Annotated in this window: 51 protein-coding genes, 1 tRNA gene and 1 pseudogene (2 of these 53 only partly in view); 32 read left to right on the forward strand and 21 right to left on the reverse strand. The window is 62.4% G+C overall.

Annotated features, from left to right (window positions below; all coding sequences use genetic code 11):
* Nucleotides 1-466, forward strand: the 3' portion of a protein-coding gene (locus tag EOA16_RS11425) for a hypothetical protein (protein ID WP_127258017.1). Its footprint begins 149 nt before the window's first position; only the last 466 of its 615 coding nucleotides appear in the window; its start codon lies beyond the left edge, outside the window; the stop codon is at nt 464-466.
* 8 nt (nt 467-474) lie between these two features.
* Here EOA16_RS11425 and queF read toward each other — a convergent pair whose 3' ends face one another.
* The gene (queF, locus tag EOA16_RS11430; RefSeq protein WP_027042220.1) at nt 475-936 is read right to left on the reverse strand and encodes a preQ(1) synthase; all 462 of its coding nucleotides are present in this window, start codon (nt 934-936) and stop codon (nt 475-477) included.
* A 101-nt stretch (nt 937-1,037) separates the two neighbouring features.
* Between queF and EOA16_RS11435 the strand changes: the two genes are divergently transcribed.
* Nucleotides 1,038-3,083, forward strand: coding sequence for an NADH:flavin oxidoreductase (locus EOA16_RS11435; protein ID WP_127258019.1), 2,046 nt, complete (start codon nt 1,038-1,040; stop codon nt 3,081-3,083).
* 141 nt (nt 3,084-3,224) lie between these two features.
* On the opposite strand, the gene EOA16_RS11440 is transcribed toward EOA16_RS11435, so the two are convergent.
* Complete coding sequence (locus EOA16_RS11440; RefSeq protein WP_127258021.1) at nt 3,225-3,632, reverse strand: hypothetical protein; 408 nt, start codon at nt 3,630-3,632, stop codon at nt 3,225-3,227.
* Between the two features lie 117 nt (nt 3,633-3,749).
* Between EOA16_RS11440 and EOA16_RS11445 the strand changes: the two genes are divergently transcribed.
* Nucleotides 3,750-4,178: a MarR family winged helix-turn-helix transcriptional regulator gene (locus EOA16_RS11445; RefSeq protein WP_127258023.1), complete on the forward strand. Its 429-nt coding sequence runs from the start codon at nt 3,750-3,752 to the stop codon at nt 4,176-4,178.
* An 18-nt stretch (nt 4,179-4,196) separates the two neighbouring features.
* Here the strand turns inward: EOA16_RS11445 and EOA16_RS11450 are convergent.
* Nucleotides 4,197-4,935: pseudogene (locus EOA16_RS11450) on the reverse strand (polysaccharide deacetylase family protein).
* A gap of 133 nt (nt 4,936-5,068) precedes the next feature.
* Between EOA16_RS11450 and EOA16_RS11455 the strand changes: the two are divergent.
* The 5 genes from EOA16_RS11455 (at nt 5,069) to EOA16_RS11480 (ending at nt 8,327) form a co-directional block, all read left to right on the forward strand.
* Entirely contained in the window at nt 5,069-5,302 is a 234-nt protein-coding gene (locus EOA16_RS11455; RefSeq protein ID WP_127258025.1) for a hypothetical protein, read from the forward strand.
* Nucleotides 5,303-5,510: 208 nt separating this feature from the next.
* The gene (locus EOA16_RS11465) at nt 5,511-6,296 is read left to right on the forward strand and encodes a HipA family kinase (protein WP_127258029.1); all 786 of its coding nucleotides are present in this window, start codon (nt 5,511-5,513) and stop codon (nt 6,294-6,296) included.
* Nucleotides 6,280-7,095 (forward strand): DUF3037 domain-containing protein, encoded by an 816-nt coding sequence (locus EOA16_RS11470; protein ID WP_127258031.1) that lies wholly within the window; start codon nt 6,280-6,282, stop codon nt 7,093-7,095. Before EOA16_RS11465 ends, EOA16_RS11470 begins: the two co-directional genes overlap by 17 nt.
* Before the next feature lie 44 nt (nt 7,096-7,139).
* Nucleotides 7,140-8,018, forward strand: a complete 879-nt coding sequence (locus tag EOA16_RS11475) for a helix-turn-helix domain-containing protein (protein WP_206517332.1) — start codon at nt 7,140-7,142, stop codon at nt 8,016-8,018.
* Nucleotides 8,019-8,327: a hypothetical protein gene (locus tag EOA16_RS11480; protein ID WP_127258035.1), complete on the forward strand. Its 309-nt coding sequence runs from the start codon at nt 8,019-8,021 to the stop codon at nt 8,325-8,327.
* 18 nt (nt 8,328-8,345) lie between these two features.
* Here EOA16_RS11480 and EOA16_RS11485 read toward each other — a convergent pair whose 3' ends face one another.
* Entirely contained in the window at nt 8,346-10,412 is a 2,067-nt protein-coding gene (locus EOA16_RS11485; RefSeq protein ID WP_127258037.1) for an EAL domain-containing protein, read from the reverse strand.
* Nucleotides 10,413-10,729: 317 nt separating this feature from the next.
* Here EOA16_RS11485 and EOA16_RS11490 point away from each other — a divergent pair, with 317 nt between their 5' ends.
* Both EOA16_RS11490 and tdh read left to right on the forward strand, forming a co-directional pair.
* Nucleotides 10,730-11,917, forward strand: a complete 1,188-nt coding sequence (locus EOA16_RS11490; protein WP_127258039.1) for a glycine C-acetyltransferase — start codon at nt 10,730-10,732, stop codon at nt 11,915-11,917.
* 52 nt (nt 11,918-11,969) lie between these two features.
* Nucleotides 11,970-13,004, forward strand: a complete 1,035-nt coding sequence (tdh, locus tag EOA16_RS11495) for an L-threonine 3-dehydrogenase (protein WP_013533376.1) — start codon at nt 11,970-11,972, stop codon at nt 13,002-13,004.
* An 8-nt stretch (nt 13,005-13,012) separates the two neighbouring features.
* Here the strand turns inward: tdh and EOA16_RS11500 are convergent, their stop codons facing one another.
* Nucleotides 13,013-13,519, reverse strand: coding sequence for a DUF2380 domain-containing protein (locus EOA16_RS11500; RefSeq protein WP_127258041.1), 507 nt, complete (start codon nt 13,517-13,519; stop codon nt 13,013-13,015).
* A 154-nt stretch (nt 13,520-13,673) separates the two neighbouring features.
* A complete protein-coding gene (locus tag EOA16_RS11505) occupies nt 13,674-14,117 on the reverse strand; it encodes a MarR family transcriptional regulator (RefSeq protein ID WP_127258043.1) in 444 nt (147 codons plus the stop codon).
* 120 nt (nt 14,118-14,237) lie between these two features.
* Here EOA16_RS11505 and hmgA point away from each other — a divergent pair, with 120 nt between their 5' ends.
* The 5 genes from hmgA to EOA16_RS11530 are packed head-to-tail and all read left to right on the forward strand — an operon-like array spanning nt 14,238 to nt 18,292.
* The gene (gene hmgA / locus EOA16_RS11510) at nt 14,238-15,551 is read left to right on the forward strand and encodes a homogentisate 1,2-dioxygenase (protein ID WP_127258045.1); all 1,314 of its coding nucleotides are present in this window, start codon (nt 14,238-14,240) and stop codon (nt 15,549-15,551) included.
* A gap of 10 nt (nt 15,552-15,561) precedes the next feature.
* The gene (locus EOA16_RS11515) at nt 15,562-16,449 is read left to right on the forward strand and encodes an MBL fold metallo-hydrolase (protein WP_127258047.1); all 888 of its coding nucleotides are present in this window, start codon (nt 15,562-15,564) and stop codon (nt 16,447-16,449) included.
* Nucleotides 16,446-17,459, forward strand: coding sequence for a fumarylacetoacetate hydrolase family protein (locus tag EOA16_RS11520; protein ID WP_127258049.1), 1,014 nt, complete (start codon nt 16,446-16,448; stop codon nt 17,457-17,459). The genes EOA16_RS11515 and EOA16_RS11520 overlap by 4 nt, the downstream gene beginning before the upstream one ends.
* A gap of 4 nt (nt 17,460-17,463) precedes the next feature.
* A complete protein-coding gene (locus EOA16_RS11525; RefSeq protein WP_127258051.1) occupies nt 17,464-17,751 on the forward strand; it encodes a hypothetical protein in 288 nt (95 codons plus the stop codon).
* Between the two features lie 4 nt (nt 17,752-17,755).
* Entirely contained in the window at nt 17,756-18,292 is a 537-nt protein-coding gene (locus EOA16_RS11530) for a DinB family protein (protein WP_245455909.1), read from the forward strand.
* A gap of 19 nt (nt 18,293-18,311) precedes the next feature.
* On the opposite strand, the gene EOA16_RS11535 is transcribed toward EOA16_RS11530, so the two are convergent.
* The 3 genes from EOA16_RS11535 to hppD all read right to left on the reverse strand — a co-directional run bounded on the left by EOA16_RS11535 (nt 18,312) and on the right by hppD (nt 20,093).
* A complete protein-coding gene (locus EOA16_RS11535) occupies nt 18,312-18,689 on the reverse strand; it encodes a type II toxin-antitoxin system VapC family toxin (RefSeq protein ID WP_127258053.1) in 378 nt (125 codons plus the stop codon).
* Entirely contained in the window at nt 18,686-18,910 is a 225-nt protein-coding gene (locus tag EOA16_RS11540; RefSeq protein WP_127258055.1) for a type II toxin-antitoxin system prevent-host-death family antitoxin, read from the reverse strand. The genes EOA16_RS11535 and EOA16_RS11540 overlap by 4 nt, the downstream gene beginning before the upstream one ends.
* A 70-nt stretch (nt 18,911-18,980) precedes the next feature.
* Nucleotides 18,981-20,093, reverse strand: a complete 1,113-nt coding sequence (hppD, locus tag EOA16_RS11545) for a 4-hydroxyphenylpyruvate dioxygenase (protein ID WP_127258057.1) — start codon at nt 20,091-20,093, stop codon at nt 18,981-18,983.
* A 138-nt stretch (nt 20,094-20,231) separates the two neighbouring features.
* On the opposite strand from hppD, the gene EOA16_RS11550 reads away from it, so the two are divergent.
* The gene (locus EOA16_RS11550; protein WP_127258059.1) at nt 20,232-20,699 is read left to right on the forward strand and encodes an Lrp/AsnC family transcriptional regulator; all 468 of its coding nucleotides are present in this window, start codon (nt 20,232-20,234) and stop codon (nt 20,697-20,699) included.
* 12 nt (nt 20,700-20,711) lie between these two features.
* Here EOA16_RS11550 and EOA16_RS11555 read toward each other — a convergent pair whose 3' ends face one another.
* From EOA16_RS11555 to aztA, 4 genes are all read right to left on the reverse strand, one after another.
* Nucleotides 20,712-21,050, reverse strand: coding sequence for a TIGR01244 family sulfur transferase (locus EOA16_RS11555; protein ID WP_127258061.1), 339 nt, complete (start codon nt 21,048-21,050; stop codon nt 20,712-20,714).
* A 150-nt stretch (nt 21,051-21,200) separates the two neighbouring features.
* Nucleotides 21,201-22,142 carry a zinc ABC transporter substrate-binding protein AztC gene (aztC, locus tag EOA16_RS11560; RefSeq protein WP_127258063.1) on the reverse strand — a complete coding sequence of 314 codons (942 nt, stop codon included), beginning with the start codon at nt 22,140-22,142 and terminating at the stop codon, nt 21,201-21,203.
* Between the two features lie 28 nt (nt 22,143-22,170).
* Nucleotides 22,171-23,046, reverse strand: a complete 876-nt coding sequence (gene aztB / locus EOA16_RS11565) for a zinc ABC transporter permease AztB (protein ID WP_109672416.1) — start codon at nt 23,044-23,046, stop codon at nt 22,171-22,173.
* Nucleotides 23,046-23,861, reverse strand: a complete 816-nt coding sequence (gene aztA / locus EOA16_RS11570) for a zinc ABC transporter ATP-binding protein AztA (RefSeq protein ID WP_127258064.1) — start codon at nt 23,859-23,861, stop codon at nt 23,046-23,048. The genes aztB and aztA overlap by 1 nt, the downstream gene beginning before the upstream one ends.
* A gap of 227 nt (nt 23,862-24,088) precedes the next feature.
* On the opposite strand from aztA, the gene EOA16_RS11575 reads away from it, so the two are divergent.
* On the forward strand, nt 24,089-24,433 hold the full coding sequence (locus tag EOA16_RS11575; protein ID WP_127258066.1) for a RidA family protein: 345 nt from the start codon (nt 24,089-24,091) through the stop codon (nt 24,431-24,433).
* Nucleotides 24,434-24,576: 143 nt separating this feature from the next.
* Here EOA16_RS11575 and hutC read toward each other — a convergent pair whose 3' ends face one another.
* A complete protein-coding gene (gene hutC / locus EOA16_RS11580; protein ID WP_127258068.1) occupies nt 24,577-25,314 on the reverse strand; it encodes a histidine utilization repressor in 738 nt (245 codons plus the stop codon).
* Complete coding sequence (locus EOA16_RS11585; RefSeq protein WP_127258069.1) at nt 25,311-26,663, reverse strand: formimidoylglutamate deiminase; 1,353 nt, start codon at nt 26,661-26,663, stop codon at nt 25,311-25,313. Before EOA16_RS11585 ends, hutC begins: the two co-directional genes overlap by 4 nt.
* 98 nt (nt 26,664-26,761) lie before the next feature.
* Here EOA16_RS11585 and hutI point away from each other — a divergent pair, with 98 nt between their 5' ends.
* From hutI to EOA16_RS11625, 8 genes are all read left to right on the forward strand, one after another.
* Nucleotides 26,762-27,997, forward strand: coding sequence for an imidazolonepropionase (gene hutI / locus EOA16_RS11590; RefSeq protein WP_127258071.1), 1,236 nt, complete (start codon nt 26,762-26,764; stop codon nt 27,995-27,997).
* Nucleotides 27,994-29,535, forward strand: a complete 1,542-nt coding sequence (gene hutH / locus EOA16_RS11595) for a histidine ammonia-lyase (protein WP_127258073.1) — start codon at nt 27,994-27,996, stop codon at nt 29,533-29,535. Before hutI ends, hutH begins: the two co-directional genes overlap by 4 nt.
* Complete coding sequence (hutG, locus tag EOA16_RS11600) at nt 29,535-30,353, forward strand: N-formylglutamate deformylase (protein WP_127258075.1); 819 nt, start codon at nt 29,535-29,537, stop codon at nt 30,351-30,353. Before hutH ends, hutG begins: the two co-directional genes overlap by 1 nt.
* A gap of 27 nt (nt 30,354-30,380) precedes the next feature.
* On the forward strand, nt 30,381-32,051 hold the full coding sequence (hutU, locus tag EOA16_RS11605) for a urocanate hydratase (protein ID WP_127258077.1): 1,671 nt from the start codon (nt 30,381-30,383) through the stop codon (nt 32,049-32,051).
* 12 nt (nt 32,052-32,063) lie between these two features.
* On the forward strand, nt 32,064-32,651 hold the full coding sequence (locus EOA16_RS11610) for a HutD family protein (RefSeq protein WP_127258079.1): 588 nt from the start codon (nt 32,064-32,066) through the stop codon (nt 32,649-32,651).
* 267 nt (nt 32,652-32,918) lie between these two features.
* Nucleotides 32,919-41,501 (forward strand): glucoamylase family protein, encoded by an 8,583-nt coding sequence (locus tag EOA16_RS11615; protein ID WP_127258080.1) that lies wholly within the window; start codon nt 32,919-32,921, stop codon nt 41,499-41,501.
* A 514-nt stretch (nt 41,502-42,015) separates the two neighbouring features.
* Nucleotides 42,016-43,797: a glucan ABC transporter ATP-binding protein/ permease gene (locus EOA16_RS11620; protein ID WP_127258082.1), complete on the forward strand. Its 1,782-nt coding sequence runs from the start codon at nt 42,016-42,018 to the stop codon at nt 43,795-43,797.
* Between the two features lie 186 nt (nt 43,798-43,983).
* A complete protein-coding gene (locus tag EOA16_RS11625) occupies nt 43,984-44,748 on the forward strand; it encodes a heme ABC transporter permease (protein ID WP_127258084.1) in 765 nt (254 codons plus the stop codon).
* 29 nt (nt 44,749-44,777) lie between these two features.
* Here the strand turns inward: EOA16_RS11625 and EOA16_RS11630 are convergent, their stop codons facing one another.
* Nucleotides 44,778-45,836 carry a D-TA family PLP-dependent enzyme gene (locus tag EOA16_RS11630; RefSeq protein ID WP_164754236.1) on the reverse strand — a complete coding sequence of 353 codons (1,059 nt, stop codon included), beginning with the start codon at nt 45,834-45,836 and terminating at the stop codon, nt 44,778-44,780.
* 236 nt (nt 45,837-46,072) lie between these two features.
* Here EOA16_RS11630 and EOA16_RS11635 point away from each other — a divergent pair, with 236 nt between their 5' ends.
* Nucleotides 46,073-46,759: a D-lyxose/D-mannose family sugar isomerase gene (locus EOA16_RS11635; RefSeq protein ID WP_127258087.1), complete on the forward strand. Its 687-nt coding sequence runs from the start codon at nt 46,073-46,075 to the stop codon at nt 46,757-46,759.
* Between the two features lie 69 nt (nt 46,760-46,828).
* Here the strand turns inward: EOA16_RS11635 and EOA16_RS11640 are convergent, their stop codons facing one another.
* The gene (locus EOA16_RS11640) at nt 46,829-47,833 is read right to left on the reverse strand and encodes a L,D-transpeptidase (RefSeq protein WP_127258088.1); all 1,005 of its coding nucleotides are present in this window, start codon (nt 47,831-47,833) and stop codon (nt 46,829-46,831) included.
* 300 nt (nt 47,834-48,133) lie between these two features.
* On the opposite strand from EOA16_RS11640, the gene EOA16_RS11645 reads away from it, so the two are divergent.
* Nucleotides 48,134-48,355 carry a hypothetical protein gene (locus tag EOA16_RS11645; RefSeq protein ID WP_127258090.1) on the forward strand — a complete coding sequence of 74 codons (222 nt, stop codon included), beginning with the start codon at nt 48,134-48,136 and terminating at the stop codon, nt 48,353-48,355.
* Nucleotides 48,356-48,453: 98 nt separating this feature from the next.
* On the opposite strand, the gene EOA16_RS11650 is transcribed toward EOA16_RS11645, so the two are convergent.
* Both EOA16_RS11650 and EOA16_RS11655 read right to left on the reverse strand, forming a co-directional pair.
* The gene (locus EOA16_RS11650; RefSeq protein ID WP_127258091.1) at nt 48,454-50,133 is read right to left on the reverse strand and encodes a hypothetical protein; all 1,680 of its coding nucleotides are present in this window, start codon (nt 50,131-50,133) and stop codon (nt 48,454-48,456) included.
* Nucleotides 50,134-50,161: 28 nt separating this feature from the next.
* Nucleotides 50,162-50,812: a hypothetical protein gene (locus EOA16_RS11655; protein ID WP_127258093.1), complete on the reverse strand. Its 651-nt coding sequence runs from the start codon at nt 50,810-50,812 to the stop codon at nt 50,162-50,164.
* 838 nt (nt 50,813-51,650) lie between these two features.
* Here EOA16_RS11655 and EOA16_RS11660 point away from each other — a divergent pair.
* From EOA16_RS11660 to EOA16_RS33110, 3 genes are all read left to right on the forward strand, one after another.
* Complete coding sequence (locus EOA16_RS11660) at nt 51,651-52,385, forward strand: Crp/Fnr family transcriptional regulator (RefSeq protein WP_127258094.1); 735 nt, start codon at nt 51,651-51,653, stop codon at nt 52,383-52,385.
* A gap of 34 nt (nt 52,386-52,419) precedes the next feature.
* Nucleotides 52,420-52,692: a hypothetical protein gene (locus EOA16_RS11665; protein WP_127258096.1), complete on the forward strand. Its 273-nt coding sequence runs from the start codon at nt 52,420-52,422 to the stop codon at nt 52,690-52,692.
* A gap of 171 nt (nt 52,693-52,863) precedes the next feature.
* Complete coding sequence (locus EOA16_RS33110; RefSeq protein ID WP_127258097.1) at nt 52,864-53,106, forward strand: hypothetical protein; 243 nt, start codon at nt 52,864-52,866, stop codon at nt 53,104-53,106.
* 230 nt (nt 53,107-53,336) lie between these two features.
* Here the strand turns inward: EOA16_RS33110 and EOA16_RS11675 are convergent.
* Both EOA16_RS11675 and EOA16_RS11680 read right to left on the reverse strand, forming a co-directional pair.
* Nucleotides 53,337-53,410, reverse strand: a tRNA-Gln gene (locus EOA16_RS11675).
* Between the two features lie 176 nt (nt 53,411-53,586).
* Nucleotides 53,587-54,519, reverse strand: coding sequence for a lysylphosphatidylglycerol synthase domain-containing protein (locus tag EOA16_RS11680; protein WP_127258099.1), 933 nt, complete (start codon nt 54,517-54,519; stop codon nt 53,587-53,589).
* A 377-nt stretch (nt 54,520-54,896) separates the two neighbouring features.
* On the opposite strand from EOA16_RS11680, the gene EOA16_RS11685 reads away from it, so the two are divergent.
* Entirely contained in the window at nt 54,897-56,255 is a 1,359-nt protein-coding gene (locus EOA16_RS11685; protein ID WP_127258100.1) for a Ppx/GppA phosphatase family protein, read from the forward strand.
* Nucleotides 56,256-56,492: 237 nt separating this feature from the next.
* On the forward strand, nt 56,493-57,229 hold the 5' portion of the coding sequence (locus EOA16_RS11690; protein ID WP_127258102.1) for an RlmE family RNA methyltransferase. 10 nt of this gene lie beyond the right edge of the window; the window shows 737 of its 747 coding nt (coding positions 1-737); it begins with the start codon at nt 56,493-56,495; the stop codon falls past the right edge of the window.

Raw genomic sequence — 57,229 nt, forward strand, 5'->3', positions numbered from 1 at the left:
TGCGCCCGGAACCGGGGTGGAACCAAAAACGCCGCCGGTCGGATGGTCGCCAGCCGAGGCAGCGCCGGCAGCACCCGTCCAGCCGGGATCCCCGACAGCGGTGGTGCGGCCGTTTTACGATCAGGTCGGGCTGGAGATCGATCCGGCCGAGCGCAGCCATTTCATCGATCCGGCCAAAACCGTGCTCGACAAGAGCGACGCCTTGCGCAAATCCGGGCAGGGCGAGTGCCTCGACCCCAACATGGCGCTCGACAATGCCGATTACGACAAGGCCGAGATCGACAAGAGCCTGAAGACGCTCGAGGCGATCAACGGCGACCAGGCCAAGGTCATCGTCGCCTTCGTCATATCGGGCAACCCGCACCGGCTGGAATGGAAATTCAAGAGGGTCGACGGCGACTGGAAGATATCGGACCTGCTGTCGGTGACCGGCGAATGGGCACTCAGTCAATATCAGTGCGAATGAGCGGGAGACTAACCCCGCCCGCGATAGGGCGCCACCCCGGTGTCGGGCAGCCAGGCGCCTTCGGGCGGAGCGCCGGTTTGCCAGAACACATCGATCGGAATGCCGCCGCGTGGATACCAATAGCCGCCTATGCGCAACCACAGCGGCTTGGTTGCCGCCACGATGCGGCGGCCGATCATGACGGTGCAGTCTTCATGGAAGGCGCCATGGTTGCGAAACGAGGTCATGAACAGCTTGAGCGACTTCGATTCCACCAGAGCCGCATCGGGTGCGTAGTCGATGACGATATGGGCGAAGTCCGGCTGGCCGGTGACGGGGCACAGCGAGGTGAATTCCGGGCAGGTGAAGCGCACGATCGCCGGCGGTCCGTCACCACGCGAAAACGGTACGGTCTCCAGGACCGCTGCTTCGGGGCTTCGTGGCGTCTCGACGTGCGCGCCGAGCTGGGTGAGGGTTTTGGTGTCGATCATGGGCGCAATCCTTGTCGCATGCGCCCGGAAGTGCGTGCGGGACGACATGCTTGAAAACGAATTTTGCCGCTCATAGCACAATTTGAAACCGCAGGAAGACGATGACCAGCAACGATCCGCTTCTCCAGCCCTACCAGCTCAAACACCTGACGCTGAAGAACCGGGTCATGTCGACCAGCCATGAGCCGGCCTATTCCGAGGACGGCATGCCGAAACAGCGCTACCGGCTCTACCATGCAGAGAAGGCCAAGGGCGGCATGGCGCTGACCATGACCGCCGGCTCGGCGATCGTCTCGCGCGACAGCCCGGCCGCTTTCGGCAATCTGCATGTCTATGACGACAGGATCGTGCCGTGGCTGGCCGAGCTCGCTGACGCCTGCCACGAGCATGACTGCAGGGTGATGATCCAGATCACCCATCTCGGCCGCCGCACCGGCTGGAACAAGGCCGACTGGCTGCCGGTGCTCTCGGCCTCGCCGGTGCGTGAGCCGGCGCATCGCGCATTCCCGAAGACGATCGAGGACTGGGACATCGAGCGCATCGTGGCCGACTATGCTTCGGCCGCCCAGCGCTGCGAGGCCGCCGGCCTCGACGGCATCGAGTTCGAATCCTACGGCCACCTGATGGACGGCTTCTGGTCGCCGGCCACCAACCATCGAGACGACGAGTTCGGCGGCTCGCTCGACAACCGCTTGCGCTTCACCAACATGGTGCTCGACGCCGTGAGGGCGGCGGTCGGCGAGAAATTTGTCGTCGGCATCCGCATGGTCGCCGACGAAGATTTCGAGAAAGGCCTGTCGAAGGCGGAGGGGATCGAGATCGCCAGGCGGCTGGCGAGCTCCGGCAAGGTCGATTTCCTCAACATCATTCGTGGCTCGATCGAGAGCGATGCGGCGTTGACCAAGGTCATCCCGGTGGCCGGCATGCGCTCTTCGCCGCATCTCGATTTCGCCGGAGAGGTGAGGGCGGCGACGAAATTCCCGACCTTCCATGCGGCGCGCATATCCGACGTCGCCACCGCACGCCACGCCATCGCCACCGGCAAGCTCGACATGGTCGGCATGACCCGCGCCCATATCGCCGATCCACACATCATCAAAAAGGTGATGGAGGGGCGCGAGCATGAGATCCGCCCGTGCGTGGGCGCTACCTATTGTCTCGACCGCATCTATGAGGGCGGCGAAGCGCTCTGCGTCCACAATGCCGCGACCGGCCGCGAGGCCGAAATCCCGCATATCATCGTCAAGGCCGAAGGACCGAAGCAGAAAATCGTGGTCGTCGGTGCCGGCGCCGGCGGGCTGGAGGTTGCGCGTGTCGCGGCCGAGCGCGGCCACAAGGTGATGGTGCTTGAAGCATCGAGCCAGGCCGGCGGCCAGGTGCGATTGGCGACGCAGAACCCGCGCCGCAAGGAGCTGATCGGTATCATCGACTGGCGGCTGGCTGAACTCGACCGGCTCGGCGTCGAGATCCGCTACGACACCTGGGCGGAGAAGGACGATGTTCTGGCGCTATCACCAGACGTGGTGGTGGTCGCCACCGGCGGTCTGCCGCAGAACCCGCCGCTGACGGCCGGCGACAACCTTGTCACCTCGAGCTGGGACATCACGGCCGGCAGCGTCAAGCCAGCCGAAAATGTGCTGCTCTATGACGACAATGGCGGCCATCAGGGCATGGGCGCCGCCGAACTGATCGCCAATGCCGGCTCGAAACTCGAGCTCGTATCGCCGGAGCGTTTCTTTGCCCCGGAAATGGGCGGCATGAACCATGTGCCCTACATGCGCGCCTTCCAGGAAAAGGGCGTCACCATCACCATCAACACGCGGCTGCGTTCGGTGCGGCGCGAGGGCAATCAACTGGTCGCCGAACTGGCATCGGATTTCGCCGATGGCTGGCGCGGCGAGCGCAGGGTCGACCAGGTGGTGGTCGAGCACGGCACGCTGCCGCTCGATGATCTCTATCTCTCGCTGAAGCCACTATCGAAGAATGGCGGCGCGGTGGATTATGAGCGTCTGGTGAGCGGTGGCGACATCTTTCCAGCCCGTAATCCGCAAGGCGGCTTCGTGATGTTCCGCATCGGCGACGCGGTCGCCTCGCGCAACATCCATGCCGCCATCTATGACGGTATCAGGTTCGGCTTGCGGATCTGAAATTAGGTATCGCGAGGATCGGTGGCGCGCGGCCGGACCTGCGTACGAGAGCCCGTGTACTTCGGTCTGGCAGCGCGCCCGCACGTCATTGGCTCGTCGCCAGACAACGTACGATTCTGTGGATGTGCTGCGTGGCGGCGCTCAAAACATTCTGGCGGTGGCCATGCACAGCACGGTCAGCACCAGCAGCCCCCCGGCGATGCGCTCGCCTCTTGTCATCTTCGCGCGTAACTGGCTTTCCGTTGCCGCATCGGCACCGGCAAGCTGCCTGCTGGCTGAGCCCACCAGCGCGCCTTGCACGCCGGCGGCGATCAGGGCGGTCACGATGCCCAGCGCCAGCACCTTCTCCATCGAGCCGAAAACGCCCTCGTGAAAGAAATACCAGAGCAGTATGCCGGTCAGGAAAACCAGACCGGCAGCGCCCATCTGCGGCCGGAAGAATCGTTCCGCCCGGATATCGGGGTCACGGCCGACCGCGATGGTCGTACCCGCCCAGAATACGCCTGCCATGACATGAAGGCCGATAACGACGATGTAGACATATTGCATGATCGGATCTCCTCTCGCGTCCGCCACTGCGCACAAAGTTAGATATCGAATGATTAGATGTCAATGTATAAAAGACAGCCGGTTCCCTCTGCGGAAAACACCGTCTAGTGTCCTGCAATGACACCCTTCGAACGCCCGCCAGTCGGCATGAATCTGGGACGAACCGCCAAGCTGGTTGCCCAAGCCTTCGACGCTGCCCTGGTTGAGGTCGGCGGCACGCTGCCGGTCTGGCTCACTCTGCTGTCGGTCAAGTCGAGCAAGCTTGCCAATCAGCGTGAACTCGCCGGCATGATCGGCATCCAGGGCGCGACGTTGACCCACCATCTCAACGCGATGGAGGCGCAGGGCCTGCTGACGCGCCGCCGTGATCCCGCCAATCGCCGCGTTCATCTGGTCGAATTGACCGAGGCCGGGGAAGCGATGTTCGAGACACTGCGCAAGGCCGCGCTCGTCTTCGACAAGCGGCTGCGAGTGGGATTGACCGACGAGCGTCTGGCGGAGTTCGCGCAGGTGTTGGCGGCGTTGCGGGCCAACGTGGAAAGCTAGACTAAGGCAGGACAAGGCTCAGTCGTCGTAGCCCTGGATTGCCCCAAAGGTGTAACGGCGCAGCTTCAGCGCGGTGATCAAATTGGTCAGCTTCGTCTTGCCGTCGAAACCATCCTGGAACATCTCGTCATGCATCAGCAGGATCAGCTTGCCGGGCTTGACGAAGCGGCCATAGCCGAACAGGTGATCGATCTCGCTGACCAGATGGTCGACGCTCTGCACCGGCTCGCCGTTGTCCTTGTGCACCCATTCGTGGTCCCAGCCGTAGAGATAGAAGCCTGAGGCCGCGACAAATTCGTAGTCGGGTTCTTCATGCCCCTCCTGGGCGAGGCCAAGCGAAGTGTCGTTCTTCGACATGGAGGGCAGCCTGAACACGTCGCGCCCCGGCAGCCTTGCATGCACCACGGGCTTCAACCCGAGCACCGCGTTTGCCCGTACCATGTCGGCTACGACACCCTCGGTGTCGCCATAGAAATGCCGGTAGTGATTGTAGGCATGGCTGTAGCTGTGGTTGCCGAGCGTCACCAGAGGAAGTTGCTTGGCGCGCTGGACGAGCGCTCTGTTGGTGGCGCTAGCCTGTGCGTGCATGCCGACCATGGGTTGCGGGAACCTGCTCGGCTTCCAGCACATCGAGGATGTTGCTTGTGCCGTTCAGCGGCCCATCGTCGAAGGTAAGATAGATTGTGCGATCGGCCCCTAGGGCGGGGGCCGCAAAAATCAAAACTGCCGCCAGGACAAATCGAAACGGTGTCATCAGCCCCGATATCCGGTTGCGATCACGACAAGGCCGCCATCTTCACACGCGGTTGTCAAGGCAGCCCGGCCGTAGGTAGTGGGTCAGTTTGAAATTCAGCCTTTGAAGTGACGCGCGCGGATGCCATATTGGAGGGATGATCAAATCGACCAATGGCTACCTTCTCGAACACGCGCGGACCGATATGTCTGGGCCTGATGGCCTGCGCACGGTAAGAATCATTACCATTGCTGACTCCCTTGACGATGCATTTGCGCAAGCTGGTGCGCTGCTCCCTGAACAAGGGTTGACCCTTCTGGATAGCGGTCCAGACGTCATGTTGGAAGCTAAGTCGCTGGGCATGAAGGCCGGGGAAGCAAGGAAGCTGTAATGAAGTCTCCAAAGCGCCCGCGCGATCCCAACGAACTGGCTAAATTGATTGCAGACATTGCCACCGGCACCGCAAGTGATAACGTGCCCTCGGAAAGTCCAATGGCCTCTCTAGGGAGATCAGGCGGACTAAAGGGGGGTGCGGCGAGGGCGGAGTCATTATCGCCCGAACGTCGCCGTGATATAGCCAAGCGGGCAGCATCATCGCGATGGGGAAAGCCAAAGTAGGACAGTCTCCCTACCTTATTGGGATCAGCGTCGAAACTCTATGGTGCGTGCAAAGTACCGGCACTGCTGACCCCCCAATGATTTGTCGATGTGATGACGGCTCGGAGTACGCTGTCAAAGGCGCTATCCCCAACCCCTCACTACCGCACCAAGAGTATTTCTGCGCTCGGCTTGGTGAACTAGCCGGCATCAATTCCCCGCCGATACGCATAGTGAAAAACAATGGCCAAGATTGTTTCGGTTCACGCTGGGAAAGTGGCGTCGAGACTGGAACCGGGCCTGTCGATTTCTGGTGGGTTCGTGCCCATGCCGGCGACATCGATTTTTCTCTTCTGGCGCCGACCCTTTCGAGGATATTGGCGTTTGATTTGTTTGTGCACAACGTTGACAGGCATCTGAGAAACTACATCGTCAGGAAACAAAACTTTGGCCACACGGTAATTGCTATGGATTACTCCCAAGCGTGGCTTTGGAATGGCTTTCCACTACCCCCTATACCACTACACAGTAGCGCAAAAACGGTAATAGCTCTGCGGTTTCTTTTAAAGCTTTTTGGTCACTTTATTGTCCAGGCGCAGGTTGAGCATGTATGCAAGAAGTTAACGGAAATTAAGAGTTCTCAAATTCTTCAAATTATACACGAACAGCCGGCAAGTTGGTTGACGAAAAGCCGAAAAGACGATATCATCTCTTGGTGGGAATCTGCTGATCGACTTGCGCGTATTAAACAAGTAGAGGAGGGCATAAAAAATGGATCGTGTTTATAGTTATGCCATTCTCCAAGCTGCCCCGGACGCGCGGCGGAATGAACGCGTCAATATCGGCTTGGTGGTTCTGAAAGAGGATGGACTTGATATTCAAGTCGTTGAATCGCGTAAGATACGCGCCCTGACCGGCCAATCGTGGGATGCCTTGATTGATTCTTACTCGAAGGCTTTGCGCGCAGTGGACGATCCATCGGCAAATATTGAGGAACGGCTAATCTACCTGAATGCTGCGGAGGGCGAGATATTGCTTTCGGCTTCCGGTTGGTTCAAGGCGTTTGACCAAGAACAGTATGATGCTCGCATAAATGAAATCGTTGATGCGATTATCGCTAGGCCGTCTTCACGTAAACCCAAAGAGGATACGTCAATTGTCGCTGAGATAAGCGCAGATTTGCGCAGAGCGAAGATTTTGGCGACAAAGGAAGATACACTTGCAACTGGCAAGGTCGTCAGGAATTACCGAGTAGACGTTGGGTTAGAGGCAGACTTCGCCCAACTGAATTCCCGCCTGCATGTCGCGTCTGTTCTCGATTTGCGGTCAGCACATCCGCAATTGGCGCAGGCAGCGCTTAAGGCGGTTGTTCTTGACCGAGCAGCCGCATCATATGACGGGAACATCCACAAGATTGGTGTCTACGCCGTCGCGCCTGCGCGCCGGCAGGAAGTTATAGACAATATCACGCTATTGGAGCGCTATTCAGACGATCTTGTTAACTGGGAAGACCCTAGCGACCAACGCGGCCTGAAGAAGATATTTTTCGACGCCTACAATTCACATGTCGATGGACATTCAAACTGACCTATATGCTTGACCGATGAGAGCGCATGCCCTATATTGAGGGCATGAACAAGCTTGACAACAAGACCCGCGCCCAAATCCTGCACCTTCTTTGCGAAGGGCAGTCCATCCGTGCCATAACGCGCGTTATGGGCATGAGCAAAAACACGGTCGCCAAGCTTCTGTCGGATGCAGGCGCGGTTTGTGCGCAATATCAGGATGAAACCCTTCGCAACCTCACCAGCCGTCGCATTCAGGTGGACGAAATTTGGAGTTTCACTTACGCGAAGCAGAAGAACGTTGCGACAGCGGCAGCCGCCCCGGAATGGGCGGGTGACACATGGACCTGGACTGCCATAGACGCCGACACCAAGCTTGTCATGTCGTGGCTGGTCGGCGGGCGCGATAGTGAATATGCAATGGGCTTCATGGACGATCTGGCGAAGCGCCTTGCCAATCGCGTCCAGCTTACCAGCGACGGCCACAAGGCCTATCTAGAGGCTGTTGAGGGCGCATTCGGCGGGGATATCGATTACGCCATGCTGGTAAAGATTTACGGCAACTCGCCAGAGTCCGCAAAGGGCCGCTACAGCCCCGCTGGCTATATCAGTTCCCGCAAATTGAAGGTCGAAGGAAACCCCGACAGGAAGCACGTCAGCACGTCGTTTGCCGAGCGGCAGAACCTGACCATGCGGATGCACATGCGCCGCTTCACGCGTCTGACCAATGGCTTTTCCAAGAAGGTGGAGGCTCACGCCAACGCCGTGGCACTTCACTTCATGTACTACAATTTTGTTCGCATCCATGCCACATTGCGCATGACGCCTGCGATGTCCGCAGGCGTGACCGGCAAGCTTTGGGAGGTCGACGACATCGTTGCGCTGATCGAAGCGAAGGAAGCCGAAAAGCCGCTGGTGCGCGGGCCTTACAAGAAGCATGGATGAATGGACATCGCGGCAAGACTTACCCAAGAGACGCGCGAGTGCTTGGAACGCATTACGTCCCTTTCGTGGGATGTTCATGCGGCGGCTATCAGGCGGCGCTCGCCCCGGCCGGCAGGCGATACATACGGCTTCTCGGATGACGGCGTTTACTTCGACGTGGGAGACAGCGCTGAATGGCTCGATAAGCCAGAAGGGGACATACTTCTCAAAGCTTTTGTCGTCGCATTTCCTCAGCCATCCGACGATGAAGGCATTCGCGAAGAGCAGTCCGCAATACTGAAGCGCCCAGATACCAGAATTTCAAACTGACCCACTACCCGGCCGTACCTACGCCAGGCTTCCTTGCAGCACCGTCAGCTTGGCCTTCTTGGGCATGCGGGCGGTCAGCCATTCCAGTGCCTTGTCGTGCGGCATCGGGAAGGCGATGGAGTAGCCCTGCACCTGGTCGCAGCCGATCGCCATCAGGGAATCGAGCTCGGCCTCGGTTTCGGCACCCTCTGCGACGATCGAGATGCCAAGGCCGCGCGCCAGCTCGGTGATGGCGCGCACGATCTTCGAGTTGTCGCCATTCTCATGGATGTTCTGGACGAAGCGGCGATCGATCTTCAGCCGGTCGATCTCGTTCGGGTTGACATGGCTGAGCGAAGCATAGCCGGTGCCAAAATCATCGAGTTCGAGATGGACGCCGGCTGCCCTGATGTGGCGCAGCTTGGCCGCGATGCCCGTCTTCTCGTCGTCGAGGATGACGGATTCTACGATTTCCAGCGACAGTTTCTGCGGCGGCAGCCCGGCCTTTTCAAGCGTCTCGAACAAGAACGCATCGAAATCGTGCTCTCGCAGCTCGGTGCCGGAAACATTGACGGCAAGCCGCCCGAAGGCAATGCCGGCGCGATTCCATTCGGCCGCCTCGTTGATCGCCTTGGTGATGACGATGCGGCCGATCTCGGGCATGAAGCCGCATTTCTCGGCGACCGGAATGAACTCGCCGGGTGGGATCATGCCGCGCTCCGCATGGTTCCAGCGCACCAGCGCCTCGATGCCGCTGATCGTGCCGTTGGTCAGCGATACCTGCGGCTGGAAATAGACCTGGAACGCCCGCTCCGCGATGGCGACCTTGATGTCGTGCTCGAGCTGCTTGCGATAGTCGAGTTCGCGGCGCAGCTCCTCGGAGAAGAAGGAGAAGTTGCCGCCGCCAAGCTTCTTGGCGGAGTAAAGCGCCAGATCGGCGTGGACCAGCAGATCCTGCGCATTGTCGGCGTCGATCGGATAGACCGCGATGCCGGCGCTGGCACCTGGGAGAATGGTCGTGCCCTGGAAGACGATCGGCTCGTTGATGTGTGCCAGGATGCGCCGCGCCAGCATGTTGATGTCTTCGGTGCCGCCGGCGCCGCCGAGAATCATGACGAACTCGTCGCCCCCCAGGCGCACGCACAGATCCGACGCCCGGCAGGAATCGCGCATGCGCTGTGCCGTGACGACCAGCACATAGTCGCCGGCGGCGTGGCCGAGCGTATCGTTGATCTGCTTGAATCGGTCGAGGTCGAGCTGGACGACCGCAAGGCGTTCGCGACGCCGGTGCGTGCCCTTGATCAGCGTGTCGAAATGATCGGTCAGGAACGTGCGGTTGTGCAGGCCGGTGAGGCCGTCATGCACCGCGATGAAGGCCATGGAATTACGGGCATCGATCAGCTCATGCGTCTTGCGCAGGATGGCGTTCGACATCGGCCTGAAGATGAACAGCGCCACCAGTATGATGACGCCGATTGTGGCGTAGAACAGCGTGCGATGGAGAGCGAGCAGCTTCTCGGAACGTTCGTCGGCATCGGCAGTGATGCGCTGGCCGAGCGCGGCGTAGCCCGACAAGGTCGCATTGGCGACCGAGGCATCGAGATTGACGCGCTCGTCGCCGCCCTTGTAGCCGCCATTGCCTGTGAATTGCGATTCATAGGCCGAGATCAGGCGGTCGCCATTGGCGATCAGCCCGACCGAGAAATAGTCGAGGTGGAACGGCTTGGCGAAAAGGACGCTTTCGATCGACTTCGGGTCAAGCTTGGCCGGCGATTGCGGATCGGCTCCCGTCTGATCGAGCAGCAGGTCGTAGTTCGTCTCGAACTCCGCCGTTGCCTGCTTGAGCGCGCTGACCAGCGCCGGTTGCTTGTCGCGTGAACCGGCACCCGTTGCACTGGCAAGGAAGACGATGCGCTGCGACAGCGTCTTTTGTGTACTGACGATGTCGAGCAAGGTGTGATTGTGCTGTTGGGTGGCCATCATCTGCTGCAGCAGGATGAAGGAGGCAATCACCATGGCCGCAATGATCAGCAGGGCCAGCCAATAGCCAGCCTTGATCAGCAGTATGAGCTTGCCTGAAACGGTTTGCACCGGCTGCTGCGACATTTTCGGGGGCGGCCCTCTCGCCTACGGATTCTTGTATGAGCACCATTGAACTGCAAACGTTAACAGGACTGGAAATCGACGGCTGCCCGGCGAGGGGCAGCCGTGGAAAGATCGCGAAATGGTTATCGGCTCGTTTAGCGCCGTACCGGCATTTGAGCGGTCATCGGCCAGAACCTTTGTCGTGGCGTCGTTTCTGCGGCCGCATGATGATCGACATCGGGGCCGCATCGTGCTGCTTGCCACCGGTCCGGTCGTTTTTGCGATGGATTTTTCGCGCGGACGAGACGACAGTCAGCCCACATCAAACGAGGCCGACCATGACCGCAGCATTCCTCTCCCACATCGACAGCGAGCTCGCGGGGCTCAAATCGGCAGGCCTCTACAAGTCGGAGCGGGTGATCACTTCGACGCAGTCGGCCGAGATCGAGGTCGGCGGCGACAAGGTGTTGAATTTCTGTGCCAACAACTATCTCGGCCTCGCCGATAGCGCCGGTTTGCGCAATGCTGCCAAGCAGGCGCTCGACCGCTATGGCTACGGCATGGCATCGGTGCGCTTTATCTGCGGCACACAGGAAGAGCACAAGCAGCTCGAATCCACGATTTCCTCTTTCCTCGGCATGGAAGACACCATCCTCTATGGCTCCTGCTTCGATGCGAATGGCGGCCTGTTCGAGACGCTGCTGGGCGAGGAAGACGCCATTATCTCGGATGCCTTGAATCATGCCTCGATCATCGATGGCGTGCGGCTGTCGAAGGCCAAACGTTTCCGCTACGCCAACAACGACATGGCCGATCTCGAGGCGCGCCTGAAGGAAGCCAGGGACTGCCGCTTCCGGTTGATCGCCACCGACGGCGTGTTTTCGATGGATGGCATCATCGCCAATCTCAGGGGTGTCTGCGACCTCGCCGAGAAATACGACGCCATGGTGATGGTCGACGACAGCCATGCCGTCGGCTTCGTCGGCGAGAACGGCCGCGGCTCGGCCGAGCATTGCGGCGTCGAGGGCAGGGTCGACATCATCACCGGCACGCTCGGCAAGGCGCTCGGCGGCGCGTCCGGCGGTTACACCTCGGGCAAGAGGCAGGTGGTCGACTGGCTGCGTCAGCGCTCGCGGCCTTATCTCTTTTCCAACACGCTGATGCCGGCGATCGCCGGCGCTTCGATCAAGGTGTTCGAACTGGTCCGCAACGGCGATGCCTTGCGCCAGCGCCTCTATTCCAATGCGGCGCGGTTCCGGTCGCAGATGGGCAAGCTCGGCTTCACGCTGGCTGGCGCCGACCATCCGATCATTCCAGTGATGCTGGGCGACGCGACGCTGGCGCAGGAGATGGCGGCACGCATGCTGAAACGCGGCATCTATGTCATCGGCTTCTCCTTCCCGGTGGTGCCGAAGGGCCAGGCGCGTATCCGCACGCAGATGTCGGCTGCGCATTCCAGCGCCGACATCGACCGCGCGGTGGAAGCGTTTGCCGCCGTCGGGCGCGAACTCGGGGTCATTTCCTGAAAGGCCGGAATCGAAAAGCGATTCCGGATCAAGAGATTCAAGGGACAAAAGCATGTCGAACATGATGAAGGCGCTGGTGAAGGCCAAGGCCGAACCGGGCATCTGGATGGAAGAGGTGCCGGTGCCGGAAATCGGCCCTAACGACGTGCTGATCAAGATCAAGAAGACGGCGATCTGCGGCACCGACGTGCATATCTACAATTGGGACCAGTGGGCGCAAAAGACGGTGCCGGTGCCGATGGTCACCGGCCATGAATTTGTCGGCACGGTCGCCGATTTCGGCGCTGCGGTGACGGAATACAAGGTCGGCCAGCGCGTGTCGGGCGAGGGCCACATCGTCTGCGGTCATTGCCGCAACTGTCGCGCCGGGCGAGGGCATCTGTGCCGCAACACGCTCGGCGTCGGCGTCAACCGTCCCGGCGCTTTCGGCGAATATCTGGCGATCCCGCAGCACAATGTCGTGCCGATCCCCGATGACGTGCCGGACGAGATCGCCGCGATCTTCGATCCGCTCGGTAATGCCGTGCACACGGCACTCTCCTTTGATCTGGTCGGCGAAGATGTGCTGGTCACCGGCGCCGGGCCGATCGGCATCATGGGCGCGCTCGTCGCGCAATGCGTCGGCGCGCGAAAAGTCGTCATCACCGACATCAACCCGGTGCGGCTGGCGCTGGCGAAAAAGCTCGGTGTCCAGCATGTCGTCGACGCCTCGAAGGAAAAGCTGCGCGACGTCATGCCGGTGCTCGGCATGACCGAGGGTTTCGACGTCGGGCTCGAAATGTCGGGCGCGGCCCCCGCCTTCCGCGACATGATCGACACGATGAACAATGGCGGCAAGATCGCCATTCTGGGCATCGCGCCGACCGGCTTCGAGATCGACTGGAACAAGGTCATCTTCAAGATGCTGCATCTCAAAGGCATCTACGGCCGCGAGATGTTCGAAACCTGGTACAAGATGATCGCGCTTGTGCAAGGCCCGCTCGATGTCTCCGGCCTGATCACGCACCGCATCGGCATCGACGACTTCCAGGCCGGCTTCGATGCAATGCGCAGCGGCAGTTCCGGCAAGGTGGTGATGGACTGGTAGACGCCGCCCTACCGCAGAATTCTGTTTTTCATCAGCCATTTCGCGGAGCGGGGCCACGCGTAGTTCGCACCCATGCGAAGATCGGTAAACCCCTCCGAAACATGTCTCCCGGTTTCGGCGTCAAGGATGCGAATGAACATAGTATGTTCTGTTCGGTTGACGCGCGTTACGACGCCAAGCAAGGCAAGCGACGCGCCGTGCTCCTTGGCGATCGGGCCTTCACAACCAGCGCAGTTGCGCAATCCGTGCGGCGCAGCAGCCTTTGTATCTCTCGCCGGCACATCAATTACTGTAAAACGCCCGGACTGGGAGAGCATGTCCCTCGCAACTTGTGCCGATTCGGACAGATAGCGCCTGTCATATTCATCCGGGGGAATTATTCCCGCCCCGGCGCTCTTGTCCTCCAATTCGAAAGGGAACACTTCGATCGACATCGGCTTTGCCTGCTGCGCCTGCGCAAATGTGCAGGTGCCTACAAGCAGCGTCATCAGGACAGTTAATGTGCGAATGCTCATCGTAGTCCTCCCGTCGGTGTGATGGGCATTATACGCGGCCTGACAACGCAAATCACGATCAAATCGAAACCAATGCTATGCTTTGGCTGTGGTGGGAACTCCCACGCAGTCTCGCTCGAACTCCGTCGTTCAGAGTGATTGGCCTGATCTTGGGCTAACCCTTGCTCGGGACCAGACTGGTCTCCAATGCAGCCAGTCCGCTGGCGATCGCCGTGCGCTCTTCAGCGCTGAGCCCTGCCAGCAAATCCCGTTCGAACGCCTTCGTCAGCGGCACCATCTCGCGATAGGCGGCAAGCCCCGTTCCGGTCAGCGTCAGATGTTCGATACGGCGGTCTTTTTCGTCCGGTTTTCGCGTCAGCCAGCGACGCCGTTCGAGCTCGGCGACAGCGCGCGAAACCTTTGTCTTGTGCATGGCCGATTGTTCGCCCAGCGCCGTCGCCGTCATCGTGCCGTGCTGTCCGAGCCCGGCCAGCGTGCGCCATTCGGGACGCGTGAGGCCGTGACGATCCTTGTATATCCTCGAGAATTCCCGGCTGACCGCATCGGCAAGACGATAGAGCCGGTAGGGCAGGAAGGTTTCCAGTTCAAGGATTTCCATGGTTCCGTACCGGCTAGGCGTCAGAGAATTGATAGTTACATTTTAGATGGTTACAAATGAAACCAGTTTGGTCAATATCAGAGCGCGCTAGGACGCGCTGATTGGATCAGGGAGGAAGCGATGGCCTTTTCCTACATGCCGGGTTTCGGCAACGACTTTGAAACCGAGACGCTGCTCGGCTCGCTGCCGCAAGGGCGGAACTCGCCGCAACGACCGGCCTACGGCCTCTATGCCGAGCAGCTTTCGGGCTCGCCCTTCACCGCGCCGCGCGGTACCAATGAGCGCTCCTGGCTCTACCGGATCCGGGCGAGCGTCAAGCACACCGGCCGCTTCAAGCCGGCGAATTATCCCTTGTGGAAGAGCGCGCCCAATGTAGGCGATCATGAATTGGCGCTTGGCCAGTATCGCTGGAATCCAGTGCCGATGCCGAAGGAGCCGACCGATTTCATCGCCGGCATGCGCAGCATCACTACGGCCGGCGACGTGCTCGGGCAGACGGGCATGGCCGCCCATGTCTATGTCGCCAATCGTTCGATGGTCGACGATCATTTCTTCAACGCCGACGGTGAGTTGCTGATCGTGCCGCAGGTCGGCGCTCTGCGCTTCGTCACCGAGATGGGCGTCATCGAGCTCAGACCCGGCGAGATCGCGGTGCTGCCACGTGGTCTGGTCTTCAAGGTCGAGTTGGTCGGCAAGGAAGTCCGCGGCTATGTCTGCGAAAACTACGGCGCCAAGCTGACGCTGCCCGACCGTGGCCCGATCGGCGCCAACTGCCTGGCCAACCCGCGCGATTTCAAGACGCCTTGCGCCTGGTTCGAGGAGAAGGAAACGCCGTGCCGGCTGACGGTGAAATGGTGCGGCAATTTCCATGTCACCGAGATCGGCCATTCGCCGCTCGATGTCGTTGCCTGGCACGGCAACTACGCGCCCTACAAATATGATCTGGCGACGTTTTCGCCGGTCGGCGCGCTGCTGTTCGACCATCCCGACCCGTCGATCTTCACGGTGCTGACCGCGCCGAGCGGCGAGGAGGGCACCGCCAACATCGACTTCGTCATCTTCCCGCCGCGCTGGCTGGTGGCCGAAGATACGTTCCGGCCACCCTGGTACCACCGCAACATCATGAGCGAGTTCATGGGCCTGATCCACGGCCAGTACGACGCCAAGGAAGAAGGCTTTGTGCCCGGCGGCATCAGCCTGCACAATCTGATGCTGGCCCATGGGCCGGATGCGCCTGGCTTCGAAAAGGCCTCGCGCGCGGACCTGAAACCGGTCAAGCTCGACAACACCATGGCGTTCATGTTCGAGACCCGATTTCCGCAGATGCTGACCCGCTACGGAGCTGAATTGGAAACCCGGCAGGACAACTACATCGACTGCTGGGCCGACCTCAAGAAGCGTTTCAACGGCACGCCCGAGGGCGACTGGTCTTGAGGCTCGTCCGATGAGCGACCGGCTGGTGCTGCTGGGCTCCAAGGGCGGCCCGGCGCTGCGGCCGGGTGGGCCGTGGCCGAGTTCGTCGCTGCTCGAGATCGGTGGGCGTACTGTCGTCGTCGACTGCGGACTTGGCGTCACGCGGGGCTTGGTCGATGCCGGCATCAGCCTGAAGGCGCTCGACCTGATCTTCATCACGCATCTGCATTCCGACCATGTGCTGGAACTGGGACCGCTGATCCACACCGCCTGGACGGCGGGTCTGGCGACGCCCGTCCACGTGTTCGGTCCGCCCGGCACGGATCATTATTGGCAGCGCTTTTGCCAGGCGATGGACTTCGACATCGAGATCCGCATCGTCGACGAGGGCCGGCCGGATATCCGCGAGCTGGTTTCGATCGTCGAATTCGGCGAAGGCCAGGTGGTCGAACAAGGCGGCTTGACGGTTTCGGCGCTGCGCGTCGAGCATCCGCCGGTGACCGACTGTTTTGCGCTGCGCTTCGAGCATGGCGCCAAAAGCGTGGTTTTCTCCGCCGATACGGCCTTTTATCCGCCGCTCGCCGATTTTGCCTGGGGCGCGGATATCCTGGTCCACGAAGCCATGCTGGAAGAAGGCATCGAGCGGCTGGTGGCCAGGACCGGAAATGGCGCGCGGCTGAAAGACCATCTGCTCGCCAGCCACAGCTTTGCCGAAGAGGCAGGCAGCATCGCCAGCGATGCCGGCGTCAGGCGACTGGTGCTCAATCATCTCATTCCGGCCGACGATCCCGGGATCGCCGATGCCGACTGGATAGCCGCTGTCAGGAAAACATGGGCCGGCGACTTGACGATCGCCCGCGACGGCCTTGTTGTGGGGTTAAGCAGCGCCAAAGCTGCAGCAGGAGAGGAAACCGCATGAAGCTTGCCACATTGAAGGACGGGACGCGCGACGGGAGACTCGTCGTCGTCTCGCGCGACCTGACACGCTTCACCGACGCCTCGTTCCTGGTACGCACGCTGCAGGCGGCGCTCGACGACTGGCTGCGCATCGCCCCGCATCTCGCGACAATAGCGGAATCGCTTGAGAACAATGCGATGCCGGCGGAGCGCTTCCACGAGCATGACGCCCACTCGCCGCTGCCGCGCGCCTACCAATGGGCTGACGGCTCGGCCTATGTGAACCATGTCGAACTGGTGCGGAAGGCGCGTGGCGCCGAGATGCCGGCGAGCTTCTGGACCGATCCGCTGATCTACCAAGGCGGCGCGGACGCCTTCATCCCGCCGCGTGATCCGATCCGCATGGCTGACGAGGCCTTCGGCATCGATATGGAGGCGGAGGTCGCTGTCGTCGTCGACGACGTGCCGATGGGCGCAAGCCTTGAGGAAGCGCGTGCCGCGATCCGGCTGGTGATGCTGGTCAACGACGTGACGCTGCGCGCGCTCACTGGGCCGGAGCTGGCGAAGGGATTTGGGTTTTTCCAGTCGAAGCCCTCCTCGGCGTTTTCGCCGGTCGCGGTGACGCCGGACGAACTGGGTGATGCCTGGGACGGCGGCAAGGTCAGCCTGCCGTTGCTCGCCGATCTCAACGGCAAGCCGTTCGGCCGGGCCAATGCCGGTATCGACATGACTTTTGACTTTCCAGCGCTGATCGTTCACGCCGCGAAAACGCGGCCGCTGGCCGCCGGCACGATCATCGGTTCCGGCACCGTCTCCAACAAGCTCGACGGCGGGCCGGGCAAGCCCGTCTCGGCCGGCGGCGCCGGCTATTCCTGCATCGCCGAATTGCGCATGATCGAGACCATTGTGTCAGGCGAACCCAAAACGCCGTTCCTGCGTTTCGGCGACACGGTGCGCATCGAGATGAAGGACAAGGCTGGGCATTCGATCTTCGGCGCGATCGAGCAGAAGGTCGAGAAATACGAGAGATGAGGGCATGACGGGGGTCTATCTGCTGGCTGGTGTCTGGGCGCTCGCCATACTGGCGGTCTTCATCCAGGCGTTCCGGCTGAGTTACCGCATCGAGGAGCGTTCGCCTGACCTGACCAACCGCAGCGGCTTTCCGCGCAAGGCAATGATGTTCCACACCGTCACCAACATGAAAGTCGCGCGGGACGCGGAAACGCAGGGCATGCGGCGACGCATGAACGGGCTGCTGTTGATCGTTCTTGCCGGATTCGCGATCATGGGGGCAGGCTTGCATCTGGTGCGGGCAGGGGGATGATCTCGTGAACCTGCCTGACCATCTGCGCCGCATGGCGCGCAACAATCTCTGGTCGAACGACCGGCTCTACCGCGCGGTGCTGTCGCTCGAGCCGGGTGAGTTCGAGCCGAACGCACCAGTTTCTTTCCGTCGATCAGGGCAACGCTCAACCACATATTGGCGGTCGATTATCCTCTATCTCGATTTTCTCGAGGAGGGTGGTTTCGGTGCTGCCGCCCATGACGACTTCGTGTCGTTCTACGAACCGGGGGAGTTGTTTGCCGCCCAGGTCGCAGCCGACCGCAGGCTGATCGCCTTCTGCGATGCCCTGTCGGAGAGCGATCTCGATCGCCGCGTCATCACCGACCGGCGTGAAGACGGCATGATCCCCGAGCGGATCGGCGACATCCTCGCCCATGTCTTCCTGCACGACATCCACCATCGCGGCCAGGTGCACGCGATGCTGTCGGGCACCTCGGTCAAGCCGCCGCAGCTTGACGAGTTCTTGCTCTATTATGATGCGAAGCTGAGGGAGAGAGAGGTCGAGCGGTTGGGTTTGTGAGAGCGACTTGTCTCGCTAATCATCCCAGAGCGACATCATAACGGGCAAAATGCGGGTCGGATGTAAGGATTGCTAGTTTCTCCATTTGCGCCTGCGCGATCAGCAGTCTGTCGAACGGATCACCGTGATGATGGGGTAGGCTGCTGACGGCGTCCGCATGCTGCAAAGTGACTGCAAGTGGCTGAAATTGCATTCTGGGAAGCAGCGTTGGCAGATCGTCCGGCGCGTTGAGTTTTCCGATTGAACGTTTGATGGCAATTTCCCAGACGCTTGCCGCGCTCGCGAACACCACCGCTTCCGAAGCCAAGATAGCGCGGTGGTGCTGGCTGAGACGTGGATCGTCTGAAATTGACCACAGGATGATATGCGTGTCGGCAAGAAACGGGCCGACCGTCATTTCACGTACTCGTCCCATTCGGGACCAAGTTCATCAAAATCGTCCGCAATCCAAATCTTGCCCTTCAAGGCGCCAATACGCGGCAGTGGTTCGGCCGCTACTGGCGGTACGATGCGCGCGGCCACCTTGCCGTGGCGTGTGAGAACGATCTCCTCGCCGGCTTCCGCGCGGCTGACGAGTTCCGACAATTTGGCCTTGGCCTCGGCGATGGAAACATTCACGGCGCGATCCTTTTTGACCATAATTTAGGTCATAATTGGTCGCGCCGCAAGAAGCCCGGTTTGAATCTACCTACTCCGCCGCCTGAACCTTGATCACCCCGCGCTTGATCTGGTCCTGCTCGATTGATTCAAACAGCGCGCGGAAATTGCCCTCGCCAAAGCCTTCGTCGCCCTTGCGCTGTATGAACTCGAAGAAGATCGGCCCGATCACGGTCTTCGAAAAGATCTGCAAAAGGATCTTGGTCATGCCGCCATCGACGACGCCTTCGCCATCGATCAGGATGCCGTGCTTCTTCATCCGCTCGATCGGTTCGTCATGGCCGTTCACGCGGTCATACGACATGTCGTAGTAGGTCTCCGGCGGGCCCGGCATGAACTTCAGCCCGTTCTCGGCAAGTCTGTGGGTGGCGGCGTAGATCTCGTCGGTGCCGACAGCGATATGCTGAATGCCCTCGCCATTGTACTTCTTCAGATACTCGGCGATCTGGCTGGTCTCGTCCTTGGACTCGTTCAGCGGAATGCGGATCTTGCCGCAGGGCGAGGTGATGGCGCGGCTCACCAGGCCGGTGATCTTGCCGTCGATGTCGAAGAAATGGATCTGCTTGAAGCCGAACAGATTGCGGTAGAAATCCCACCATTTGTCCATCTGGCCGCGATAGACATTGTGGGTCAGGTGATCGAGGTAATAAAAGCCGACGCCTTCCGGCCGTGGGTCGCGCGCGCCCAGCCATTCGAACTCGGCATCATAGGCCGAACCATTCTTGCCATAGGTCTCGACGAAATAGAGCAGCGAGCCGCCAATGCCGACGATTGCCGGCACATCCAGCGCCTTGTCGTCGCCCTCGTAAGGGGTGGCGCCCTTGGCCACGGCGTGGTCGAAGGCATGCCTGGCGTCAACCACCCGCCAGGCCATCGAGGCGGCACAGGGGCCATGCTTGTCGACGAATTTCATCGCATGCGAACCGGGCTCGGCATTGACGACATAGTTGATGTCGCCCTGGCGCCAGACCGTGATGTCCTTCGTGCGGTGCTTGGCCACCGCCACATAGCCCATGCGGGTGAACAGTTCGGCCAGTTTCTGCGGCTCCGGATGCGCGAACTCGACGAACTCGAAACCATCGGTGCCGGCCGGGTTGTCCTTGCTGATCGTGGCGGGCGGTGCGTCGTGCGGGAAGGGACCCATGATATTCCTCCGAAGCTGGCCTAGTCTGAAAGGGCCATCCGACGCCCATCATAGCGCGGACGAGGTGCATGGTGCTTGCATTCAAACGCTTGAAATGACCATCTCATGCGTGAAGCGTGCATGATGAGAGATAAAACCATGGATGAGACGCGCATTGATCAGTTCGACCGCAAGATACTGGCGCTATTGCAGGGGGATGCGCGGCTGACCAACAACGATCTTTCGGAGCGGGTAAACCTGTCGGCGTCGCAATGCTCGCGCCGCCGCCAGCGGCTCGAGGAAGACGGCTTTATCAAGGGCTATCGCGCCGTTCTCGACCGCGACAAGCTCGGTTTTTCCCTGGTCAACGTCATTTCGGTCACGCTCGCCACGCACAACCGCGACAATGCGCGGCGCTTCGGCGAACTGGTGGCGCGGCTGCCTGAGGTGCAGGAAGCGCACGCGCTGACCGGCGAGATGGATTACATCCTGAAAGTGGTGACGCCGGATCTCAAATCATTGTCGGAATTCGTCAATGGCGTCCTCTTGCCGCACGAATCCGTGCAGCATGTGAAGACGGCGATCGTGCTTGAGACACTCAAGGAAACCGACGCGCTGCCGATCTAAATCTTGGGCGAATCAACCCTTCGACTGTTGGATCAGCCCATAGAGATTGGTGCAGCGGGCGCCGGAGCGGCAATAGGCGAAGACCGGGCCATCGAGTTCGTCGAGCGCTTCGGCCTGATCCTCGACATTCCCGGCGGTGATCTGGCCGCTGATCACCGGAATGTAGCGGAAAGCGAGCCCTGCGGCTTCGACCGCTGCCTTGACGGTGTCGGCAGACGGCTGGCCGGGCTGTTCGTCATCGGGCCGGTTGCAGATGACGCTCTTGAAGCCGGCTTCCTTGATGGCGGCGACGTCCTCAGGCTGGATCTGGCCCGAAACCGAATAGTCCTCGCTGATTTCGCGGTATTCCATGGCAGCATCCTCGCAAACTGGTCAGGTGTCAGTCTTGCCACTCCCCGACATTGGCGGCAATCCGTACCGAAGGAATTCTCTGCCAAATAGACATTGCGTGCCAGAAAATCCAACCGGGCCGATGCGGCCCGGCTGGACAATCCTTCAAACTCAGCTGCCGAGAATGGCGCCTTTGATCTGACGGATGTTGTTGTGCATCATGTCGATATAGGTCGCGGCCGGGCCGTCGGGCTGCGACAGCGCGTCCGAATAGAGTGTGCCGCCCACCTTGATGCCGGTTTCGCTGGCGATCTGCTCGATCAGGCGCGGGTTGGTGATGTTCTCGACGAAGATCGCAGCCGCCTTGTCCTGCTTTACCTGATTGACCAGCTTGGCGACGTCGGCGGCGGATGGTTCAGAGTCGGTCGAGATGCCTTGCGGGGCGAGGAAGGTCAGGCCGTATGCGTGTTCGAAATAGCCGAAGGCGTCATGCGAGGTGATGACGACGCGCTTGCTCTCCGGGATCGAGGCGATCGCCGCTTTCACTTCACCTTCAACCGCGTCGAGCTTCTTCGTGTAGGCGGCGGCATTGGTCTGGTAGCTGACGCAGCCTTCCGAATCGGCCGCGCAGAAGGCCTCGGCGATGTTCTTCACATAGATCCTGGCATTGGCGATCGACTGGAATGCGTGCGGATCGGTGACTGTCTTGCCGCCGCCGGTGCCGGCGCCTTCGGCTGCATCGGCGTCGGCGAATTCAGGCTTGAAATCGATCGGCGTCACGCCTTTGGTCAAGGTGACGATCGAGGCCTTGGTGGCGCTGGCTTCGACCAGCCGCTGCAGGAAACCTTCGAAATGCAGGCCGTTGACCAGCACGATGTCGGCCTTGGCCATGGCCACCGCATCGGCCGGGCTCGGCTCATAAACGTGGGCGTCGCCGTCTGGCCCGACGATGGTGGTGACATCGATGCGGTCGCCGCCGACATTTTTGGCGAAATCGGCAATGACGGTGAAGCTGGCGACCACTTTTAGCGGCGCCGCGAAGGCCGACGATGCGCCAAAGGCGGTTAATGTTATAACGCTCATCGCCACGGCGGCATGGATCGATTTCAGCATAGACGGGTCTCCTTTTTGGGGCGGGGGATCAGGCCGTTCTGTGACGGTGGTGGATGATGCGTGCGCGCAGAATACCGCGCGTGCCAAACAGGATGGAGGCGAAATAGACGACGCCGGCCGACAGGATGATGGCCGGGCCGGACGGCAGCGACGCGTGATAGGACAAAAGCAGCCCGGCGACGCAGGATGCGAAGCCGATCAGCACCGCCAGCACGCACATCGGCTCGACGCGCACTGTCCAGAAGCGGGCGGCCGCAGCCGGCAGCATCATCAGCCCAACCGACAGAAGCGTGCCGAGTGCCTGGAAGCCGCCGACAAGGTTGAGCACGACAAGACCGAGGAAGATGAAGTGCACCGGACTGCCGAGCCGGCTGACCGAGCGCAGGAACAGCGGGTCGAGGCATTCGGCGACCAGTGCCCGCCAGAAGATGGCAAGGCTGACCAGCGTCACCGCGACGATGCCGCCGATCAGCGTCAGCGCTTCATCGTTGAGCGCCAGCACGGTGCCGAACAGCACATGCATGAGATCGACGCTGGAACCGCGGATCGACACCATAAGCACACCGATGGCGAGCGAAATCAGATAGAACGCAGCCATCGAGGCGTCTTCGCGCTGGATGGTGAAGCGCGAGACGGCGCCGGCGCCGAGCGCGACGATGACGCCGGCGATCAGGCCGCCGATGGTCATAGGCAGGATTTCCAGCCCGTAGAACAGGAAGCCGGCGGCGGCACCCGGCAGGATGGCATGCGCCATGGCGTCGCCCGACAGGCTCATCCGCCGCAGCATCAGGAAGACGCCGATCGGGCAGGCGCCGAGCGACAGCATCAGCGAACCGATCAGGGCCCGCTGCATGAAGCCGAAATCAGCGAAGGGCGCGATGAAAAGACCGTAAAGCGTATCCATCAGGCAGCCCTCGGTCCGATGCCATGCTGATGGTCCCGGTGGTCGTGATCATGGCCATGGTGCCCATGGCCATGATCGTGTTCGTCTGGCTCGCACCAGGGCGCATTCTCTTCCCAGGCTTCGTGGAAGCGGCGGGCGCGCAACAGGTTTTCCGGCTTTAGCGTTTCCCTGGTTTCGCCCCAGGCAATCGGCTGGCGGGCAAGCAACAGTGTTTCGGGGAAATTCTGCCGCACCAACTCGAGATCGTGGACCACTACCATTATGGTGCGTTCCTCGCCATGCCAGTGCTTGATCAGGGCAATAAGGTCGCCGACCGTCTTGGCGTCGACGGCGTTGAACGGCTCGTCGAGCAGGATGAGGTCGGCGTCCTGCAGCAGGACACGCGCAAACAGCGTGCGCTGCAACTGGCCGCCCGACAGCGTGTCGATCGGCCGCTTCTCGAAGCCGCCGAGGCCGACCGCCATCAGCGCCTTGCCGACGTCATAGCGATCTTCCCTGGTGTAGCGGCCAAGCAGGCCGCGCCGTGGCCACAGGCCGAGCGAAACCAGATCCACCACCCGCGCCGGAAAGGAGCGGTCGAGTTCCGATTGCTGCGGCAGATAGGCGGCGCGAACGCCAGGCGCGCGGATGACCTCGCCGGCCATCGGCTTCAGGACGCCGACAATACCTTTCATCAGCGTCGATTTGCCGGAGCCGTTGGCGCCGACGACAGCGGTCAGCGAGCCCTTGCGTATGATGCCGTCGAGATGATGGATTGCCGGATGGCTGCCGTAGCCAAGCGTCAGGTCGCGGAATGTCAGGCAGGTGTTTGTCATTCTGCGATCCGTGAGGGCGACGAAATCCGCTGCGGGCAGCGGCCGATTGGATATGTGATGTTATTACATTAGTCAACAAGCCAATCCGGCGGAATTGCGTCTGCAGGGTCAACTTGCCGTGTGTGGATATCATATGCCCTTGGCCCAAGGGGATTCGACCTTGCGACCTTGCCCGAAGCCGGCCGCGACTCTAAAGAAGCGCAACCGCCACAGGAAGGAACCATCAAATGAGCATTCGTCGCATCGATGTCGGCCCACGCATGAGCCAGATCGTCATTCACGGAGATACCGTTTATCTGGCCGGCCAGGTCGGTCAGCCGACCGGCAACGTCGCTTCGCAGACCAGGGATATCCTGGCGGCCGTCGACGAACTGCTGGCCAAGGCCGGTTCCGACAAGAGCAAGATCCTGCAGGCGATCATCTGGCTGGCCGACATGAGCACCTTTGTCGAGATGAACGCTGAGTGGGACAAGTGGGTGCCGCAAGGCAACACGCCGGCCCGCGCCACCGGCGAAGCAAAGCTCGCCACCCCGGAATATCTGGTCGAGATCATTATTACCGCTGCGATTTGAGTTTTTACCCTCCCCCTTGTGGGGAGGGTCGCTGCGAAGCAGCGGGGTGGGGGTCGGCGCCGGACCCCCACCCCGTCTCGCCACCATTGCTTCGCAATGCCGGCTCGCCGACCCTCCCCACAAAGGGGGAGGGTGAAGAAAGACTACCCCTGCGGCCTGAACCTTGCCACCAGCGTGTGGCTCTCGGCCGCATAGGTGAAGCGCACATGGGTGACCGGATGCTCGGCGCTCCATGTCCGTCGCTCGACCACCAGGCACGGCGCACCGGTCTCTATGTCGAGTGCGGCCGCGATATGCCTGTCGGCTGCGACAGCGCGAATCCGGTGCTCGGCTTCGCTCCACGGCACGCGGCCAATCAGCCATGGTCCTGGCGCGACGGCCATGAATTCCTCGTCTGCTGCCTCGGGCACGGCGATCAGGTTGATCAATCGCTGTTCATGCGCGAACGGCCGCTCGCCGGCGAAATGCCGGCACTCCAGCGCCAGCACCGGACCGGCGGTGGCAAGCTCCAGCAAGGCGCGATCCTCGGTATTGCTGCGCCTTTTGTGCCGCGCCACGCGCTCGTAGCGGTAGGGCAGGCCGAGCGCTTCGACCTCAATGCGGATATCGTGGATTTCCAGCACCGCCGCCTGCGACTGCGGCCGGCGCACAAAGCTGCCCGAGCGGCGGCGGCGCTCGATCAGTCCGGCCTTGGCAAGCTGTGACAGCGCCTTGTTCACCGTCATGCGCGAGCAATTGTATTGCACGCTCAATTCGTGCTCGAACGGGATGCGATGGCCGGGCGCCCAGGCACCGGACAGGATTTTTTCGTTGATGTCGGAAAGGATGCGCTGGTGCAGCGAGCCGCCGCCTTCCGCTTCCACTGTGCCGGCCATGCTCATGCCGAAAGCGCCCTCATGACGTTGCGAAACCGCTCAGCGATGGCCTCTCGCTTCGCATGCCTGCCGCCGCTGACCTGTTTGAGCCCATGCACCCAGACGCAGTCGACCTTGCTGCCATTGGCGAAGATCCAGGCGTCGAGGATTGCGTCACCGGTCTTGCCGGCCAGCGAGGGATTGCCTGCGTCGAGCGAGACGAGATCGGCCGACGCACCGGCGGCGATCGCGGAAGCACCGGCGCCAAGGGCGACGCTGCCACCGTCGAGTGCGGCGTCGAACAGCGCGCGGCCGGTCGAGCCGCCGGCGACCGCCAGCACATTGCGGGCGCGGTGGGCGAGGCGCTGCGAATATTCGAGCTGGCGCAACTCGTCGGGGAGGCCGATGAGCACGTTGGAATCGGAGCCGACGCCATAGCGGCCGCCATGTTCCCTGAACAGCGGCGCGGCAAAAGTGCCGTCACCGAGATTTGCCTCGGTGATCGGGCAAAGGCCGGCGATGGCACCGCTCCTGGCCATGGCAACGGTTTCAGCATCGGTCATGTGGGTGGCGTGGATCAGGCACCAGCGCTTGTCGACCTTGGCATGCCCAAGCAGAAATTCGACCGGCCGCGCGCCCGACCAGGCAAGGCAATCCTCGACCTCTTTCACCTGCTCGGCAATGTGGATGTGGATAGGCCCATCCGGCGCTAGGGCAGTCACTTCAATCAGTTCTTCCGGCGTCGCGGCACGCAAACTGTGCGGAGCGACGCCGACGACAGCCTGATTCACCGCGCGAACCGATTCGCGGCATTTCTCAACAAGCCGCGAGAACCGATTCACATCGTTGATGAATCGCCGCTGGCCTTCGTTTGGCGCGGCACCGCCGAAAGATGAGTGCGCATAAAACACCGGCAACAGCGTCAGGCCGATGCCCGTCTCGCCGGCCGCGGCCGCAATGCGTTCGGCCATCTCGGCGAGGTTGGCGTAGGGTTTTCCATCACGGTCGTGATGCAGATAGTGAAATTCGCCGACACGCGAAAACCCGGCCTCCAGCATCTCGACATAGAGTTGTGCTGCAACCGCCTCGACCTGATCGGGCGTCATCGACAGCGCGAAGCGGTACATCACCTCGCGCCAGCTCCAGAAACTGTCGGCGGAGGCGCCGCGAAGCTCGGCAAGGCCGGCCATGCCGCGCTGGAAGGCGTGGCTGTGCAGGTTGGGCATGCCGGGCAACAGGATCGCGTGGCGTTCGTCGCCGGCTGCCGCAGCGGCACCAGGCTGAACGGCTGCAATGCGTCCCTCGGCCAGGGTGATCCGCACATTGTTGCGCCAGCCATTGGGAAGGAGCGCCTGTTCCGCAAAGATCGCTGCCACTTTTCTCTCCGGTTCTCTGTCTCTCATGCGATGATGGCACTTGCAGTGCGTTTCAATATGTATATACATAATCGTCATCGATTGAAACGGAAAAGATGATGGCTGGACAGAGCAAAAGCCGGGCAGGGGATCTTCGTCTGTGGCGCAATGCGCGGCTCGCGACCATGGCCGAAGGATCTGCCGGACTTGGCGTCGTCGAACATGGCGCGGTCGCTGCGCGTGACGGCCGCATTGTCTATGCCGGCCCCGAGTCGGAGCTGCCCCCGACGCTTGCCCAGGGCGCCGAGACGGTCGATTGCGAGGGCCGCTGGATCACACCCGGCCTGATCGACTGCCACACCCATCTGGTCCATGCCGGCAACCGCGCCAACGAATTCGAGATGCGGCTGGCCGGTGCTACCTATGAAGAGGTCGCCCGGGCTGGTGGCGGCATTGTCTCCTCGGTCAAATCCTTGCGGGCCGCCAGTGAAGACGATCTGGTCGCGCAATCACTGCCGCGCCTCGATGCGCTGATCGCCGAGGGCGCAACCACGGTCGAGATTAAATCGGGCTACGGCCTCGACCTCGAAAACGAGAAAAAGTCGCTGCGTGCCGCGCGGCAGTTGGGCAACCAGCGGCCGGTGACGATCCGCACCACCTTTCTCGGGGCTCACGCGTTGCCGCCGGAAGCCAAAGGTGACAAGGACGCTTTCATCGATCTGGTCGCCAAGGAAATTCTCCCATCGGTTGCCGCCGAGGGACTGGCCGATGCCGTCGACGGTTTTTGCGAGGGCATCGCCTTTTCGCCGGACCAGATGGCGCGCGTCTTCGATGCCGCCAGGGCCGCCCGCCTGCCGGTCAAGCTCCACGCCGACCAGCTGTCCAACCTGCATGGCGCCGAACTCGCCGCCCGTTACGGTGCGCTGTCGGCCGACCATCTCGAATACACCGATGAGGCAGGTGCAGCGGCGATGGCCAGGGCAGGGACCGTGGCGACGATCCTGCCCGGCGCCTACTATTTCATTCGCGAAACCAAGAAGCCGCCGATCGGCCTGTTTCGCCAGCACGGCGTCAGGATGGCCGTCGCTACCGACAACAACCCCGGCACCTCGCCGCTGACTTCGCTGCTTCTGACCATGAACATGGCCGCGACCTTGTTCGGCCTGACCGTCGACGAATGCCTTGCCGGCGTCACCCGCGAGGCGGCCCGCGCCCTTAGTTTGCTGAGGGAAACCGGCACGCTTGAGGTCGGAAAATCCGCCGACCTGGCGATCTGGGACATCGAGCGCCCCGCCGAACTCGTCTACCGCATGGGCTTCAACCCGCTGCATGCCCGCATCTGGAGAGGACAATGACCGAACTGACCCTGAAGCCCGGCAATGCGACGCTGGCGGACTGGCGCGCCATCTATCGTGGCGCCGTGCCCAAGCTGGACGATGCCTGCCAGCCGAAAATCAAGGCGAGCGCCGAGGCCGTCGCCAGGATCGTTGCCAAGGGCGAGCCGGTCTATGGCATCAACACCGGTTTCGGCAAACTGGCCAGCGTCCGCATCCCGGCCGAGGATCTCGAGACCTTGCAGCGCAACATCGTGCTGTCGCACGCCGCCGGCGTCGGCGAGCCGATGCCGGTTGCTGTCTGCAGGCTGATGATGGCGCTGAAGCTCGCCAGCCTGGCGCAGGGCGCCTCCGGCGTGCGGCCGCAGACCATTGAATTGCTCGAAGCAATGCTGGCCAACGACGTCATCCCGGTGGTGCCGGCGCAAGGCTCGGTCGGGGCGTCGGGCGACCTTGCCCCGCTGTCGCACATGACGGCGGTGATGATCGGCGTCGGCGAATGCTTTACCCCGCATGGCCGTTTCCCGGCCAAGGTCGCCTTCGTCTCGCATGGGCTGGAGCCGGTGACATTGGGCGCCAAGGAAGGCTTGGCGCTGCTCAACGGCACCCAGTTTTCGACCGCCTATGCGCTGGCCGCCTTGTTCGAGGCCGAAGTGCTCTACCAATCGGCGCTGGTCGCCGGTGCCCTGTCGACCGACGCGGCAAAAGGCTCCGACGCCCCCTTCGATCCCCGCATCCATGTGCTGAGAAAGCATCCCGGCCAGATCGAGACGGCTGACGCCCTGCGCAATCTGATGGCCGGCAGCGCCATCCGTGAATCACATCGGGTTGGCGACGAACGTGTGCAGGATCCCTATTGCTTGCGCTGCCAGCCGCAGGTGATGGGCGCTGCACTGACCGTCCTGCGCCAGGCGGCCGACACGCTCGGCACCGAGGCCAATGGCGTCACCGACAATCCGCTGATCTTCGCCGAGGATGACACCGCACTTTCCGGCGGCAACTTCCACGCCGAGCCGGTGGCCTTCGCCGCCGACATGATCGCGCTCGCCGTCTGCGAGATCGGCTCGCTGTCGGAACGCCGCATCGCCATGCTGGTCGATCCAGCACTTTCGGGCATGCCGGCCTTCCTGACGCCCAAGCCCGGCCTGAACTCCGGTTTCATGATCCCGCAGGTGACCGCGGCGGCCCTTGTCTCGGAGAACAAGCAGAAAGCCTATCCGGCCAGCGTCGATTCGATCCCGACTTCGGCCAACCAGGAAGACCACGTGTCGATGGCCGCGCACGGCGCGCGCCGGCTGATCGGAATGGTCGAGAATGCCACCGCGGTCATTGGCATCGAATTGCTCGCCGCCGCGCAAGGCTGCGACTTCCATGCGCCGCTGGCGTCGAGCGATGCCCTGGAGGCCGTGCGCAAGCTGGTCCGGGCCGAGGTGCCGCATCTCGACAATGACCGGCATTTCCACCCCGACATGGAAAAGGCGATCGCCATGGTGCGCAGCGGAGCGACCATCAAGGCCGCCGGCGCGATAGCGCTGCCGTCGATTTCCGGAGCCATGTGATGGCAAGCACGCCCTGGCTCACCGTCACGCCCGGTACCGCCCCGCTGCTGGTGTCGATCCCGCACACCGGAATCGATCTCGCCGGCCTGGAGAACCGGCTGGTGTCGCCTTGGCTTGGCCGCCGCGACTGCGACTGGTGGATCGACAAGCTTTATGATTTCGTAGGCGATCTCGGTGCGACTGTCGTGCATACGGCGATCTCTCGCACCGTCATCGACGTCAACCGCGATCCATCCGGCGCCTCGCTCTACCCCGGCCAGGCGACGACCGGCCTGTGCCCCACCGAGACTTTCGATGGCGATCCGCTCTACCGCGAAGGTGAAGAGCCAGGACCTTCAGAAGTTGATGAGCGGCGCGAGAAATTCTTCGTGCCCTACCATGCCGCCTTGCAGGCCGAGATCGACCGGTTGCGTGGCCTGCACGAAAAGATCGTCCTCTATGACTGCCACTCGATCCGCTCGGTGCTGCCGCGCCTGTTCGAGGGCACGCTGCCGGTTTTCAATCTCGGCACCAATGACGGCAAGAGCGCCGATCCGACGCTGCAGGCGATGGTCGGCCAGATCATGGCCGAGACCGGGGAGACCTTTGTCGTAAACGGCCGCTTCAAGGGCGGTTGGATCACGCGCCATTTCGGACAACCTCAAGATGGCGTGCATGCGCTGCAGATGGAGCTCTCCAACCGTGGCTACATGCGCGAGCCGGAGGGTAAGGGCGAGCCCGACAATTGGCCAGTGCCCTATGACGCCGAGTTCGCAGCACCGATCCGCGCCACGCTGCGGAAAATTCTCGAGACCGCGACATCCTGGGCGCGCGGCTGACATCAGGTCCTTTTATGGAGTGACGCCATGAACAATCCTCGCCACAACATCCGTGAAGTCCGCAGTCCGCGCGGCACCGAAATCAGCGCCCGCTCCTGGCTGACGGAAGCGCCGCTGCGCATGCTGATGAACAATCTCGACCCGGACGTCGCCGAAAACCCCAACGAGCTGGTCGTCTATGGCGGCATCGGCCGGGCGGCGCGGACCTGGAACGACTTCGACCGTATCGTCGCCTCGTTGAGGACGCTAGCCGATGACGAGACTTTGCTGGTGCAGTCGGGCAAGCCGGTCGGCGTGTTCCGCACCCATCCCGACGCGCCGCGCGTGCTGATTGCCAACTCCAATTTGGTGCCGCACTGGGCGAATTGGGAAAAGTTCAACGAGCTCGATAAGAAGGGGCTGATGATGTACGGCCAGATGACGGCCGGCTCGTGGATCTACATCGGCACGCAAGGCATCGTGCAGGGCACCTACGAGACCTTTGTCGAGGCCGGCCGCCAGCACTATGGCGGCAATCTCAAGGGAAAATGGATCCTGACCGGCGGGCTCGGCGGCATGGGCGGCGCCCAGCCGCTCGCCGCCGTCATGGCCGGCGCCTGCTGCCTGGCCATCGAATGCAATCCGGACTCGATCGATTTCCGCCTGCGCACCCGCTACGTCGACGAGCGCGCCGACTCGCTCGACGAGGCGCTGGAAAAGATCGAACGCTGGACCAAGGCCGGCGAGGCGAAATCGGTCGGCCTGCTCGGCAATACGGCCGAGATCGTCCCGGAAATGTTCAGGCGTGGCATTCGCCCCGATATGGTCACCGACCAGACCTCGGCGCATGATCCCATCAACGGCTATCTGCCGAAAGGCTGGACGATGGCTGAGTGGCGCGAGAAGCGCGTCAGCGACCCCAAGGCAGTCGAGAAGGCAGCCCGCGCCTCCATGCGCGAACATGTCGAGGCGATGGTGGCGTTCTGGAACGCCGGTGTGCCGACGCTCGACTATGGCAATAACATCCGCCAGGTAGCCAAGGAGGAGGGGTTCGAGAACGCCTTTGCCTTCCCCGGCTTCGTGCCCGCCTACATCCGTCCGCTGTTCTGCCGCGGCATCGGCCCTTTCCGATGGGCAGCTCTGTCAGGCGATCCTGAGGATATCTACAAGACCGATGCCAAGGTACGCGAACTGACGCCCGGCAACACCCATCTGCACAATTGGCTCGACATGGCGCGCGAGCGCATCGCTTTCCAGGGCCTGCCGGCGCGCATCTGCTGGGTTGGCCTTGGCGACCGCCACAGGCTCGGCCTCGCCTTCAACGAAATGGTGGCCAAGGGTGAGCTGAAGGCGCCTGTCGTCATCGGCCGCGATCACCTCGATTCCGGCTCGGTCGCCTCGCCGAACCGCGAAACGGAATCCATGAAGGACGGTTCGGACGCGGTGTCCGACTGGCCGCTGCTCAACGCGTTGCTCAACACGGCGTCCGGCGCCACTTGGGTGTCGCTGCATCATGGCGGCGGCGTCGGCATGGGCTTTTCCCAGCACGCCGGCATGGTCATCGTCGCCGACGGCACGCGGGACGCAGCAAGGCGCCTGGAGCGGGTGTTGTGGAACGACCCGGCAACCGGCGTCATGCGCCACGCCGATGCCGGCTACGAGATCGCGGTCGAATGCGCCAAGGAGCATCAGCTCAACCTGCCCGGCATTCTCGGCTGATTGGCTGAGCCGATGCGCATCCTGCGGGCAGCCGAATACCGGTCGATGCCGTGGAAGAACGGGGGCGGGGTGACGACGGAAATCGCCGTCTCGCCCACGGGTGCCGGGCTCGACGACTTCGACTGGCGCGTGTCGATGGCGCGTGTCGAATTGAGCGGGCCGTTCTCGCAGTTTGCCGGCATCGATCGCACCCTTGCCGTGCTTGAAGGCGAGGGCATCGTCCTCGAGATCGCCGGCTGGCCGCCGACATCCATAAACAGGACGACCGCCCTGTTTTCTTTCCCGGCCGACGTGGAGACCTCGGCCGCGCTGATTGGCGGACCGATCACCGATCTCAATGTCATGACCCGCCGAAGCCGGATGACGCATTCGGTCGAACGCCTGGTGATTTCGGCCCCCGCGGAAATCCGCACTGAAGCCGGCACAACGCTCATCCTGTGCTTGAACGGCGACGTCAGCGTGCCCGCCGCCGAACCGGTTCGCCTCGGGCCGCTCGACACGCTGCTGTCCGGTCCGGCCAGCACCAGCCTGCTTGTCCAACCCGCCCATGAGGCAACCCTGTTCGTGATCCGGATCGGCGCCATCGCCGGCAACGATTAACGCTTGTTTCCAAACATGATCGCGGTGCCAGTGAAATATAGCGTAAGCTGCTGGCGGCATCACGAAAAAGCCTGAATCCTCTCCGCCGATCTGGCTTGGCGGGAAGTGGGGTGCTTGTCTTTGAGTTTTGCTGAGAGACGACGCCCTGTCGTGGTGCGGAAACAAACTTTCGGCAAGTGGGGTTTATGCAACCAATTGCATTTGAACCGGTTTTAGGGCCATTGCCGTGGCGGTGACGCCGCTCAGTGCCCGCTTACGGAATTTTCAATGAATATTCAGACGAATCCTGCCCAAATCGAGAAGACAAGCGCGAGCTTCCCGGCCATAACGGAAGAGCCGATCCGCTCCAACTACCTGCCCGAAGAGCGCCTTCGGCTGCTCGGTGAAAGCCTGGCAAAGGGCGACCTCACCGATCTGTTCGGCCTGACGCCCTTCGATTTTCAGGCGCGTGTTCGCGACAGTGCCAAGAAGATCCTGGAAGTCTACCGTTCGACCAATGCGGCGCAGGCGAGGGGCGAGACGATCACGCCGGCGGCACAATGGCTGCTCGACAACAATTATCTGGTCGAAGAGACCATTTTCCAGGTCAAGCGCGACCTGCCGAGCCGCTTCTATCGCCAGTTGCCGACCCTGAAACTACCTGACGGCGGCAGCGTGCCGCGCGCGCTTGCGCTCGCCTGGACCTATGTCGCGCATTCGGACAGTTCCGTTTCGGCGACGATGTTCAAGTCCATCGTCCAGGGTTTTCAGTCGGTCGAGCCGCTGAAGATCGGCGAACTCTGGGCGCTGCCTTCGCTGTTGCGCTTCGTCCTGATCGAAAATCTGCGACGGCTGGCTGTCCGGGTCAACCGAACCCGTCAGATGCGTCAGATTGCCAACGATGTGGCCGACAAGGTCCTGGCCACCGACGACAGCGCCGACCGGCAGTCGATCCTGTCCAATTTCAGCGCCCACGCGCAGGACACCACCTTCGCCACCCAGCTGCTCTACCGCCTGCGCGATGGCTCGCAGAATGCCGGCAAGGCTCTGGAATGGCTGGAAGGCGAGCTCGAAAAGACCGGCTCCGATGCCGAGGAAATCATCATTTCCGAACATCACACGCTGTCCAGCGGCAATGTGACGACGGGCAACATCATCCGCGGCCTGCGCCTCATCAACGACGTCGATTGGACGGTGTGGTTCGAAGGCGTCAGCCGCATTGACACCGTGCTGCGCGAGCGCACCGATTTCGCCGCGCTCGACTTTTTTTCGCGCGATCAGTACCGGACCGCGATCGAGGAATTGGCGCGCCGTTCGAACCTTTCGGAATATCGCGTCGCCGAGAAGGCTATCGAGTTGGCCGGCCACGCCGCCAGCGATGGCGACGGCGACGTCGTTTTAACCGGGTCCGCCCACGCCGATGTCGGCTTCTTTCTCGTCGGCCCACGCCGGCTCGAGCTGGAGAAGACGATCGGCTATCGACCCACCATCAGCCAGACGGTCAAGCGTGCCTTCCGCAAGACCGGGTGGCTCGGCATCGTCGTACCGGTGTTTGCGCTGACGGCCCTGCTTCTCGTCCTCTCCGGCAACGCCCTTGCCAATCTCGGCCTGTCGGTGCCCTCGATCGTCCTGATGCTGGCGCTGTTTGCCGTGCCGGCCAGTGAGGGCGCGCTCGCCTTCTTCAACACGGTCGTTTCGCTCTTCCTGAAACCGACGCGCCTTGTCGGCTACGATTACCGGCACGGCGTGCCGCCCGAGGCGCGCACGCTGGTGGTGGTGCCGTCGCTGATCGGCTCGCGCGACGATGTCGAGGAAAACATCCGCAATATCGAAGTGCATCATCTCGCCAACACGGCCGATGAAATCCATTTCGCGCTGCTGTCGGACTGGCCAGACTCGAAGACCGAGATCGATGCGGCGGATACCGAAATCCTCGAATTCGCTCGCGCCGAGATCGCCCGTCTCAACGCCCGCTATCCCTCCGAAGGCGCGCCGCGTTTCTACATCCTGCACCGGCGCCGGCTCTTCAATGCGGCTCAGGGGTCCTGGATGGGCTGGGAGCGCAAGCGCGGCAAGCTGCACGAACTCGACCTTCTGCTGCGCGGCGACAGCGACACCACGTTCCTGCCGCCGGACGTGCCGCTGCCGGAGAACGTCGTCCACGTGATGACGCTCGATGCCGACACGCGCACCACCCGTGACGCGGTCGCCACCCTCGTCGGCAAGCTCTGCCACCCGCTCAACCGCCCGCATTTCGATGCAAGCAAGCGCGTCGTCACCGCCGGCTACGCGATCCTGCAGCCGCGTATCACCGCGTCGCTGACATCAGGCGACGACGCGTCGTTTTTCCAGCGGGTCTTTTCGGCCAATCGCGGCCTCGACCCTTATGTCTTTGCCGTGTCCGATCTCTACCAGGACGTCTTCGGCGACGGGTCCTTCACCGGCAAGGGCCTCTATCACGTCGACGCCTTCGAGGCCGCACTGCAGGGCCGCATCGAGGAAAACACCATCCTCAGCCACGATCTGCTGGAGGGCGCGCTGGCGCGCGCGGCACTGGTCACCGACGTCGAACTGGTGGAGGACTATCCGACCCGCTACTCGGTCGACGCCTCGCGTCATCATCGCTGGGCGCGCGGCGACTGGCAGTTGCTCGGCTTCATGCTCAATCCGCGATCCGGCGTGCCGGCCCTGTCGCGCTGGAAGATGATCGACAATCTGCGCCGCTCGCTGACGCCGATCTTCTGGGTGATGGCGGCGATTGCCGGCTGGACGCTGCTGCCCTTCACGCAGGCCGCGCAATGGCAGGCGCTGCTTATCCTCAGCCTGTTCATGGCGCCGACATTCGACATCGTCAACGCCATCCTGCCCAAGAGCGGCGACCAGACGCCACGCGGCCATTTCTCGGCCCTTGCGCGCGACGTCGCCTTCGGCACCGCCATGGTGGCGCTGAAGGTCGTGCTGATGGCGCACAACGCCTGGATGATGGGCGATGCCATCGTGCGCACCCTCTACCGGCTGTTCGTCAGCCGCCAGAACCTTTTGGAATGGCGCACCGCCTCGCAAGCGCACAAGGCGGGCGACAACGATGTCGGATCGTATTACGGCATGATGTATGGTGCCGTGATCATCGGCTTCGTCGGCCTTGCCATTCCGGTGCTGGCCGATTCGACCGGCGCTTTCGTTGCTTTCTTCTTCGCCCTGTTCTGGATTGGCTCGCCCGCCATCGCCAGCTGGATCAGCCGTTCGGCTGAAACCGAGGATCGGCTGCGCATATCGCAGGCCGACATCCATACTTTGCGCACGGTGGCGCGGCGCACATGGCATTATTTCGAAAGCTTCGTGACGGCGGAGCATCACCATCTGCCGCCCGATAATTTCCAGGAAAGCCCTGCGCCGGTCGTCGCACCTCGCACCTCGCCGACCAATATCGGCGTCTACCTGCTGTCCGTCGTTTCTGCCCGCGACTTCGGCTGGATCAGCCTGTCCGACGCCATCACCCGCATCGACGCCACCATGGCCACGATCGAGGGCATGCCGCGCGAGCGCGGTCACCTCTTCAACTGGTACGACACGACGACACTGAAGCCGCTTTATCCGCTTTACATCTCGGCTGTCGACAGCGGCAATCTCGCTGGCCATCTGGTGGCGGTGGCGGCGGCCTGCGCCGAATGGGCGGAGGCGCCCTCCGTCCATCTCCAGGGCGATTTCGAAGGCATTCTCGACACCGTCACCATCCTCGGCGAAAGCCTCGATGATTTGCCCGACGACCGCCGTCAGTTGCGCCCGCTGCGCCAGCGCCTCGCCGACCGTCTCGACGGCATGCGGCGCGCTGTCGACACCATCAAGGCGCAGCCCGAAATGGCGTCGATCCGCACCATCAACCTGGCTGTGCTGGCCGGCGAAATCCGCAAATTGGCCACCGCCATCCATACCGAGGCGGTGTCGCCCCAGAGCGACGTCATCGTTGACTGGGCGGCAAGGCTGGAAGCCACCTGCGAAGCGCACGTCCATGACGCGCACAGCGACGACAATGCCGTCGAGGCGCTGCGTGCCAAGCTGCTCACCTTGCGCGAGCGCACGCGCCGCTATGCCTTCGAGATGGATTTCTCCTTCCTGATGCGGCCGGAGCGCAAGCTGCTGTCGATCGGCTACCGGGTCGAGGAACACCAGCTCGACGAAAGCTGCTACGACCTTCTGGCTTCCGAAGCGCGGCTGACCAGCCTGTTCGCCATCGCCAAGGGCGACCTGCCGACCGAGCACTGGTTCCGGCTTGGCCGGCCGATCGTCGAAATCGGTTTCCAGGGCGCTCTCATGTCCTGGTCCGGCTCGATGTTCGAATATCTGATGCCGCCGCTGGTGATGAAGGAGCCGCAGGGCTCGATCCTCAACCAGACCAGCAAGCTGATCATCAAGCGCCAGATTCAGTATGGCCGTCAGAAGAACGTGCCGTGGGGCATTTCGGAGGCCGCCTACAATGCGCGCGACCGCGAATTGACCTACCAATATACCAATTTCGGCGTTCCAGGCCTCGGGCTCAAGCGTGGCCTCGGCCAGAACACGGTGATCGCGCCTTACGCCACCATACTGGCGGCCCAGTTCAATCCGCGTGAAGCCGTGCTGAATCTCGCGCGATTGCGGGAGATCGGGGCGCTCGGCCGCCACGGCTATTACGATGCCGTCGACTTCACGCCGCAGCGCGTGCCGGAAGGCACGGATCATGTCGTTGTCCAGAACTACATGGCCCACCATTCGGGCATGTCGATCGCGGCGGTTGCCGACGCCATCTTCGAAGGTCGCATGCGCGACCGCTTCCACAGCGATCCGGTCATCGAATCGGCCGAACTCTTGCTGCAGGAGAGGGCGCCGCGCGACATTCCGACCGCGACCGTCAGGACCGAGGCCGACGAACGCTCCAAGGACGAGACCGAAGTCGACAGCCCCGACACCCGCATCGTGCTCAATCCGCTGCAGTCGCTCCGGTCGACCAACGTCATGTCGAACGGCCGCTATTCGGTGATGGTCACCGCGACCGGCTCGGGCTACAGCCGCTGGGGCGATCTCTCCGTCACACGCTGGCAGCCGGATCCGACCGAGGACCGGCTCGGCTCCTACATCTTCCTGCGTGACGCAGGCTCAGGCGACTGGTGGTCGGCTACAGCCGAACCGAAGCGCGCCGCCGAGGAAAAGGCGCAGACCTTGTTCTCCGACGACAAGGCGAGCTTCGTCAAATCGGTGGGCACGTTGCGCTCCGAGGTCGAATGCATCGTCATCTCGGAAGGCAATGGCGAGGGCCGTCGGGTCACGCTCTACAATGACGGTCCGTCCGACCGTCACATCGAAGTGACCTCCTTTGCCGAACTGGTGCTCGGCCTGGAGGCGTCCGACAACGCGCATCCGGCCTTCTCGAAGATGTTCGTGGAAACCGAAATCTCTGCGAACAACGCGGCCATCTTCGCCACGCGGCGCAAGCGCGAGACCAGCGAGCCCGATATCGCCATGGTGCATTTCGTCACCGATCCGTCCGGATCGGCGCGCGATGCCGAGGCCGAGACCGACAGGCGCGCCTTCATCGGCCGTGGCCGTACCATCGTCGACGCAGCCGCTTTCGACCCGGACGCCAGGCTAGGCGGCCACTCAGGCTTTACGCTTGATCCCGTCGCCTCGCTGCGCCGCCAGGTGCGCGTGCCGGCCAACAAGAAGATATCGCTGACCTTCTGGACAGTCGTCGGCGCCGGCCGTGCCGAACTGGACGAAGCCATCGCCCGCCTCGACCATCCGGAGAGCTTTGCCCGCCAGGCCATGCTTGCCTGGACGCGCAGCCAGGTGCAGACCCGCCATATGGGCCTCAGCCTGACCGATGCCGCCAATGTGCAGAAGCTGGCGCGCTATCTGATCTATCCGGATCCGTTCCTGCGTCTTCCCGCTGAATCCATCGCCTCGGGGCTGGGCAAGCAGTCGAGCCTGTGGCCGACAAGCATTTCCGGCGATTTCCCGATCTTCCTGGTCCGGATCGGCGACGTCGCCGATCTCGAAATCGTTGCCCAGGCGCTGCGTTTCCAGGAATATATGCGTACCCGCGGCATGATGATCGACTTCGTCGTCGTCAACGAGCAGGCGTCCTCCTATGTTCAGGACCTGCAGCGGGCGGTCGAGACGCTGTGCGAAAACAGCCGTCTGCGCGGCAAGGAGCTCGGACCTCGCCAGCACATATTCGCGGTGCGCCGCGATCTCATGGACGAAACCACCTACAAGACGCTGCTCGCTGTCGCCCGGGTGGTCCTGCACACGCGCAACGGCACCATCTTCGACCAGATCGAGCGCGCCGAGGCGGCGGCACTGCAGGCGCGGGACGCCCTGGCAGCATTGCCGATTCCGCGTGAATTGCCGTCACCGACGTCCACGACGCATACTCCTGCCTCGCAGGCGGTGGCCAATGTCAGCGCCGATGGAAGCGGGCTCAGCCAGTGGAACGGCTTTGGCGGCTTCGACGGCGACGGGCGGCACTATGTCGTGCGCCTGGCCGGCCGGCGCACGACGCCGCAGCCTTGGATCAACGTCGTCTCCAATGCCTCGTTCGGCTTCCACACTTCCGCCGAGGGCGCAGCCTTCACCTGGAGCCGAAACAGCCGCGATTATCAGTTGACGCCGTGGTCGAATGATCCGGTCTCGAACCGGCCGGGCGAGGGCCTCTATATCTACGATCAGGCCAGCGGCAAGGCATTCTCGCCGCTCGCCGCCACGGTGCGCGATCCCTCGATGACCTACGAGGCCTGGCATGGCCAGGGCTTCTCGACCTTCCGCTCGAAGCGCGGGCCGTTGTCGATGGACCTTACCCATGTCGTCGATCCGGTCGATCCCGTGAAGATTTCGCGGCTGCGCATCCAGAATTCCGGCTCGGTGCCGGCGCGGCTGCGTGTCTATGCCTATGCCGAATGGGTGCTCGGCGGGCATCGGTCGCGCACGGCGGCAACCATCGTCCCGTCGCGGGACGCCGCCACCGGTGCGTTGCTGGCACAAAATCCGTACGGGCTCGATTTCAGCGAGCGGGTGGCCTTCCTCGCCGCCGACGGCGGCGTCCATTCGGTGACGACAGACCGGTCGGAGTTCCTCGGCCGGCATGGCTCCAGCGAGCTTCCGCAGGCGGTGCTGAGTGGTGCAGCGCTATCAGGCCGTGTCGAGGCCGGTGACGATCCGTGCTCGGCGATTGCCCGCGACGTCGAGATTCCGGCTGGCGGCGACGTGACGCTGCTCTGGCTGCTCGGCGATGCCGAGTCGGTCGAGGAGGCGAGCGCGCTGGTGCAAGAGCATCGGGTCAAGGATTTCGACCAGCGATTGGCCGACAATGAGCGCGAATGGCGCGGCTTCCTCGACACAATCCAGGTCGAGACGCCGGACAAGGCGCTCGACGCCATGGTCAATCACTGGCTGCCCTATCAGAGCCTGGCCTGCCGCATCCGTGCCCGCTCGGCCTTCTATCAGGCCAGCGGTGCCTTCGGCTTCCGCGACCAGTTGCAGGATACGCTGGCATTGCTGGCGCATGACCCGCAACTGGCGCGCGACCAGATCCTCAACGCGGCGCGGCGGCAATTTCCCGAAGGCGACGTGCAGCACTGGTGGCTGCCGCGCACAGGTGCTGGCGTGCGCACGTTGATTTCCGACGACGTGGTCTGGCTTGCCCACGCCACGGCGCGCTATTTGCTGGTCACCGGCGATGCCACCATCCTCAAGGAGCAACTGGCCTTCATCGACGGACAGCCGCTGGGCGAGGGCGAGCACGATTCCTTCTTCACCCCGGAAATCTCGAAGAAGACGGCGTCGCTCTACGACCATTGCGCGCGTGCGCTCGATCTCGCCATCAAGCGCAGCAGCCCCGCGGGCCTGCCGCTGATCCTCGGCGGCGACTGGAACGACGGCATGAACCGCGTTGGCGAGCACGGCAAAGGCGAGAGCGTCTGGCTCGGCTGGTTCCTGTTGAAGACGCTGGGCGATTTCGCCCCCGTCGCCAAGTCCGAGGGCGACGCCAAGCGAGCACAGGCCTGGGCAAAGCATGCCGATGTTCTGAAGCGGGCGCTTGAGAGCACCGCATGGGACGGCGAATGGTACCGGCGCGGCAGTTTCGACGACGGCACCCCTTTGGGGTCTCGCAACTCGCAGGAGTGCAAGATCGACTCGATCGCCCAGTCCTGGAGCGTACTTTCGGGAGAGGGCGATCCGGCACGGTCGACGACGGCGATGGAGCAGGCCACGAAGCTGCTCGTCGACGACAAGCTCAAGATCGTCAAGCTGTTCACCCCGCCCTTCTCGAAGACGGAGAAGGACCCGGGTTACATCAAGAGCTATCCGCCCGGCGTGCGCGAGAATGGCGGCCAGTACACCCATGCGGCCACATGGTTCGTCATCGCGCTCGCCGAGATGGGACAGGTCGACGAGGCCTATCGCTGTTTCTCGATGCTGAACCCGGTCAACCATGCGACCGACGAGGCCTCGGCCGAGCATTATCGTGTCGAGCCCTATGTCGTGGCGGCCGACATCTATGCCGGCGACGACAATGCCGGCAACGGCAAGGGCGGCCGTGGCGGCTGGACCTGGTACACCGGCTCTGCCGGCTGGCTCTACAGGGCGGCTGTCGAAGGCATTCTGGGCATCGAGCGGCGCGGCAAGCGTGTCCAGTTCAAGCCGAAACTGCCAAGCCACTGGGAGGGGTACTCGGCCAACCTCAAGATGCTGGGGGCGGAACTCAGGGTTCGCGTCATTCGCGACAATAAGGCCAAGGCCGTGTCGCTGGAGGTGAATGGGGCAAAGACCAAGGGTTCGGCTGTCGAGCTGAAGGAAGGCGAAGTTGCCGAGGTGGTCATCAGGATCCCGGCCTGATGCATGTTGCCCAAAAAGCGTGCTTTCGGGGCTGAGGCCCCGGGGCGCGACTTTTGTCACCACGGCGGGATGCGAGGCACCGTCCCGCCTGGCGTCATTATCTGTCGGTTGAAGGACATGCCGCCGCGAAGTCCATGAAATCAAAGGCTTGAGGCGCCCCCTATGGTTCGCCACGCGCAGTGAGGGTTTGGCCACCCTTCGCCTTGAGGGGCATCCTGCAGCTTTGTTTCGCCCTATACTTCACGAGATGCGATTTTCGGCCTTAGTCATCCGCCCGACATTGTTGCTGATTAAAATTGTGGCAGCACATGCCAACTGCCATGATTTCGCCGCATGCCTGACATTTTACCTGTCTTCTCAAACCGTTAGGTGATCACGGCAGATTTCGGAACGTCGCCATCTTTTGTTCGCTCTGAGGGAACTGAAGGGGTACACGGCCATTGTTTTGCGACGTATCAACCGGTACGAGTCAAATGATGCAGTGCACAATAAACAGCGTGGCGGAGTAACTGGGGTGACCCTTCTGCAAATCTACTGGCGAGCTCTCGGTTATCTGGCCGCGGACAGGAAACGCGTTGCGTTGATCTGTTCGGCCAACGTGGCTCTCGCCATCGTAGCGCTTCTCGAGCCGATCATGTTCGGCCGCGTCATCGGCGCCATCTCCGAGCGCGGCTCTGTCTTCACCACGCTGGTCATGTGGGCCGGTCTCGGCGCCTTCAACATCGTTGCTTTCGTCATGGTGGCGCGCGGCGCCGATCGCTTTGCCCACAAGCGGCGCAGCGAGGTGCTTTGCGAGTCGTTCGAGCGCGTGATCACCATGCCGCTCGCCTGGCACCATCAGCACGGCACTTCCAATGCGCTGCACACGATGCTGCGCGCCGTCGAAACCCTGTTCAGCCTTTGGCTTGAATTCATGCGCCAGCATCTGTCCACGGCTGTCGCTCTCGTGCTGCTGGTCCCGACCGCGATCAGCATGGACCTGCGCATGTCGCTGGTGCTGCTTGGCCTCGGACTGCTCTATGTCGGCATCGGCCGGATGGTCATGCGCCGCACCAAGGCGGGTCAGGCTGCGGTCGAGCGCCACTACCACAAGGTGTTCGCGCATGTGACCGACTCGGTCAGCAACGTTGCGGTGCTACAGAGCTACAATCGCCTCGGCCACGAGGCCGATACGCTGCGCCGCTACGTCAAGAACCTGCTCGACGCGCAGAACCCTGTTCTCGACTGGTGGGCGCTGGCCAATGCCTTGCACCGTCTGTCATCGGCAATCTCGATGCTGATCGTGTTGTCGATCGGCTCCTATCTTGTCACTCATGGTCAGTTGGGTGTCGGTGACGTCATCGCCTTCACCGGTTTTGCCACGATGTTGATCGCTCGCCTCGACCAGATGTCGGCTTTCGCCAACCAGATTTCCGAGGCCCGTGCCAAGCTCGAGGATTTCTACCATCTCGAGGACTCCGCGGCTGATGCCGCCGAGCCGGACGGGTTGCGCGATCTTGCCAACGTCACCGGCCATGTCCGCTTCGAGAATGTCGGCTTCGAATTCGCCAATTCCGGCCAAGGCATCGACGACGTGTCCTTCGAAGTGCAGGCGGGCCAGACCGTCGCCATCGTGGGCCCGACGGGCGCCGGCAAGACCACGCTCATCAACCTGCTGCAGCGTGTCTTCTCGCCGTCTCATGGCCGTATCCTGATCGACGGCATCGACACCCGCACCGTGACCCGCAAGTCGGTGCGCCATTCGATCGCCACCGTGTTCCAGGATGCCGGCCTGCTCAACCGCTCGATCGAGGACAACATCCGTGTTGGCCGCGCCGATGCAAGCAATGACGAGATCCATGCCGCCGCCAATGCGGCTGCCGCACAGGACTTCATCCTGTCCAAGAGCAATGGCTACGACACGGTGGTTGGCGAACGTGGCGGGCAGCTGTCGGGCGGCGAACGTCAGCGCATCGCCATTGCCCGCGCCGTGTTGAAGGACGCACCGATCCTGGTGCTGGACGAGGCGACCAGTGCGCTCGATGTCGAGACCGAGGACCGCGTCAAGGAAGCGATCGACGAACTGCGCCGCGACCGCACCACCTTCATCATCGCCCACCGCCTGACCACCGTTCGCGACGCCGATCTGGTCGTGTTCATGGACAAGGGCAGGGTGGTGGAGATGGGCGGCTTCACCGAGCTGTCCCTGCGCAATGGCCGCTTTGCCAGCCTGTTGCGCGCCGGCGGCCTGCTCAATGACGAGGAGGTTCGCCGCCTCAGCCGCACCGTGCAGCAACAGCAGGAAGCGGCTGCCTGATTTTCTTTCTTTACCTCCCCCTTGTGGGGAGGTCGGAGCCATAGGTCGGGGTGGGGATACAGGCGCCACCGCCGCTCTCCCACCCCGCTGCTTCGCAGCGTCCCTTTCCACAAGGAGGAGGGTGAGAAGACCTGCGACACCACCGCTCGATTGCCCCGAACGCCGCAGCGGTTTATGTAGAACCGCATGAGCGACACGACTTCACGTCTGACCGGCTGGATGGATGTTGCCAACCCGACGCGCTTCGTCGGGCTGGCGGACAAGGTCGTGCCATGGCTGGCCACGATCGCCACACTGATCCTCGCCGTCGGGCTCTATATGAGCTTCGCCGCGCCTGAGGATTTCCAGCAAGGCATCACCGTCCGTATCATGTACATCCACGTGCCCTTCGCCTGGCTGGCCATGATGTGCTACACGCTTATGGCGGTCTCGGCGCTCGGCACGTTGGTCTGGCGTCATCCGCTGGCCGATGTCGCCCTGAAATCCGCAGCTCCCATCGGCGCCGTCTTCACCGCGCTGGCGCTGATCACCGGCTCGATCTGGGGCAAGCCGATGTGGGGCACCTGGTGGGTCTGGGATGCGCGTCTGACCTCGGTGTTCGTGCTGTTCCTGATGTATCTCGGCATCATCGCGCTGACCCGCGCGCTCGACGATGCCAGCCGCGCCGCCTGGGCCGCCGCCATCATCACGCTGGTCGGCTTCATCAACATCCCGATCATCAAATTCTCGGTCGACTGGTGGAACACGCTGCATCAGCCGGCCTCGGTGTTCCGCATGGGCGGCTCCACCATCGACCCCAGCCTGCTATGGCCGCTTCTGGTGATGGCGCTCGGCTTCACCGTGCTGTTCTTCGCGCTGCACCTGATGGCGATGCGCACCGAAATCCGCCGCCGCCGGGTCATCGCCATGCGCAGGGTCGCGGCTCGGCAGGCGGAGCGGCCGCCGGCCTGAGCTCTCAACTTTAAGCTTGCAGAAACGTCTCACCCCATCCTTCCGCGCGCCGCCACCGGCAGCGTTTCCAGCACCTTGTCGCCTTCGATCAGATTGACCTCGTTGAACAAATTGGTGACGACGCAGCAATGGTCGGGCACGACACGCACGCGCTCGCCGATGCGCAGCTTGCCACCGCCCGAAAGCGTGACGGTGCCGTGCTCCTCGCTCAGGCTCGTCACCCGCGCTCCCGATACGCCGAGCAACTCGCCGAAATCGGCGAGACCCAGCGTGTCGCTGGACAGCGCCTTGCTGCCGGCATCGAGGATAGCGCGCGTCGCCGTGGGATGGCTGACCACCGTCGACAGCACCGTCAGCGCGCAGTCGTCGAGGCCGCCGACGCCTTTGGCGACCTGATAGCGGTCGAGATAGATGTAGGTGCCTGGACGATACTCCGTGACCACCGATGCCTCATTGGAGCGCCACATATCCGGAGTGCCGCCGCTGGAGATGCGTTCGCAGGCGATCCCTGACGCGGCCAGCGCCTGCTTGGCCCCGGCGAGCCAGGCTTCGGCCTCCACTGCCCGCCCGGCGGCCGGGTAGGTCATCAGTCCGCCGAAGGCGAGGCCACCGGCTCTGTCGATCTGCCTTGCCAGCGCAACCGCTTCATCAGCCGACTGCACGCCGCAGCGTCCCATGCCGGTGTCGCATTCGACAAGCACCTGCAAACGATGGCCGGCATCGGTGAAGGTGGTTGCAAGCCCTTCGAGCGTCTCCATGCTGTCGGCTGTCACCGACAGGGTGACGCGCCCGTGCAGCGCCAGAAGCCGTTCCAGCTTGGCGCGCCCAAGGATGTTGTAGGGAAGAAAAATATCGGTCAGCCCGGCATCGGCCATCACCTCGGCCTCGCCGATCTTCTGGCAGGTGATGCCAACGGCGCCGGCCGCTACCTGCTTCTTCGCCCAGTAGGGCAATTTGTGCGTCTTGATATGCGGCCTGAGCTTCAGCCCGTTCTTGTCGGCATGCGCCTGGGCGCGGGCAATGTTGGCTTCCGCGCGCGCGGCGTCGATCAGGATCGATGGCGTATCGAGGTCGTGGACGGTCGGCATCATCTGTTATCCTGTGAAAATACGCAGCGGTTATGGCCTCGAACGGGCGCGATGTCACGCGGCCAGCGGACCCGATCTGTGGTCCATGCCAAGGCACAAGGCGGCAAATGGATCGACACCGGAACGGCGTTCGGCTATGCGATTTGCCAATGCATGTCGCCCAAAAGTGTGCAGCGGTTTTGGGATCACGACATGCACGCTAACAATCCCAAAGCCGGCACGAAGGGACCAGGATCATGAAACGCTCCGCCATCAACGACATCATCCGCGAAGCCGACGCTTTCATCCGCTCGTTCGGCTACATCATGCCGCCCTTCGCCTATTGGTCGCCGCAAGAGGCGAAGGCGCGTCAGGTCGACTCGTCGGCCGTATTCACCTCGCGGCTCGGCTGGGACATCACCGATTACGGGCAAGAGAAATTCAGGGAACTCGGCCTGTTCCTGTTCACCGTTCGCAACGGCCGCTACGAGGACATGAAGAAGGGCATGGGCATGCTCTATGCCGAGAAGATCATGATCTCACGCAAGGATCAGCTGTCGCCGATGCACCGCCACAATATCAAGGCCGAGGACATTATCAACCGTGGCGGCGGCAAGCTGGTGCTGGAACTGTTCATGCACGACCGCGACGGCGGCATCGATCCCAAGGCGGAGGTTTCGGTGCCGGTCGACGGTACCATCCACAGGCTGCCTGCGGGCGGGCTCCTGAAGCTCGACCCGGGCCAGAGCGTCACGCTGCTGCCCGGCGTCTGGCATGCTTTCTGGGCCGAGGGCAAGGACGTGCTGATCGGCGAGGTCTCGACCGTCAATGACGATCTCACCGACAATGTGTTTCGCGAACCGATCGGCCGTTTTTCCAACATCGACGAGGACGTCGCCCCGGTGCACCTGCTGGTGTCCGACTACGAGAAGTGGCTGGGGTAGGGGTCGCCGCCCCACGCCCTCGGTAACGCCAGTCAGACGGCCGAAAGCGGGTTAGCCTGTAGCGCCTAGCTACTGCGATCCTTGTTCGGCCGATCCTGCCGCTTCGTCCTTGAAGACGACCTTTGTGCCTTTTTGCACTTCGGAGGCGAGGTCTTCGGCATCCCAGTTGGTCAGCCTGATGCAACCATGCGAGAAGGTCTTTCCGATCTTGCCTGGGTCCGGCGTCCCGTGAATGCCATAGCTATCGATGGACAAGTCGATCCAGACCGATCCCACCGGATTGTTTGGTCCGGCAGCGATCGTGAAGGGGCGCTTGGTCTTCACCCCCTTGAACGCAAACTCGGGATCGTAGTGATAGGTTGGGTGGTGCACCACCCGTTTGACCTCCGCCTGGCCACTCGGCGCGGGCTTCTCCTGGCTCCCTATCGAGGCGGGGTACGTCGCAAGCACTTTGCCGGAAGGGTCGAGCACGCGAACCTGGCGAGCGCTCTTGTCGACCTCGACGTTCGCGATGTCTTGCGGCGGATCACCTCGGGTTACAGCCGGCACCAGCAGCTTTTGCCCCGCTTTCCTGAAGCCGATGCCGGGATTGAGCCGTTCAAGCAGTTGCTCGCTGATGTGGAAGCGCTCCGCCATCTTTTCCAAGGCATTGTGATAGGCCAGCCTGGGCAGACGGGCCATCCTCTCCATGCGCGCCGGAATTCGCTTGGTGAACGGTCCACGCACATCCTTGCGCGTCAACTCGTAGGACTCGATCGCGGGGCGCGAGGAGGTCGCGACCAGCTTGTCCCATGTCTCGCGGGTAAGCTTGCCGTCGGCAGGCAATCCGTTGGCCGCTTGAAACGCACCGACTGCCCGGGTGAAGTTCTCTGCTTGGCGGCCGTCGATCAGGCCTGGCGAGAAGCGTGCACGATCCAGGAGGATTTGCGCCTTCAGCACGGTCGCACTGACGCCTTTCGCTTCGCTATCGTCAAATTGGGCGTTGTTGACGGTGGCCGCGTCCAGTTTTGTCGCCGCCGTTGCGCCGCATGCCATGACGAGCATGGCGGCCGCGGCAAGAACGAGCCTGATCATGAGGTCACACTCCTGTACGAGCACCTGCTTCTATGACGTCGCACGGCCGATCTGGTTCCATTCCCCTGCAACTGAGTCCGGCTGCCGAGGGCCGATGCGCCGCAGCGAACCGGATCAGGAGCACCCGGCGGTGGCGCGGGTGCATTGTTGATAAGGGTCCGCCATCATCAAGATGGATGGCGACTCTCGTCGGTGCATGTGTTGGCTTCAAGCCGAAGCGCGGAGACCGGAGCGACGACAATGGGGCAGGGTTCCATTGAGCGTCTGTCCCCATAGGCTCGGCGATCGAGGAGAGCCAGGATGCAATTTCCTGTCCAGAAGAACAAAAGACCGGCTCAACCAGCCGAAGATGAGCGCCAGGCACGGCTTGAGAAAACAGCCAGGCTCAAGCAGCTTCGGTCCTATGCTTCCTGGCTTTCGTCTGACCCAAACGCCCAACTTCACGATGAGATAGACTGCTCCGTGCTGATCGAGGAAGGCGTGGAACGACGCGGCATGGAGCCTTGGCTGATCGGCAGGTGACAACCGGCGGCGAGGATTTCCACCGCCAACGACGATCTGCCCGACAATTTGTTTGGCGAGCCGATCGGCCGCAACAGTGGCGACAGGCCGGCTTCGCGTCAGTGACAGCAGCCTTGCTGCGCGCTCGTCCTGCACAGGCACGACGAGGTGATCGGCACGTCCGCCTTGGCCAGCGCCGCGGCAAGCCTTGTCTGCAATGTCGGCAATTCATCAGTCTCGCCGCGCCGTTTCAGGCATTCCACCAGCCCGTGCAATGCCCAGACATTGTTCGGATGCCGGGCGCAGCGCTGCACCTTGCCGCTCAGGCCCAGATCGTCGCGATAGACCTGTTCTGCTTCCAGCGCGTGGCCCTGGTCGAGAAGCAGCGCGGCCAGCGCATGGCGCGGCGGGTGCATCCACGCCCACGGCTCGGTGTAGGACAGGTTGTCGTCAAGCTCGACCGCCTGCCGCAAATGGCCGTACGCCTCCTCATGCCGGCCCTGATGATACGCCAGCTCGCCGTCGAGCAGGGCGGCACCGACAGCCAGCGAGGCTTGCGTCGGGTTGCTGAGGAAGCGCCGCTCGGGCGCAATGCCTTCCAGCTGCTGATGGAATTTTTCGCGCGCGCTCTCGGCTTGAGCGAATTGCCCAAGCGTCGCATGCGCCACACCCTTGGCGTAGTGCTGCATGGCCGCCGTCAGCACATAGAGGCCCGGCTCGCCGGTTTCAGGCTCGTCGATGATCTCCTGCCAGCGGCCGAAGCGCACCTGCACATGCGATTTCATGGCATGGTAGCCTTCCACCGTCTGCGTGAGCTTGGGCCGGCCCTGGATGGCGACCACGTCGCGCGCGACCAGGCTGCGCACCTTGTCGGCGGCCCACAGCGCAGGCTGGTACTGGCCAAGGAACATGCAGGTGAACATCATCAGGTGCAGATCATGGCAGCAGCCGAGCAGATAGTAGGTCGGCTCGTCCGCATAGGCGAGATAGAGATCGTTGGCGCGCACCGCCTTTTCGCTGGCCCGTTTGGCTTTCTCATACTCGCCGCATAGCACATAGATGTGCCCCGGCATGTGGTTCATATGCCCGGCATCGGGGCACATTTCGCCGAGCAGATCCGCTGACCGCATGCCGCGTTCCGGCATGGTGGACATTTCCAGGAGATGGATGTGCAGGTGGACGATCGCCGGATGTTGTGCTGCGCCGGCCTCATCGGCAAGCCGGATCGACCGCTCGCAGACGTCGAGCGCCTCGACGACATCGGAATTCGGCGCCGGCGCCCCGGTCTTGAGGTTCCACAGCCGCCGCACGGTGCGCATCATCAGCGCTTCGACCAGCAGTGCCATCACATCATGGTCGTCGGGAAAGTCCCTGTAGACAAGCCTCATCGCGGCGGCATAGGCATCATCCCATCGTTCGAATTCCTCGGGGCTCACCCGGTGCGGCTTCTGAAAGCGGGCGGCCAGCGCCTCGATCAGCCGCTTCTCGATCTCACTGGCGGAAGCCGTATTGGCACGGGCCAACTGGACATGCTCGAAGCAGCGCTTCGTCGCACTGTCGGCTTCGGCCTCGCCGTGCTCCTTCCAGGTCAGATTGTAGAAAGGCCCGGCAGCATAGGCGATGCCCCAGTGGACCATCGGGCAGTGAGGATCCGTCTCCAGCGCCTTCTGAAAACACTTGATGCCTTCCTCATGGTTGAAGCCGTAGCACCAGTTCAGCCCGATATCGAACCAGCGCTGGGTCTCGGCCGAGCGCGTGGAGGTAGGGCGGCGGTAGGTGCCGAGGTCGAAGCGGTCCATGTCTTCCATTCAAGTTTGGGCTGTTGTTCTAGATATTACCGCCACCGCTGGCTGGTCCCTTAAGCAGCGCCTCATTTTGCCAGCCGGCGAGCTCAGGCAGGTCGTCCAGCCAACTTTTTTCCGTCATCGGGGCATCGCCGGCCTGCGGAGCAGCCTCGGTGGCGTTTCGAATGAGCCAGTCCATCCACTTCCGATAGGCAACCTGGTCCAACTGGGGCGGCAACACCTTGGCCTTGGCCAGCATGCGTTTGCGGAAACTAACCTGCCGGCGGAGTTTCGTCGTCGTGAATTTGATGGCCTTGCCCCGGTATTCGACCGTCCAGCGCTCATCCCCATGGCTGGTCAGCCTGTCGATGGCGAAGCCGACGTCCACTGGCCTATCCCGCCACGGAAGCTCGACCGCATTCTTCCTCAGATCGAGTGCCCATCGCCTGTAGTCGGTCCCGGTACGCTGGGGCGGCAGCACCCCAGCCTGTTCGAGTATCTTCCTGCGGAAGGTCGGCTGCTTCTTGAGCTGGCCTGTCGCCAGCTCGATGCGATGCCCACGGAATTCGACATGCCAGCGGATCCTCCCATTGCCGAAATACTTGACCAGCCTGTCGATGGCGAACTCGTCTTCGGAGAGCGTCACGCAGCCTTGGCTGATGCGTCCGAGAATGTACTGGCTATCAGTGAGCATGACGCGGCCTCGTGGAGGAGCCTTTCATGAAGCTTCACTAAGGCGCACGCAACGACCAGGCAATCTCGCCTTCCATGATTCCGTCGCATATTGCGTGACGGAGTAGGCGACCGACGCATAAGAGCGCGCGTGAAGCACCTGCGCGGCGAGGCTGCGGCACGGTCGGTGAAGGATTTTCGGGAACAGAAATCAGGCGCGCGCTAGGCTTTCAGCCGCTGCCATTGCCTATTCCGCAGCGCCACTGCGGTAAGAAAGCTAAGGCTGAGAAGCCTTTACGGTAAGGCTGTGTTTCTTGGCGAAGAACTCGACGAGTAGGCGTGGTCTTCAGAGGCGGGCTCGCAACTGCTTTGGGCTTTCCCATGCGGATAGTGTGTAGCGTCGACCTGGAAAAACAACGCCGGCTCGGTCGATGGTTTAACGTGGGATCGAGCGCATTTCGATGTCCGCCCGATTTGACTCGCTAAATCCTGTCAAAAGCGTACAACGCGGTGTCGTCAGTTGAAGCATCATGCGCTGACGCGTGGGAGCGACCATCACAAGGCGCCCCGCCTTCGGCCCGATATCTCGAGCGCTCTTGCACGTGACTTCGGGGCCACCGATCGCCATTCAAAGGAACAATATCGCGGGTCGACTTTTGGTCGTTCCTCGACATTGCGGGAACGCGCCTGCTTCACAAGCGCCTTTTCCCGCTCGGAAGGCAGGGTGACTAATGTCAGTTTCGTACCAAGCCGGACTTCCGGGGTCCAATAGACTAATTTGCGCTGCGTCGTCTGCAGAAGGCCCCGGGGCGCAGACAGCCGAGGGACCGCGTGCTCTTGCCCTTTTTGAAAGAAGAGCCATGGACCGGCAAATCGAGCCGAACAAGAACGCGTTGTTGCGCCGCCTCGCACCTGCTGATTTGAGCCTCCTTGTGCCGCATCTTCGCGATACGTTTCTAGAGTTGCGTAGCCCTCTGGAAAATGCCGGCAAGCCGATCGAGTTCGTCTATTTTCCTCAGAATGGCCTCGCCTCGGTGGTGGCAAAGAAGCGGGCAAACGTCGATGCAGAGGTTGGGATTATTGGTTTTGAGGGCATGACCGGCTCAGCCCTTGTAATGGGCGACGACCGCGCCACGCACGATTGCTTTATTCAGATGGCCAGCGAAGCCCTGATGATGGAGGCGTCGCGATTCGAAGCTGCTCTAGAGACGAGCAAAACGCTTCGGCCGTTTCTGCTTCGATACGTTCACGCCTTTCACATCCAGGCCACATACACCGCGATGGTCAACGCGCGATCCAACATCGAAGAGCGCCTCGCACGGTGGCTGCTCATGTGTGACGACCGTATCGTCGGCAATCGGCTGGGCATTACCCACGAGTTTTTGTCGATGATGCTTGGGGTGAGACGACCAGGAGTTACGATTGCCCTACAAGTCCTGGAAGGACGAGGCTTCATCCAGTCCCGGCGCGGCGAAGTCGTTATCCGCAACCGCGAAGGCCTGATCGATCTCGCGGATGGCGGTTACGGGGACTCGGAGGCTGAATACAAACGCCTTTTGGGTGATCTCGAAATTCAGCCGCAGATTGTCGCGTAGTGGGAACCAACACTGCAGGCGCGAGTTTGGGCAAATGCCCCTGTACTATTTCGATGTCGACGACAACGGCACGGTTTACCCCGACGATGAGGGCTCTGATTGTGATACCTTCGATCGGGTAAAAGAAGAGGCCATCCGCGCCCTTGTTGAAATGATCCAGAATAGCCTGCCGGATGGGGATCGTCATAAGCTGGTGATCAAGGTACGTGATGACCGCGGCGGCGTTGTCCTACAGGTCTCGTTAAACTTTGAGGTCCAAGCAGAACACCGTTCCCATGGGGGTAGCTCGCCGGATTCCCACGTCTAGTTCGTTGCCACTGGCGCGGCGAGCAAGGCCGGGCCGCAGCCTCCGATCCAGCACCCGCTTTGCACTTTCGACATGTTGATTTCCTCGACCTTTCGCCGTCTAAGCCTTTACAGGGAACGGCTACTGTAGGAATATTGTCCTCGGGTGGGGCGACTCTCAAAAGGTGTCGCAATGGCTAGGTCAAAACCCTCAAAGCAATTATCAGAGGCTGAAGTCGATCGCTTTCTGATGGCAGCGGAAGCGCTGCACCTAAGCATCATTAAGCCATTCATATCGCCGCATTGCGACCACTACAGGCAGACTCGCGTCCTGCATGAGGTGTTGTTGAAGACCGTGCGGGACGTCACCGGTAAGGAAGTCGAGTTCATCCGGTGGAACACTACAGGGCCGGTTAGGCCGCCGACGGTGGGATAACGCGCTCAGCCACAGGATCATTGCGCTTCAAAATGAAGACCTAAAGCCCTCGGCGCAGTCGGTGACATATCCGATGATACATAGGTGAGCTTTTAGGATTCCGGGCTGCGTGGGTGAACAGCAGCACGATAAACAGAACGACCAATAGATGAAAACCCGGCCAAGAAACCGTACAACCGAACGTCGCCGGCGTCGGGAAGTTCCGCACTGGTAGATGCTTGAGAAATGTCTGGCTGGGGAACCTGGATTCGAACCAGGACTAACGGAGTCAGAGTCCGTGGGTCTACCGTTAACCTATTCCCCAGCAGGCGCGGTCATGAACCGTGCGGGCCGAGCGGGCAAGCCGCTGTAAGCGCTGCCTTGTAGCCGCCAGCGGAAAATAGTCAAGCCTGCTCTGCGGTTCAATGGCACGTTTCGTCAGGTGATTTCCGACGCCACACTTCAGATGCCGGCGCGCGACCGCCGGGTCCATCCCACGCCTCAAGGTTCGCTCCGGCTGAATTGCGAGCGTTCGAAGAACAGCACGACGCCCAAGCCCAGAATCAGCGGGATGATCAGGTAGAACAGCCGGAACACAAGCAGTGCCGCCAGCACGCCGACCGGATCCATGTCCGACAGGCCAGCGAGAAACACCACCTCGAACACGCCGAGCCCGCCCGGCGCGTGGGAGATCTGCGCGATCGAGAAGGAGACGAGGAAGACGCCCAGTATGACGAAGTAGCCGGGATTGTGGGCTTCGGGCAGGGCAAAGAAGATGATCGCGGCGGCGGCCAGCAACTCGATCGGGCCGATCAACAACTGCCGGGCGACGATCGGCAGCGCCGGATAATGGAGCTGAAAGCTGGCGATCTTCAGCGGGCGCAGATGCAGCCAGCTGCCGAAGACATAAGCGGCGACGAGCAGCAGCATCGCGATACCGGCCGCTTCCGACAGGCCGTGATGGGCGATGCCGGAAAACCGGTCGAGTACCTCTGGCTCGAACACCAGAACGAGGCCGGAGGCGAGAATCGTCGACAGCACGAATGTGATCCAGCAGACCGCCACCAGCACGCCGACATCCTGTCCGGTCAGGCCCCTGGTGCCGTAGGCGCGGTAGCGGATGACGGCGCCCGAAAACACCGAACCGCCGATGTTGTGCGACAGCGCATAGGTGGTGAAGGAGCACAGTGTGACGAACAGCCACGACACGCGCTTGCCGATATGCAGGAGCGCGATGTGGTCGTAACCGGCGAGCGAGGCATAGGCGATGATCGAACTCAGCGCGGCAAGAACCCAGCCGCGGGTCGGAATGGCCGTGATGCCGTCCCAGACGTCGTCGAGTGAAACGCCGCGCAATTCGTGCCAGAGCAGCAGCAGCGAGAAGATCACGGCGGCAATGCCGACGACCGGCCAGAAATAGCGTCTCCAGTTCATTGCCTGACTGCCATGCGTTGCGGGTCCGCTTCCTTTTCCGTGGCTGGTGGGAGGCCGGCTGTGCCGGATTCTTCCGCTCATTTCAGAAATGCCTCATCGAAGCCGGCTATTCAACCGCGAACCCTTGTCGCAGCGGCGGCCGGCAAGATTTGTCCGTCGTGAGCGGCCGAAGAGATGCCGGCAGGCGTTGTGCCGGCAACTGCGGCGTGCGGATACATCACGCGGCCGCGCCGGAACGGCGGTCAGCGGCCTGCCGGCAAAATTCGGCATGCGGCTCTTGGTGATCGGGCGCGGCGCTGTTAGTCTGGCGGCAACTTAAAACATTGAAGCGCCTGCTGCGTCCATCATAGGCTCGCGCGGCGCCGGAAGGAACGACAGTGGAAGACCACGACACCGGCGCTGGCGCGCCGGAGGTGGGCGTGTCCAGCGCTTCCCAGGGGTCGGCTGGCCCGGGGAACGCAAGCTGGCAGCAACGCCGCCCGACGGAGTTCCGCTCCGCAGACGGGCAGGCGGGCGACGCACCCCACAAAGGCAAGCCCAAGAAGCGGCGCAAGCGAAGGCGCGGGCGCAAGGTTTTTGCGCGCGACGAAGCGCGTCCCGCGGAGAATCGATCGCTGGCGCCAGGCAAGAATGGTGCCCCGGCGGCGGAGGCCCACAGACCGGCGGAATCGGCGGTCTCGCCCGCCGCTGTTGTGCCGCGGCCGGAACAAGGCGCCCGTCGGACGCCGGTCCAGGAGCTTCCGGTGTTTGCGGCGCTTGACCTCGGCACCAACAATTGCCGGCTGTTGGTCGCCGTGCCGACACGGCATGGCCAGTTCCGCGTCATCGACGCCTTCTCTCGCATCGTCCGGCTGGGCGAGGGGCTCACCGCCAATGGCCGGCTCGGCCAGCCGGCGATGGACCGCGCGGTCGAGGCGCTGAAAATCTGCGGCGACAAATTGCGCAACCGCAAGATCAGAAAAGCCCGGCTGATCGCCACCGAGGCCTGCCGCACGGCCGAAAACGGCGTCGAGTTCATCGACCGCGTCGAACGCGAGGCTGGCCTGAAGCTCGAGATCATCGACCGCCAGACCGAAGCGCGGCTGGCGGTGTCCGGCTGCGGCTCGCTGGTCGAGCGCGACACCCAAGGCGTCGTCCTGTTCGATATTGGCGGTGGCTCGTCCGAAATCGCGCTCATCGATCTCGCAGGCCGCCGTTCGCCAAGGTTGGCCAATCATATCGTGTCGTGGACGTCGCTGCCGGTCGGCGTCGTCTCGCTGGCCGAGCGCTTTGGCGGCCGCACGGTGACGCGCGAGATCTTCGCCGCCATGGTCGACGATGTAGCCGGCCGGCTGGCCAGCTTCGACGGTCGCGATCGGCTGAGCCATCTCAAGGCGAGCCCGAATTTCCATCTGCTGGGCACGTCCGGAACGGTGACGACGCTCGCCGGTGTCCACCTTGAGCTCGAGCGCTACGATCGCCGCCGTGTCGATGGGCTGTGGATGGACCGCGACAGCGTCGATCGCATGGTCGAAAGACTGGTTGGCTGGGATTTCCAGCAGCGCTGCGCCAACCCTTGCATCGGTGCCGATCGCGCCGATCTGGTACTGGCCGGCTGTGCTATCCTCGAAGCGATCCGCGCCGTATGGCCGTCCGAGCGGCTGCGAGTCGCCGATCGTGGCTTGCGCGAAGGCATTTTGAGCGAATTGATGGCCGATGATGGCGTCTGGCGCAATGATGGGCGTGGCAGAGCATGATTCAGTGAGCAGTCGACCCCCACTCCGTCGAGCTGCGCTCGACACCTCTCCCCCCGATCGACGGGGGAGAGGAAAGGCGCGAGTTCGCCGGCCCTGGCTCCTTTCCTCTCCCTCCGGAGGGGGGAGAGGTGGCGCTGCGAAGCGGCGACGGAGTGGGGGAAGCCATTCACGAAACGCACAGTCGCCGAAAAAGGCCACAACTCCGCGAGCGAAAAAACTCAGGCAAGAAACTAGCCAATGACCAAGAAACCGGAAAAACCAGGATCAGCCAGCATTCGTGTGCTGAAGACGCGGATCAAGAAGAAGAGCGGGCTGAAGGAATCGTCGCGCCGCTGGCTGCAGCGCCACATCAACGATCCTTATGTCCAGCGCTCCAAGGCTGATGGCTATCGCTCGCGCGCGGCCTACAAGCTGATCGAGATCGACGACAAGCATCATCTGCTGAAACCCGGCATGAAGGTGATCGATCTCGGCGCCGCCCCCGGCGGCTGGTGCCAGGTCGCCGCCGCGCGGACGAAATCGACGGCCGACAAGCCGCATGTCATCGGCATCGACTATCTCGAAATGGACGCCGTGCCCGGCGCACCGGTGCTGCTGATGGATTTCCTCGATCCGGCTGCGCCGCAGAAGCTGGCCGAGGCGCTGGGTGGGGATCCCGATATCGTGCTGTCAGACATGGCGGCACCGACCACAGGCCACAAGCGGACCGACCATATCCGCACCATGCATCTGTGCGAGGTGGCCGCCGATTTCGCGCTGTCGGTGCTGAAGCCGGGCGGGCATTTCCTTGCCAAGACCTTCCAGGGCGGCGCCGAAAACGAGCTGCTCTCCATGCTCAAGAAGAACTTCCGCTCCGTCCATCACGTCAAGCCGCCGGCGTCGCGGGATGAATCGGTCGAGCTCTATTTGCTGGCCAAGGATTTTAAAGGGCGGGAGCCGCCGTCAGGCGAATCGGGCCGTCCAGAAGGCGAGCC

Origin of the sequence: Mesorhizobium sp. M7A.F.Ca.US.008.03.1.1 (genome assembly GCF_003997495.1) — a bacterium.
Taxonomy (GTDB): Bacteria; Pseudomonadota; Alphaproteobacteria; order Rhizobiales; family Rhizobiaceae; genus Mesorhizobium.

Excerpts from the sequence above, each read along its gene's own strand:
- queF (WP_027042220.1), bottom strand. The coding sequence starts at position 936 with ATGATCGACACCAAAACCCTCACCCAGCTCGGCGCGCACGTCGAGACG.
- EOA16_RS11435 (WP_127258019.1), top strand. The coding sequence starts at position 1,038 with ATGACCAGCAACGATCCGCTTCTCCAGCCCTACCAGCTCAAACACCTG.
- EOA16_RS11440 (WP_127258021.1), bottom strand. The coding sequence starts at position 3,632 with ATGCAATATGTCTACATCGTCGTTATCGGCCTTCATGTCATGGCAGGC.
- EOA16_RS11445 (WP_127258023.1), top strand. The coding sequence starts at position 3,750 with ATGACACCCTTCGAACGCCCGCCAGTCGGCATGAATCTGGGACGAACC.
- EOA16_RS11455 (WP_127258025.1), top strand. The coding sequence starts at position 5,069 with ATGATCAAATCGACCAATGGCTACCTTCTCGAACACGCGCGGACCGAT.
- EOA16_RS11465 (WP_127258029.1), top strand. The coding sequence starts at position 5,511 with ATGGGGAAAGCCAAAGTAGGACAGTCTCCCTACCTTATTGGGATCAGC.
- EOA16_RS11470 (WP_127258031.1), top strand. The coding sequence starts at position 6,280 with ATGGATCGTGTTTATAGTTATGCCATTCTCCAAGCTGCCCCGGACGCG.
- EOA16_RS11475 (WP_206517332.1), top strand. The coding sequence starts at position 7,140 with ATGAACAAGCTTGACAACAAGACCCGCGCCCAAATCCTGCACCTTCTT.
- EOA16_RS11480 (WP_127258035.1), top strand. The coding sequence starts at position 8,019 with ATGGACATCGCGGCAAGACTTACCCAAGAGACGCGCGAGTGCTTGGAA.
- EOA16_RS11485 (WP_127258037.1), bottom strand. The coding sequence starts at position 10,412 with ATGTCGCAGCAGCCGGTGCAAACCGTTTCAGGCAAGCTCATACTGCTG.
- EOA16_RS11490 (WP_127258039.1), top strand. The coding sequence starts at position 10,730 with ATGACCGCAGCATTCCTCTCCCACATCGACAGCGAGCTCGCGGGGCTC.
- tdh (WP_013533376.1), top strand. The coding sequence starts at position 11,970 with ATGTCGAACATGATGAAGGCGCTGGTGAAGGCCAAGGCCGAACCGGGC.
- EOA16_RS11500 (WP_127258041.1), bottom strand. The coding sequence starts at position 13,519 with ATGAGCATTCGCACATTAACTGTCCTGATGACGCTGCTTGTAGGCACC.
- EOA16_RS11505 (WP_127258043.1), bottom strand. The coding sequence starts at position 14,117 with ATGGAAATCCTTGAACTGGAAACCTTCCTGCCCTACCGGCTCTATCGT.
- hmgA (WP_127258045.1), top strand. The coding sequence starts at position 14,238 with ATGGCCTTTTCCTACATGCCGGGTTTCGGCAACGACTTTGAAACCGAG.
- EOA16_RS11515 (WP_127258047.1), top strand. The coding sequence starts at position 15,562 with ATGAGCGACCGGCTGGTGCTGCTGGGCTCCAAGGGCGGCCCGGCGCTG.
- EOA16_RS11520 (WP_127258049.1), top strand. The coding sequence starts at position 16,446 with ATGAAGCTTGCCACATTGAAGGACGGGACGCGCGACGGGAGACTCGTC.
- EOA16_RS11525 (WP_127258051.1), top strand. The coding sequence starts at position 17,464 with ATGACGGGGGTCTATCTGCTGGCTGGTGTCTGGGCGCTCGCCATACTG.
- EOA16_RS11535 (WP_127258053.1), bottom strand. The coding sequence starts at position 18,689 with ATGACGGTCGGCCCGTTTCTTGCCGACACGCATATCATCCTGTGGTCA.
- hppD (WP_127258057.1), bottom strand. The coding sequence starts at position 20,093 with ATGGGTCCCTTCCCGCACGACGCACCGCCCGCCACGATCAGCAAGGAC.
- EOA16_RS11550 (WP_127258059.1), top strand. The coding sequence starts at position 20,232 with ATGGATGAGACGCGCATTGATCAGTTCGACCGCAAGATACTGGCGCTA.
- EOA16_RS11555 (WP_127258061.1), bottom strand. The coding sequence starts at position 21,050 with ATGGAATACCGCGAAATCAGCGAGGACTATTCGGTTTCGGGCCAGATC.
- aztC (WP_127258063.1), bottom strand. The coding sequence starts at position 22,142 with ATGCTGAAATCGATCCATGCCGCCGTGGCGATGAGCGTTATAACATTA.
- aztB (WP_109672416.1), bottom strand. The coding sequence starts at position 23,046 with ATGGATACGCTTTACGGTCTTTTCATCGCGCCCTTCGCTGATTTCGGC.
- aztA (WP_127258064.1), bottom strand. The coding sequence starts at position 23,861 with ATGACAAACACCTGCCTGACATTCCGCGACCTGACGCTTGGCTACGGC.
- EOA16_RS11575 (WP_127258066.1), top strand. The coding sequence starts at position 24,089 with ATGAGCATTCGTCGCATCGATGTCGGCCCACGCATGAGCCAGATCGTC.
- hutC (WP_127258068.1), bottom strand. The coding sequence starts at position 25,314 with ATGAGCATGGCCGGCACAGTGGAAGCGGAAGGCGGCGGCTCGCTGCAC.
- hutI (WP_127258071.1), top strand. The coding sequence starts at position 26,762 with ATGGCTGGACAGAGCAAAAGCCGGGCAGGGGATCTTCGTCTGTGGCGC.
- hutH (WP_127258073.1), top strand. The coding sequence starts at position 27,994 with ATGACCGAACTGACCCTGAAGCCCGGCAATGCGACGCTGGCGGACTGG.
- hutG (WP_127258075.1), top strand. The coding sequence starts at position 29,535 with ATGGCAAGCACGCCCTGGCTCACCGTCACGCCCGGTACCGCCCCGCTG.
- hutU (WP_127258077.1), top strand. The coding sequence starts at position 30,381 with ATGAACAATCCTCGCCACAACATCCGTGAAGTCCGCAGTCCGCGCGGC.
- EOA16_RS11610 (WP_127258079.1), top strand. The coding sequence starts at position 32,064 with ATGCGCATCCTGCGGGCAGCCGAATACCGGTCGATGCCGTGGAAGAAC.
- EOA16_RS11615 (WP_127258080.1), top strand. The coding sequence starts at position 32,919 with ATGAATATTCAGACGAATCCTGCCCAAATCGAGAAGACAAGCGCGAGC.
- EOA16_RS11625 (WP_127258084.1), top strand. The coding sequence starts at position 43,984 with ATGAGCGACACGACTTCACGTCTGACCGGCTGGATGGATGTTGCCAAC.
- EOA16_RS11630 (WP_164754236.1), bottom strand. The coding sequence starts at position 45,836 with ATGCCGACCGTCCACGACCTCGATACGCCATCGATCCTGATCGACGCC.
- EOA16_RS11635 (WP_127258087.1), top strand. The coding sequence starts at position 46,073 with ATGAAACGCTCCGCCATCAACGACATCATCCGCGAAGCCGACGCTTTC.
- EOA16_RS11640 (WP_127258088.1), bottom strand. The coding sequence starts at position 47,833 with ATGATCAGGCTCGTTCTTGCCGCGGCCGCCATGCTCGTCATGGCATGC.
- EOA16_RS11645 (WP_127258090.1), top strand. The coding sequence starts at position 48,134 with ATGCAATTTCCTGTCCAGAAGAACAAAAGACCGGCTCAACCAGCCGAA.
- EOA16_RS11650 (WP_127258091.1), bottom strand. The coding sequence starts at position 50,133 with ATGGACCGCTTCGACCTCGGCACCTACCGCCGCCCTACCTCCACGCGC.
- EOA16_RS11655 (WP_127258093.1), bottom strand. The coding sequence starts at position 50,812 with ATGCTCACTGATAGCCAGTACATTCTCGGACGCATCAGCCAAGGCTGC.
- EOA16_RS11660 (WP_127258094.1), top strand. The coding sequence starts at position 51,651 with ATGGACCGGCAAATCGAGCCGAACAAGAACGCGTTGTTGCGCCGCCTC.
- EOA16_RS11665 (WP_127258096.1), top strand. The coding sequence starts at position 52,420 with ATGCCCCTGTACTATTTCGATGTCGACGACAACGGCACGGTTTACCCC.
- EOA16_RS33110 (WP_127258097.1), top strand. The coding sequence starts at position 52,864 with ATGGCTAGGTCAAAACCCTCAAAGCAATTATCAGAGGCTGAAGTCGAT.
- EOA16_RS11680 (WP_127258099.1), bottom strand. The coding sequence starts at position 54,519 with ATGAACTGGAGACGCTATTTCTGGCCGGTCGTCGGCATTGCCGCCGTG.